Origin of the sequence: Sodalis glossinidius str. 'morsitans', from assembly GCF_000010085.1 — a bacterium.
Taxonomy (GTDB): Bacteria; Pseudomonadota; Gammaproteobacteria; order Enterobacterales; family Enterobacteriaceae; genus Sodalis; species Sodalis glossinidius.
The window spans coordinates 1370300-1424315 of sequence record NC_007712.1 but is presented as its reverse complement, the minus strand read 5'-3'; the positions used below and the strand labels follow the sequence as shown (position 1 = coordinate 1424315).

66 protein-coding genes, 6 tRNA genes and 2 pseudogenes (2 of these 74 cut by a window edge) are annotated in these 54016 nt (G+C 56.1%); 32 read left to right on the top strand and 42 right to left on the bottom strand.

Features of this window, described 5'->3' with window-relative positions; translation table 11 throughout:
- The 4 genes from phrB to seqA all read right to left on the bottom strand — a co-directional run.
- Positions 1-1257, bottom strand: partial view of a deoxyribodipyrimidine photo-lyase gene (gene phrB / locus SGP1_RS07475; RefSeq protein ID WP_011410705.1) — the 5' portion only. Its footprint begins 189 nt before the window's first position; only the first 1257 of its 1446 coding nucleotides appear in the window; it begins with the start codon at positions 1255-1257; the stop codon falls past the left edge of the window.
- A gap of 15 nt (positions 1258-1272) precedes the next feature.
- Entirely contained in the window at positions 1273-2226 is a 954-nt protein-coding gene (locus SGP1_RS07470) for a YbgA family protein (protein WP_011410704.1), read from the bottom strand.
- Between the two features lie 116 nt (positions 2227-2342).
- The gene (pgm, locus tag SGP1_RS07465; protein ID WP_011410703.1) at positions 2343-3986 is read right to left on the bottom strand and encodes a phosphoglucomutase (alpha-D-glucose-1,6-bisphosphate-dependent); all 1644 of its coding nucleotides are present in this window, start codon (positions 3984-3986) and stop codon (positions 2343-2345) included.
- A gap of 20 nt (positions 3987-4006) precedes the next feature.
- Positions 4007-4561 carry a replication initiation negative regulator SeqA gene (gene seqA, locus SGP1_RS07460; RefSeq protein ID WP_011410702.1) on the bottom strand — a complete coding sequence of 185 codons (555 nt, stop codon included), beginning with the start codon at positions 4559-4561 and terminating at the stop codon, positions 4007-4009.
- A gap of 212 nt (positions 4562-4773) precedes the next feature.
- Here seqA and SGP1_RS07455 point away from each other — a divergent pair.
- The 5 genes and pseudogenes from SGP1_RS07455 (at position 4774) to SGP1_RS07435 (ending at position 8878) form a co-directional block, all read left to right on the top strand.
- Positions 4774-5540 (top strand): annotated as a pseudogene (locus tag SGP1_RS07455) (alpha/beta fold hydrolase).
- 177 nt (positions 5541-5717) lie between these two features.
- Positions 5718-6032, top strand: a complete 315-nt coding sequence (gene ybfE, locus SGP1_RS07450; protein ID WP_011410700.1) for a LexA regulated protein — start codon at positions 5718-5720, stop codon at positions 6030-6032.
- 272 nt (positions 6033-6304) lie between these two features.
- On the top strand, positions 6305-6820 hold the full coding sequence (gene fldA / locus SGP1_RS07445; protein ID WP_011410699.1) for a flavodoxin FldA: 516 nt from the start codon (positions 6305-6307) through the stop codon (positions 6818-6820).
- A gap of 320 nt (positions 6821-7140) precedes the next feature.
- Positions 7141-7608 (top strand): ferric iron uptake transcriptional regulator, encoded by a 468-nt coding sequence (gene fur / locus SGP1_RS07440; protein ID WP_011410698.1) that lies wholly within the window; start codon positions 7141-7143, stop codon positions 7606-7608.
- A gap of 850 nt (positions 7609-8458) precedes the next feature.
- The gene (locus SGP1_RS07435) at positions 8459-8878 is read left to right on the top strand and encodes a hypothetical protein (RefSeq protein ID WP_158302353.1); all 420 of its coding nucleotides are present in this window, start codon (positions 8459-8461) and stop codon (positions 8876-8878) included.
- 231 nt (positions 8879-9109) lie between these two features.
- On the opposite strand, the gene glnS is transcribed toward SGP1_RS07435, so the two are convergent.
- Positions 9110-10780 (bottom strand): glutamine--tRNA ligase, encoded by a 1671-nt coding sequence (glnS, locus tag SGP1_RS07430; RefSeq protein WP_011410697.1) that lies wholly within the window; start codon positions 10778-10780, stop codon positions 9110-9112.
- Between the two features lie 320 nt (positions 10781-11100).
- Complete coding sequence (gene nagE, locus SGP1_RS07425; protein WP_011410696.1) at positions 11101-13137, bottom strand: N-acetylglucosamine-specific PTS transporter subunit IIBC; 2037 nt, start codon at positions 13135-13137, stop codon at positions 11101-11103.
- Between the two features lie 329 nt (positions 13138-13466).
- On the opposite strand from nagE, the gene nagB (SGP1_RS07420) reads away from it, so the two are divergent.
- The gene (nagB, locus tag SGP1_RS07420; protein WP_011410695.1) at positions 13467-14294 is read left to right on the top strand and encodes a glucosamine-6-phosphate deaminase; all 828 of its coding nucleotides are present in this window, start codon (positions 13467-13469) and stop codon (positions 14292-14294) included.
- Positions 14295-14309: 15 nt separating this feature from the next.
- On the opposite strand, the gene SGP1_RS07415 is transcribed toward nagB (SGP1_RS07420), so the two are convergent.
- The 31 genes from SGP1_RS07415 to SGP1_RS07270 all read right to left on the bottom strand — a co-directional run bounded on the left by SGP1_RS07415 (position 14310) and on the right by SGP1_RS07270 (position 36983).
- Entirely contained in the window at positions 14310-14711 is a 402-nt protein-coding gene (locus SGP1_RS07415; protein ID WP_041866745.1) for a tail fiber assembly protein, read from the bottom strand.
- Complete coding sequence (locus SGP1_RS35610; RefSeq protein ID WP_011410694.1) at positions 14711-15856, bottom strand: hypothetical protein; 1146 nt, start codon at positions 15854-15856, stop codon at positions 14711-14713. Before SGP1_RS35610 ends, SGP1_RS07415 begins: the two co-directional genes overlap by 1 nt.
- A 2-nt stretch (positions 15857-15858) precedes the next feature.
- Positions 15859-16437, bottom strand: coding sequence for a phage tail protein I (locus SGP1_RS07405; RefSeq protein ID WP_011410693.1), 579 nt, complete (start codon positions 16435-16437; stop codon positions 15859-15861).
- Positions 16430-17533 carry a baseplate assembly protein gene (locus tag SGP1_RS07400; protein ID WP_001569394.1) on the bottom strand — a complete coding sequence of 368 codons (1104 nt, stop codon included), beginning with the start codon at positions 17531-17533 and terminating at the stop codon, positions 16430-16432. Before SGP1_RS07400 ends, SGP1_RS07405 begins: the two co-directional genes overlap by 8 nt.
- Positions 17524-17871, bottom strand: coding sequence for a GPW/gp25 family protein (locus SGP1_RS07395; RefSeq protein WP_000859115.1), 348 nt, complete (start codon positions 17869-17871; stop codon positions 17524-17526). The genes SGP1_RS07400 and SGP1_RS07395 overlap by 10 nt, the downstream gene beginning before the upstream one ends.
- A gap of 54 nt (positions 17872-17925) precedes the next feature.
- Positions 17926-18438 (bottom strand): phage baseplate assembly protein V, encoded by a 513-nt coding sequence (locus SGP1_RS07390; protein ID WP_000929399.1) that lies wholly within the window; start codon positions 18436-18438, stop codon positions 17926-17928.
- Positions 18438-19607, bottom strand: coding sequence for a phage late control D family protein (locus tag SGP1_RS07385; RefSeq protein WP_000808003.1), 1170 nt, complete (start codon positions 19605-19607; stop codon positions 18438-18440). The genes SGP1_RS07390 and SGP1_RS07385 overlap by 1 nt, the downstream gene beginning before the upstream one ends.
- Entirely contained in the window at positions 19595-19807 is a 213-nt protein-coding gene (locus SGP1_RS07380; protein ID WP_000478225.1) for a tail protein X, read from the bottom strand. Before SGP1_RS07380 ends, SGP1_RS07385 begins: the two co-directional genes overlap by 13 nt.
- Positions 19807-20691 (bottom strand): phage tail protein, encoded by an 885-nt coding sequence (locus SGP1_RS07375; protein ID WP_000458380.1) that lies wholly within the window; start codon positions 20689-20691, stop codon positions 19807-19809. Before SGP1_RS07375 ends, SGP1_RS07380 begins: the two co-directional genes overlap by 1 nt.
- Positions 20691-23156, bottom strand: a complete 2466-nt coding sequence (locus tag SGP1_RS07370; protein ID WP_011410691.1) for a phage tail tape measure protein — start codon at positions 23154-23156, stop codon at positions 20691-20693. Before SGP1_RS07370 ends, SGP1_RS07375 begins: the two co-directional genes overlap by 1 nt.
- A 92-nt stretch (positions 23157-23248) precedes the next feature.
- Complete coding sequence (locus tag SGP1_RS29305) at positions 23249-23386, bottom strand: GpE family phage tail protein (protein ID WP_001148841.1); 138 nt, start codon at positions 23384-23386, stop codon at positions 23249-23251.
- On the bottom strand, positions 23352-23666 hold the full coding sequence (locus SGP1_RS07365) for a phage tail assembly protein (protein ID WP_011410690.1): 315 nt from the start codon (positions 23664-23666) through the stop codon (positions 23352-23354). The genes SGP1_RS29305 and SGP1_RS07365 overlap by 35 nt, the downstream gene beginning before the upstream one ends.
- A 98-nt stretch (positions 23667-23764) precedes the next feature.
- Positions 23765-24046: a hypothetical protein gene (locus SGP1_RS07360; RefSeq protein ID WP_000215406.1), complete on the bottom strand. Its 282-nt coding sequence runs from the start codon at positions 24044-24046 to the stop codon at positions 23765-23767.
- Positions 24047-24048: 2 nt separating this feature from the next.
- Positions 24049-24573: a phage major tail tube protein gene (locus SGP1_RS07355; protein WP_162837902.1), complete on the bottom strand. Its 525-nt coding sequence runs from the start codon at positions 24571-24573 to the stop codon at positions 24049-24051.
- Positions 24570-25997, bottom strand: coding sequence for a phage tail sheath subtilisin-like domain-containing protein (locus SGP1_RS07350; protein WP_000729861.1), 1428 nt, complete (start codon positions 25995-25997; stop codon positions 24570-24572). The genes SGP1_RS07355 and SGP1_RS07350 overlap by 4 nt, the downstream gene beginning before the upstream one ends.
- Complete coding sequence (locus tag SGP1_RS07345; RefSeq protein WP_000666495.1) at positions 25987-26238, bottom strand: hypothetical protein; 252 nt, start codon at positions 26236-26238, stop codon at positions 25987-25989. The genes SGP1_RS07350 and SGP1_RS07345 overlap by 11 nt, the downstream gene beginning before the upstream one ends.
- Positions 26238-26702 carry a Gp37 family protein gene (locus tag SGP1_RS07340; RefSeq protein ID WP_001101809.1) on the bottom strand — a complete coding sequence of 155 codons (465 nt, stop codon included), beginning with the start codon at positions 26700-26702 and terminating at the stop codon, positions 26238-26240. The genes SGP1_RS07345 and SGP1_RS07340 overlap by 1 nt, the downstream gene beginning before the upstream one ends.
- On the bottom strand, positions 26702-27148 hold the full coding sequence (locus SGP1_RS07335; RefSeq protein ID WP_000271666.1) for a gp436 family protein: 447 nt from the start codon (positions 27146-27148) through the stop codon (positions 26702-26704). Before SGP1_RS07335 ends, SGP1_RS07340 begins: the two co-directional genes overlap by 1 nt.
- Position 27149: 1 nt before the next feature.
- Positions 27150-27506 carry a DUF2190 family protein gene (locus SGP1_RS07330; RefSeq protein WP_011410689.1) on the bottom strand — a complete coding sequence of 119 codons (357 nt, stop codon included), beginning with the start codon at positions 27504-27506 and terminating at the stop codon, positions 27150-27152.
- Positions 27507-27516: 10 nt separating this feature from the next.
- Positions 27517-28470: a hypothetical protein gene (locus tag SGP1_RS07325; RefSeq protein ID WP_011410688.1), complete on the bottom strand. Its 954-nt coding sequence runs from the start codon at positions 28468-28470 to the stop codon at positions 27517-27519.
- Positions 28471-28483: 13 nt separating this feature from the next.
- Positions 28484-29581: a hypothetical protein gene (locus SGP1_RS07320; RefSeq protein ID WP_011410687.1), complete on the bottom strand. Its 1098-nt coding sequence runs from the start codon at positions 29579-29581 to the stop codon at positions 28484-28486.
- A 214-nt stretch (positions 29582-29795) separates the two neighbouring features.
- A complete protein-coding gene (locus SGP1_RS07315) occupies positions 29796-30254 on the bottom strand; it encodes a phage virion morphogenesis protein (protein WP_011410686.1) in 459 nt (152 codons plus the stop codon).
- A 2-nt stretch (positions 30255-30256) separates the two neighbouring features.
- Complete coding sequence (locus SGP1_RS07310; RefSeq protein WP_011410685.1) at positions 30257-31078, bottom strand: phage head morphogenesis protein; 822 nt, start codon at positions 31076-31078, stop codon at positions 30257-30259.
- The gene (locus tag SGP1_RS07305) at positions 31059-32555 is read right to left on the bottom strand and encodes a DUF935 domain-containing protein (protein WP_011410684.1); all 1497 of its coding nucleotides are present in this window, start codon (positions 32553-32555) and stop codon (positions 31059-31061) included. The genes SGP1_RS07310 and SGP1_RS07305 overlap by 20 nt, the downstream gene beginning before the upstream one ends.
- Positions 32555-34078 carry a hypothetical protein gene (locus tag SGP1_RS07300; protein ID WP_011410683.1) on the bottom strand — a complete coding sequence of 508 codons (1524 nt, stop codon included), beginning with the start codon at positions 34076-34078 and terminating at the stop codon, positions 32555-32557. The genes SGP1_RS07305 and SGP1_RS07300 overlap by 1 nt, the downstream gene beginning before the upstream one ends.
- Positions 34075-34620: a DUF3486 family protein gene (locus SGP1_RS07295; protein WP_011410682.1), complete on the bottom strand. Its 546-nt coding sequence runs from the start codon at positions 34618-34620 to the stop codon at positions 34075-34077. Before SGP1_RS07295 ends, SGP1_RS07300 begins: the two co-directional genes overlap by 4 nt.
- Positions 34620-34931, bottom strand: coding sequence for a hypothetical protein (locus SGP1_RS07290; RefSeq protein WP_006122433.1), 312 nt, complete (start codon positions 34929-34931; stop codon positions 34620-34622). The genes SGP1_RS07295 and SGP1_RS07290 overlap by 1 nt, the downstream gene beginning before the upstream one ends.
- Complete coding sequence (locus tag SGP1_RS07285) at positions 34924-35256, bottom strand: hypothetical protein (protein WP_000175096.1); 333 nt, start codon at positions 35254-35256, stop codon at positions 34924-34926. The genes SGP1_RS07290 and SGP1_RS07285 overlap by 8 nt, the downstream gene beginning before the upstream one ends.
- Positions 35253-35906: a hypothetical protein gene (locus SGP1_RS07280; RefSeq protein ID WP_011410681.1), complete on the bottom strand. Its 654-nt coding sequence runs from the start codon at positions 35904-35906 to the stop codon at positions 35253-35255. The genes SGP1_RS07285 and SGP1_RS07280 overlap by 4 nt, the downstream gene beginning before the upstream one ends.
- Positions 35896-36633, bottom strand: coding sequence for a transglycosylase SLT domain-containing protein (locus SGP1_RS07275; protein ID WP_001569387.1), 738 nt, complete (start codon positions 36631-36633; stop codon positions 35896-35898). Before SGP1_RS07275 ends, SGP1_RS07280 begins: the two co-directional genes overlap by 11 nt.
- Positions 36633-36983, bottom strand: coding sequence for a putative holin (locus tag SGP1_RS07270; protein ID WP_000793140.1), 351 nt, complete (start codon positions 36981-36983; stop codon positions 36633-36635). The genes SGP1_RS07275 and SGP1_RS07270 overlap by 1 nt, the downstream gene beginning before the upstream one ends.
- Positions 36984-37230: 247 nt before the next feature.
- Here SGP1_RS07270 and SGP1_RS07265 point away from each other — a divergent pair, with 247 nt between their 5' ends.
- Positions 37231-38001: a DNA adenine methylase gene (locus SGP1_RS07265; protein WP_000664222.1), complete on the top strand. Its 771-nt coding sequence runs from the start codon at positions 37231-37233 to the stop codon at positions 37999-38001.
- Positions 38002-38048: 47 nt separating this feature from the next.
- Here the strand turns inward: SGP1_RS07265 and SGP1_RS07260 are convergent, their stop codons facing one another.
- Positions 38049-38576: a hypothetical protein gene (locus SGP1_RS07260; protein WP_001228474.1), complete on the bottom strand. Its 528-nt coding sequence runs from the start codon at positions 38574-38576 to the stop codon at positions 38049-38051.
- 41 nt (positions 38577-38617) lie between these two features.
- Positions 38618-39028, bottom strand: a complete 411-nt coding sequence (locus SGP1_RS07255) for a helix-turn-helix domain-containing protein (RefSeq protein WP_001569385.1) — start codon at positions 39026-39028, stop codon at positions 38618-38620.
- Positions 39029-39116: 88 nt separating this feature from the next.
- Between SGP1_RS07255 and SGP1_RS07250 the strand changes: the two genes are divergently transcribed.
- From SGP1_RS07250 to SGP1_RS07140, 25 genes and pseudogenes are all read left to right on the top strand, one after another.
- Positions 39117-39341, top strand: coding sequence for a hypothetical protein (locus tag SGP1_RS07250; protein WP_001041677.1), 225 nt, complete (start codon positions 39117-39119; stop codon positions 39339-39341).
- Positions 39338-39643: a helix-turn-helix domain-containing protein gene (locus tag SGP1_RS07245; RefSeq protein ID WP_000042842.1), complete on the top strand. Its 306-nt coding sequence runs from the start codon at positions 39338-39340 to the stop codon at positions 39641-39643. Before SGP1_RS07250 ends, SGP1_RS07245 begins: the two co-directional genes overlap by 4 nt.
- 9 nt (positions 39644-39652) lie before the next feature.
- Positions 39653-40561: a DUF3102 domain-containing protein gene (locus SGP1_RS07240; protein WP_006687266.1), complete on the top strand. Its 909-nt coding sequence runs from the start codon at positions 39653-39655 to the stop codon at positions 40559-40561.
- A 3-nt stretch (positions 40562-40564) separates the two neighbouring features.
- The gene (locus tag SGP1_RS07235; RefSeq protein ID WP_011410680.1) at positions 40565-42334 is read left to right on the top strand and encodes a DDE-type integrase/transposase/recombinase; all 1770 of its coding nucleotides are present in this window, start codon (positions 40565-40567) and stop codon (positions 42332-42334) included.
- Between the two features lie 10 nt (positions 42335-42344).
- Positions 42345-43511: an ExeA family protein gene (locus SGP1_RS07230; RefSeq protein ID WP_011410679.1), complete on the top strand. Its 1167-nt coding sequence runs from the start codon at positions 42345-42347 to the stop codon at positions 43509-43511.
- A gap of 2 nt (positions 43512-43513) precedes the next feature.
- Entirely contained in the window at positions 43514-43783 is a 270-nt protein-coding gene (locus SGP1_RS07225) for a hypothetical protein (protein ID WP_000835317.1), read from the top strand.
- A gap of 17 nt (positions 43784-43800) precedes the next feature.
- Positions 43801-44412: a DUF3164 family protein gene (locus SGP1_RS07220; RefSeq protein ID WP_000005725.1), complete on the top strand. Its 612-nt coding sequence runs from the start codon at positions 43801-43803 to the stop codon at positions 44410-44412.
- 78 nt (positions 44413-44490) lie between these two features.
- On the top strand, positions 44491-44679 hold the full coding sequence (locus SGP1_RS26830) for a hypothetical protein (RefSeq protein WP_001569384.1): 189 nt from the start codon (positions 44491-44493) through the stop codon (positions 44677-44679).
- The gene (locus SGP1_RS07210) at positions 44676-44948 is read left to right on the top strand and encodes a hypothetical protein (protein WP_016246284.1); all 273 of its coding nucleotides are present in this window, start codon (positions 44676-44678) and stop codon (positions 44946-44948) included. The genes SGP1_RS26830 and SGP1_RS07210 overlap by 4 nt, the downstream gene beginning before the upstream one ends.
- A 15-nt stretch (positions 44949-44963) precedes the next feature.
- A complete protein-coding gene (locus tag SGP1_RS07205; protein WP_001569383.1) occupies positions 44964-45260 on the top strand; it encodes a hypothetical protein in 297 nt (98 codons plus the stop codon).
- A complete protein-coding gene (locus SGP1_RS07200; RefSeq protein WP_001135926.1) occupies positions 45247-45936 on the top strand; it encodes a DUF2786 domain-containing protein in 690 nt (229 codons plus the stop codon). Before SGP1_RS07205 ends, SGP1_RS07200 begins: the two co-directional genes overlap by 14 nt.
- Complete coding sequence (locus SGP1_RS32955; RefSeq protein WP_000967768.1) at positions 45933-46148, top strand: hypothetical protein; 216 nt, start codon at positions 45933-45935, stop codon at positions 46146-46148. Before SGP1_RS07200 ends, SGP1_RS32955 begins: the two co-directional genes overlap by 4 nt.
- Positions 46138-46566, top strand: coding sequence for a gp16 family protein (locus SGP1_RS07195; protein ID WP_000988476.1), 429 nt, complete (start codon positions 46138-46140; stop codon positions 46564-46566). The genes SGP1_RS32955 and SGP1_RS07195 overlap by 11 nt, the downstream gene beginning before the upstream one ends.
- Positions 46563-46952 carry a Mor transcription activator family protein gene (locus SGP1_RS07190; RefSeq protein ID WP_001281697.1) on the top strand — a complete coding sequence of 130 codons (390 nt, stop codon included), beginning with the start codon at positions 46563-46565 and terminating at the stop codon, positions 46950-46952. The genes SGP1_RS07195 and SGP1_RS07190 overlap by 4 nt, the downstream gene beginning before the upstream one ends.
- Positions 46953-47114: 162 nt before the next feature.
- Positions 47115-47204, top strand: a pseudogene (gene nagB / locus SGP1_RS31925) (glucosamine-6-phosphate deaminase); the annotation flags it as partial.
- 16 nt (positions 47205-47220) lie between these two features.
- Positions 47221-48363, top strand: coding sequence for an N-acetylglucosamine-6-phosphate deacetylase (nagA, locus tag SGP1_RS07185; protein WP_011410678.1), 1143 nt, complete (start codon positions 47221-47223; stop codon positions 48361-48363).
- 17 nt (positions 48364-48380) lie between these two features.
- Positions 48381-49634 carry a DNA-binding transcriptional regulator NagC gene (gene nagC, locus SGP1_RS07180; protein ID WP_011410677.1) on the top strand — a complete coding sequence of 418 codons (1254 nt, stop codon included), beginning with the start codon at positions 48381-48383 and terminating at the stop codon, positions 49632-49634.
- Positions 49635-49747: 113 nt separating this feature from the next.
- Positions 49748-50056 (top strand): hypothetical protein, encoded by a 309-nt coding sequence (locus SGP1_RS29300; protein ID WP_148203415.1) that lies wholly within the window; start codon positions 49748-49750, stop codon positions 50054-50056.
- A gap of 42 nt (positions 50057-50098) precedes the next feature.
- The gene (asnB, locus tag SGP1_RS07170) at positions 50099-51760 is read left to right on the top strand and encodes an asparagine synthase B (protein ID WP_011410676.1); all 1662 of its coding nucleotides are present in this window, start codon (positions 50099-50101) and stop codon (positions 51758-51760) included.
- A 414-nt stretch (positions 51761-52174) separates the two neighbouring features.
- Positions 52175-52251, top strand: a tRNA-Met gene (locus SGP1_RS07165).
- Positions 52252-52256: 5 nt separating this feature from the next.
- A tRNA-Leu gene (locus SGP1_RS07160) sits at positions 52257-52342 on the top strand.
- Positions 52343-52361: 19 nt separating this feature from the next.
- A tRNA-Gln gene (locus SGP1_RS07155) sits at positions 52362-52436 on the top strand.
- A 46-nt stretch (positions 52437-52482) separates the two neighbouring features.
- Positions 52483-52557: transfer RNA gene (locus SGP1_RS07150), tRNA-Gln, on the top strand.
- A gap of 51 nt (positions 52558-52608) precedes the next feature.
- Positions 52609-52685 (top strand) — tRNA-Met (locus SGP1_RS07145).
- 6 nt (positions 52686-52691) lie between these two features.
- Positions 52692-52766, top strand: a tRNA-Gln gene (locus SGP1_RS07140).
- A gap of 74 nt (positions 52767-52840) precedes the next feature.
- Here the strand turns inward: SGP1_RS07140 and SGP1_RS07135 are convergent.
- From SGP1_RS07135 to ubiF, 3 genes are all read right to left on the bottom strand, one after another.
- Complete coding sequence (locus tag SGP1_RS07135) at positions 52841-53092, bottom strand: hypothetical protein (protein WP_148203414.1); 252 nt, start codon at positions 53090-53092, stop codon at positions 52841-52843.
- Positions 53093-53152: 60 nt separating this feature from the next.
- The gene (locus SGP1_RS07130) at positions 53153-53668 is read right to left on the bottom strand and encodes a hypothetical protein (protein WP_041866742.1); all 516 of its coding nucleotides are present in this window, start codon (positions 53666-53668) and stop codon (positions 53153-53155) included.
- A gap of 346 nt (positions 53669-54014) precedes the next feature.
- Positions 54015-54016, bottom strand: a 2-nt sliver of a protein-coding gene (ubiF, locus tag SGP1_RS07125) for a 3-demethoxyubiquinol 3-hydroxylase (RefSeq protein WP_011410675.1). 1183 nt of this gene lie beyond the right edge of the window; a 2-nt sliver of its 1185-nt coding sequence is all that appears in the window; its start codon lies off the right edge, out of view; the stop codon is cut by the window's right edge — 2 of its three bases fall inside, at positions 54015-54016.

The following is a 54016-nucleotide window of genomic DNA, read 5'->3' as shown; positions in this document are numbered from 1 at the left end:
GATAAACGCGCCGTCGCCATCGAAACGCTCTCCCTGGGTGGTCGGGTTGAAGATGCGGAAATAAGGCGCCGCATCGGTACCAGTTGAGGCCGCCCACTGCCAGCCGCCGTTATTGGCCGCCAGATCGCCGTCGATAAGCTGCGACATGAAATACCGCTCGCCGCGGCGCCAGTCAATAAGCAGATCCTTGACCAGAAAACTGGCGCTTATCATTCGCAGCCGATTGTGCATCCAGCCGGTCTCCGCCAGTTGCCGCATGGCAGCATCCACGATGGGATAACCGGTACGCCCTGCACACCAGGCGTCGAACAAATCATCATCCTGTCGCCAGACCACGTGGCGCGTCCAGGGAATAAACGGCTGATAGCGGCACAGCGCCGGCCAGGCCACCAGAAGATGGCGGTAGAAATCACGCCATATCAGTTCATTCAGCCAGGTAAACGCGCCGTTCTGCCCCGGCGTCAACGCGCGGGGATAAGCTTTGCGCAGCCGCTGATAACATTGGCGCGGCGACAGAACTCCGACAGCCAGCCAGGCGGAAAGCCGGCTGGTGGCGTCCAAAGCCGGGATGTCGCGACCGCGATGATAATCCTGTAATTGCTGATGGCAAAAAGTGCGCAGACGGGAAAGTGCAGCCGCTTCGCCGGCGGGGTACGCCTCCCCGGGCGGCGTCATGGGGTAATCAAACGGCGCAATCTCGCACACCTTGGCGCAAGGCGCCCCCGCACGTGGCGACGGCGCCGGCAGGCAGGCCGGATCCTGCTCTTCAAGCCGGCCCAGGAACGCATTGCGAAACGGGGTATAAACTTTGTACATCTGCTGGTTGCCGGTATGTACGCTGCCCGGCGGCAGCAGTACGCTGTCATCAAAGCCCTGGCACAGCGTCTTCTCGCCGATGCGCTGTTCTAACCGCCGGTCGCGCTCCCGTTCGTTGAGTTCATATTGATAGTTGTAAAACAGTTTATCTACCCGTTCGCGCTGGCAAAATGCCGCCAGCCATTCCACCTGGGCCGCGAAATCCGCGCATTGATGATAGTGCAGCGCAATGCCGCGCGCTGCCAGTTCCTCAGCCAGATGACGCAAATTTTGCCGGATAAAGGCCGCCTGTCGCGGGCTCATATCGTGATCCCGCCACTGTTGCGGCGTGGCGATAAATACCGCCAACACCCGGGCCTGCGTATCCTGACAGGCAGCGTGCAGGGCAGTATTGTCGTGCAAGCGCAAATCGTTGCGCAGCCAGACCAGATGAATTGTCATAGCATATCCGTAGCATCAATGTCCGTAACGCAGCCGTAGCGCTTCGGGGTAAGGTTCAAAATAGCGCTGCTGCGCCAGCCAGGCGTCGAGATATTCAGCCATATAATGTTTCAGCAGCGTAATGGGCGCCAGCAGCTGTTGTAACCCCCGGCGATAACTGTCAATCAATCCGGTAAGTTCGCTGCGCTGTGCGCGGGTGAGGTAGAGGTAGAAATACCCCTGAGCATGCATGAGTACGTTTGTGTGGTTACAGCGGGTCGCGGGGTGGCGCAGTAGCGCCATCAGCCGGTCGCGATACGTCAGGGCAAACGCCTCCAGCGAGGGCCAGCGATCCATATTTGCGACAAAGGGGCCAATCTGCCAATACTCCGGCTGGGAATGCTCTAGCAGCAATAGTTTGTACCGGCGATGGAAGGCCATCAGCCCGCCGCGGGTGAGCGGCCGACGCATAAGCTGGTTAAATTCCCATAGCGTAAAGACGCGCGCCACGAAGTTTTCCCGCAGCTGCGGGTCCTGCAACCGGCCGTCCTCCTCTACCGGCAGCCAGGGCATTTGCTCTTGCAGTACGCGGGTGAAAAGCCCTACCCCGGTTTTCTGCACGCCCTGTGAGGCGTACACCCGTACCCACTCCATACCGCAGCTTGGCGACTTGGCGCAGACAACATAACCGCAAAGCTCGGCGAGCTGCCGCACCCGCTGACCTGCAAAAGCCTCCATGCTGGCGGTGTGGTCGATGGTGCTTCCCTCTTTGCTGTTACGCAAAGCAATGTGGCCGTGGAGATTTTGCACCAGCCTGAGCGCCGGGCGCGGCGCCGGCAATCCGATAGCCATTTCCGGGCAGACCGCCGTGAACGCGACAAACGGCGCCAGATCATCCATGGCAAATGCCAGACATTTATGACCGCCGTCGAAGCGAACATTTTCCCCAATCAGACAGGCGCTGATACCCACGGGAATCCTACTGGTCATACTCGGCTCCTGCGGAAGATGGCTGTTAGGCATGCTGTATGATCGTCGGGCGACGCAGGCTGCCCGGTTGGCGCGCAGCGGTTCCTGTCGTGGGGTGCCGACCGCTGGCAGTCTGCTTATTTCGCCCCGCTCAGCACATCGCTGACGATATCCACCGCCTCTTTCTCGATCTGCTGGCGATGCTCTGCGCCAAGGAAGCTTTCACAATAGATTTTGTACGCTTCCTCGGTGCCTGAAGGCCGGGCCGCGAACCAGCCGTTTTGTGTAATCACTTTCAGTCCGCCAATAACTGCGCCATTGCCCGGCGCCGTGGTCAAGCGCGCGGTTATCACATCGCCTCCCAGGGTGCTGGCGCTGATCTGTTCAGGGGAAAGCTTGGACAAAATCGCTTTTTGCGCGTGGCTGGCCGGCGCCTGGATACGATTATAGCTGGGGGTGCCAAAGCGCTGAGCCAGTTCATCATAATGCTGCTGGGGATTTTTGCCGGTCACGGCGGTAATCTCCGCCGCCAGCAGGCACATGATGATACCGTCTTTATCGGTGGACCAGGGTTGGCGGTCAAAGCACAGGAATGACGCGCCGGCGCTCTCTTCGCCGCCAAAGCCCAAACTGCCGTCGTACAGGCCATCCACAAACCACTTGAAGCCTACCGGCACTTCCACCAGCCGGCGGCCCAGGCTGTCGACCACCCTGTCAATCATGGCGCTGGACACCAGCGTTTTACCCACGCCTACCTCATCGCCCCACTGAGGACGGTGCTGAAAGAGATAGTTAATCGCGGCCGCCAGATAATGGTTCGGGTTCATCAAGCCTGCCGGCGTGACAATACCGTGACGGTCATAGTCCGGATCGTTGGCGAACGCCAAATCAAATTCATCGCGCAGCGCTAACAGGCCGGCCATTGCCGATTCTGATGAACAGTCCATGCGGATAATGCCGTCATAATCGAGATGCATAAAGCGGAACGTCTGGTCCACTTCTTCATTCACCAGCGTCAAATCCAGCCGGTAATGCTCGGCGATGCGCTGCCAATAAGCAATACCGGAACCGCCCAGCGGGTCGACGCCGAGTTTCAGCCCGGCGCGTTGGATTGCCGGCATATCCACGACGCTCGTCAGCCCTTCAACATAGGGCTGCACCAGATCCCGGGCGTGAATATGACCACTCTGCCAGGCCTGGTCCAGCGTCAGGCGTTTAACGCCGCGCAGATTCTCCGCCAGCAGCGCATTAGCGCGCTCTTCAATGACGCGGGTTACGTTGGTATCCGCCGGCCCGCCGTTGGGCGGATTATATTTGATGCCGCCGTCTTCAGGCGGATTGTGGGAAGGGGTGATGACGATGCCGTCGGCCTGTGCGCCGCCGCCGCGATTGTGGGTGAGGATAGCATTGGAAATCGCCGGCGTCGGCGTGTAGCCGTTGTCCGCCTGTACCACAACCTCTACCCCGTTGGCGGTCAGCACTTCCAGTACTGAGATGAACGCCGGCTCGGAGAGCGCATGAGTATCTTTGCCAACATAGCACGGCCCCACAATACCCTGTTTGGCGCGTTCTTCGGCGATAGCCTGACTGATGGCCAAAATGTGGGCTTCGTTAAAGCTATGGCGTCCGGCGCTGCCGCGGTGTCCCGAGGTACCGAACTTCACCGCCTGAGCGCTATTGCCCGGCTCCGGCAGCAATACGTAATATTGCGACGTTAATTGTTCCACATTAATTAAATCACTCTGGCGGGCGGGCTGTCCGGCGCGGGGGTGATTGGCCATCGGCGCTTCTCCGTTGCTAGTCAATGAAATTTAAGAGTGCCGCAAACTTTTTCTATCAGTTCCGTCGGGAACTGCATCGCCAGCATAATATGCTCAATCATGCTCCGTTTGCGATCGCTGTTGGTATTGGTAATGACCCAATAAGGCGTACCGGGCACCTGTTTCGGTTTGGTCTGGTGGCCGCTTTGCAGCAGCGTTTCTCTGTCGCCGGCAAAATACGTGCGGGTACGGCCATGCAATGTTTCGGTCGCGCCGGCAAAAGCCTGCGGCGACAGTGTATACAGGGTGGTCAGCACCAGCATGAAGCGATCCACTACCTTGCGTTGCAAAGCATAGTCGTCTGAGAGCAATAATTCACGCATTGCGCGAACCCTCTCGGGCAGTGGACGAACAGATTCCGATTTTTCTGAGGGTTTTGCCGCCATCGTCACCGCCACGACCGGGGTGGAAGCATTGTCAACGCCGGGGGTAAACTTCAACAGACGGCGCAAGATATCGGAGGCGCTTTCGCCAATATGTAACGTATGGCCGGCAATAAAGCGGTAAAGATCTTCATCGACTTCAATAGTTTTCATTGTAATCCGTTATTTTCCACATAAATCAATCGTCCCGATTATACAAGTTAAACCCCGGCAACGAACAGCACCAACCGCGGTTGGTGTGAAAAAGTCGGAATCTGCCCGGCCCCTCGTCCCGCCCGCGCAAGCGTCGATTTTTCCCCGCCGCGGCCTCTGCAACACTAAACTCATGATAGGCTACTACTTTTCTTTACAGCAAAAGGAGCGCTATGAAATTGAACTATCGGCTGCAAGCGGCGCATCAGCCGGAACAGGGCCTGCCGGTGGTGTTTATCCACGGCCTATTCGGCAGTCTGGATAATCTCGGCGGGCTGGCCCGTCCCCTTGGCGAGAACCATCGCACGCTGCAAATCGATTTACGCAATCACGGCCTGTCCCCCCATGCGCCCACCATGCGTTATGACGAAATGGAGCAGGATGTGATGGCATTGCTGGACGCTCTACTTATTGAGCGCTGCATCGTCATCGGTCATTCCATGGGGGGCAAAGTGGCAATGACGCTGCGCGCGCAGGCGCCGGGACGCATCGCGCGGGCGGTGGTTATCGACATGGCGCCCGTCGCTTATGAGGTCCGCAGCCATGACGCCATTTTCACGGCCCTGGCGCGCGTCAGCAACGCCGGGGTCACCCAGCGCAGCGAGGCGGCGCGGCTGATGGAGCAGGATATCGACGACGCCAGCACCGTGCAGTTTCTACTAAAATCGTTTCATCAAGGCCACTGGCGTTTCGATGTTAAAAGCATTGCGCACAATTACGCCGACATTATCGGCTGGCGGACCCAGGCGCCCTGGCCCGGGCCGGTGCTGTTTATCCGCGACGGCAATTCCCCTTATCTGGATGACCGCTACCGCGACCAGATTCGTCAGCAATTTCCCACGCTCGCGCTCACGTGGTGGCCGGCGCTGGCCATTGGGTGCATGCCGAAAAGCCCGAGGCGGTACTGCGCGCCGTCGCGCGTTTTCTGGCGGAGAGTTAAGCCGGCAGAGGCAGTTAGCCATTGTCGCCGCCCGCGTCGCTAGGGTAAGATGACGGGTTTTTGGATGCCGGCTGCCTCCAGGGACCGGTAAAGATAACGCTCGGAAGACGCCGGCCAGGGCTCAGGCCACCCGCCGGCGACCCTGCCGCTTACGGTTGCATATCCCTTCATCAACTTATGGCAAAAGAACAAACGGACCGCACCACGCTGGATTTATTTACGGATGAACGTCGTCCGGGACGGCCGAAAACCAGCCCCCTTTCAAGGGATGAACAGCTCAAAATCAACAAGCGCAACCAGCTGCGGCGCGATAAAGTGCGCGGGCTGCGCCGGGTGGAGTTAAAAATTAATGCGCAGGCGGTATATGCGCTGAACAGATTGGCCGACCAGCGGGCGATGTCCCGCAGTGAGCTTATCGAACTTATCCTGCTGGCGGAGCTTGAGCGCCTGCCGGCTGAAGGCGGGACGGACACACTGCCGGCCAGCGGTTGAATGCTTGACAGGCATTACCCCTCCTGGGCGTCATCGCTTGCGGGCAAAGCGCCCTGCCGGGCAGCCGCCGGCAGCGGGATAGACATCCTGCCTGCGTGCAATTGCTGTCGACCCTCTCGGCGCAGCGGGCGCGTTTACCGCACAGGGAGGATTTGACGCAAAAACCCCCCGCCGGCAGGTATCTCCTTAGATGATGGTCTGCTATTATTGCCCGTATCAGCTTAAGGTTGACGATTGAGCATATCCTTAATATTTATGAGGTTTTAATATTCATGGCGAGTGTAGGCATTTTTTTTGGCAGTGACACCGGCAATACCGAAAATATTGCCAAGATGATCCAGAAGCAACTGGGTACCGATGTTGCTGATGTTTTTGACATCGCCAAAAGCAGCAAAGAAGATCTGGAACAGTACGACCGTCTGCTGTTGGGTATCCCGACCTGGTATTACGGCGAAGCGCAGTGCGACTGGGATGATTTTTTCCCCACGCTGGAAGAAGTCGATTTTAACGGCAAGATTGTTGCGCTGTTCGGCTGTGGCGATCAGGAGGACTACGCGGAGTATTTCTGCGACGCGATGGGCACCCTGCGGGATATTATAGAACCTAACGGCTCTACGCTGGTTGGCTACTGGCCTACCGCCGGCTATCATTTCGAGGCGTCGAAAGGACTTGCCGACGACGATCACTTTATTGGTCTGGCCATTGATGAAGACCGGCAGCCAGGGTTGACCGCCGAGCGCGTCAATGGCTGGGTTAAACAAATCAGCGCAGAGATGAATCTGGGCTAATCGCCTTGCCGCCGTCCGGCCTCTCCGGACGGCAGGTTGCCGTTTTTAGGCTTAATAAATAATTCCTTTCAAATTGATAGCTACAATTTTGTAACTTTTTCCGCCAAAACAGTACAATGGTACCACACTTTGTGTGATTTTTTGAACCTAAAGAGGTAACATAGTTCTTACTCGCTGAGTAGGCTATAATGAAAATGAGTCTCTTTTTCATTTGTGACCGCGAGTTCTATGATGAGACAGTGAACCATTTTTCGGGCCGACGATTGTTATAGGCTGTGTTAGCTTATAGCTTGATTATCAAGTAACAGGACCAAACCCGCATGACTGACAATAACATCGCCTTAAAGAAGGCCGGCCTGAAAGTGACCCTTCCCAGGCTCAAGATCCTGGAAGTGTTGCAAGACCCGGAATGCCACCACGTCAGTGCGGAAGATCTGTATAAAAAGCTTATCGATATGGGTGAGGAAATCGGGCTGGCCACCGTTTACCGCGTACTCAACCAGTTCGATGATGCCGGTATTGTCACCCGCCACAATTTTGAGGGCGGCAAATCGGTTTTCGAGCTCACCCAACAGCATCATCACGATCACCTTATTTGCCTGGATTGCGGCAAGGTCATCGAATTTCGCGATGAGTTTATTGAAGCGCGCCAGCGTGATATCGCGAAAAAGCACAATATCAAACTGACCAACCACAGTCTCTATATTTATGGCCATTGCGCAGAGGGCGACTGCCGTGAAGATGAAACCCTGCATGATATAGATGATCCGCACGTCGTAAAATTCTGACCGCCAACACCTGGGCCGTCAGATCACGAGCGAACAAAGAGAAACCGCCGCCGGCGGTTTTTTTATTTGTTGAGGCTGTAACTGCCTGAGTCAACCTTACCGCCTCACTCTCACACTCCTGAATCCTTTCGTCATTTGCCTCATTTGCATTCTTACCTCCCTGCCTCTTTTCCTTCTTTGACACCTTAACGCTTTGCCACCCCCGGCCTTTCACTTCTGCGTCATTCCTTCATTTTGAATCAGCCTTTCACCTGATTCCGATAGGGAAAGTTACTTCCTAATCTATCGAGCAGTGGGTTTATAGGTCGATCACTATTCACAATTCTTAGTCCGCTCCTGCGCCAGAAACACATTACGGTGCAGGTAACCCTCCGCCGCGTGTGCCGCTAACTCCAGCCTTAAGCTGAAACCGGTAACGCTTTTTCTCTCGGCATAAATCAACTTACAGGTGTCACAATGATTAAACCTATCCTGCAAGATAACCTCCCGCCGCGAGCCTCCGTGGACGCAACGGAAGCGCTTCCAGCCGTGCCAACGTCGTTTAGGTCCGACACCTCAGCGTAAGACAGGCAAAATGGCTCAGCCCCGCCACAATAGAGAGATCCTCACCGCCTCGGCCCGCAACAGGACGCTATCAATTCCGGCCGAAAAGCCGCGAAACCGACCTCACCGCCGCGGCCCTCGCGCAGCCCGCGAGAAGACGCCAAGCCCGGCGAACACCAGCGCGCGCTGCCGCTCACACCGTCTCTGGTGCAAGCGCGCCCACGCCATAGCGGCGAAACTGTGACTACGCAGACCCCGCCACGACCGCCCAAACCTGTGCCTTTGCCGGCAGGGGGCACGCAAACTGGTGTCGGCGCTTCCCGTTTACGCAAAAATTGATCTGGCAAGTTTGCCCAGGTTTCAATCTACGGATTGCGCCTTCGTCCCCTATGGAAAAACAGTTTATGCTTCGCTGCAAAGTCTATCGTCAACGGGTCCCGTCGTCTCCAAGGCAGCACAAGAGGTGGTGTTCTCCTGCTACGATTTCGGCGCCGAGAGAAAAAAGCATACGGCGTTTGAGGTATTGTCAGCCCGCGTTAAGCTACGGGTGAGGGATAAGGCCATCGTCTGTAAAGTAGCGCCGCCGTCCGATGAGTTAGATAAAATCTTTATCTGGTGCGACAGTCCCGACCATTATCAGGTGCGCCTACGCAACCAACCGCTGGCCCTTGAATTAAAGAATCTCAATGAGTTGGCGGCGGCGATAAAAAACGGGCAGAAGCAATAATGTGCTGTAAGCGGCAGCGATCAACATTATGCGGCCTGAATTAGGGTAAAAGTGATTAAAACGGCAGCCCGACACGCACAGGACCCGGCATGAAAAGTCTGTCTTCGCATGCGGTCAAGAATAGGGGAATCGAGGCGGTCGCAGCCGGCGTTTTCGCCGGCGGGATGAAGAGAACACGGGGCGATGGCCCCGCCCTGCGCCTGAGCGAAAAAGGCACAGGACAGGAAAAAGTTACATTGCGGCTCTCTGAGCCCAGGTATCGCGCAGTCCCACGGTGCGGTTAAACACCGGATGAGTGGGGCTGAAGTAGCGACTGTCGGCGCAGAAATAGCCTTCGCGCTCAAACTGAAAGGGTTCGCCCGTATTGGCTGCCGGCACGCCGGCTTCGACAAAGCCCTGACGGATAACCAGCGAATCGGGATTCAGCGTGGAGAGAAAATCCTCCGCAGCCGCCGGGTTAGCTTCGCTGAATAACCGGTCATACAGACGGAACTCCGCGGCAAGGCTACGGTTGGCCGATACCCAGTGGATTACACCTTTCACCTTACGCCCGTCCGCGGGGTCTTTACTCAGGGTGTCGGGATCGTGACGGCAAAAAATCGTGGTGATTTGCCCCTGAGGGTCTTTTTCCACGTGTTCAGCCTTGATCACAAACGCATTGCGCAGGCGCACTTCCTTGCCCAATACCAGCCGCTTGTACTGCTTGTTGGCTTCTTCGCGGAAGTCAGCACGATCGATATAAATTTCGCGGCTGAACGCCACCTGACGGGTCCCCATCTCCGGCCTGTTGGGATGGTTTGGCATCGCGATATCCTGTTCATACCCCATAGGGAGACTTTCGATGACCACTCGCACGGGGTCAATCACCGCCATGGCGCGCGGCGCTCGATCGTTCAGATCTTCGCGGATGCAGGCTTCCAGCGCGGCCATCTCAACATTGTTATCCTGCTTCGTCACGCCGATACGGCGGCAGAATTCACGAATCGAGGCCGCCGTATAGCCGCGGCGGCGCAGACCGGAAATGGTCGGCATGCGCGGATCGTCCCAGCCCTCGACAATTTTCTCCGTGACCAGAAGATTCAGCTTGCGCTTGGACATAATGGCGTATTCGAGATTAAGCCGGGAGAATTCATACTGCCGGGGATGCACATTGATCGTAATGTTATCCAGCACCCAATCATACAGCCGGCGGTTATCCTGAAACTCCAGCGTGCAAAGCGAATGGGTAATGCCTTCCAACGCATCGGAGATGCAGTGGGTAAAGTCATACATCGGATAGATGCACCACTTGCTGCCGGTCTGATGGTGATCGGCGAATTTGATGCGGTACAGCACCGGGTCGCGCATCACCATAAACGGCGAGGCCATGTCGATCTTTGCACGCAGGCAGGCGCTGCCTTCCGCAAATTCGCCCTGGCGCATGCTGGCGAATAACGCCCGGTTTTCTTCCACGCTCCGATCACGATAAGGGCTGTTTTTACCCGGGCGCGTGAGGGTGCCGCGATAATCGCGGATTTGATCCGGCGATAGCTGGTCGACATAGGCCAGCCCTTTGTCGATAAGCTCAAGCGCGTAGTCATGCAGCTTGTCGAAATAATCGGAAGAGTAGTGAATGTCACCGCTCCAGTTAAAACCCAGCCACTGCACGTCGTGCTTGATAGAGTCGACATATTCCATGTCTTCTTTAACCGGATTGGTATCGTCGAAACGCAGGTTACATTGGCCCTGATAATCCTGGGCGATGCCAAAATTGAGGTAGATAGATTTGGCATGGCCGATATGCAAATAGCCATTTGGCTCCGGCGGAAATCGGGTGTGCACCGATGTATGCTTCCCCGAGGCCAGATCGTCGTCAATGATTTGACGAATAAAATTTGTTGGGCGGGCTTCAGCCTCACTCATGTTGATATTCCTCTACACAACAGCACGACATTCATTCATTACGCTTATGTTCCAACATGCCACGCCAGGACACAACCGTTTGTTAAAGAAATTCTCCATTCCGGCGCCGCAGGGCGGCGTTAGCGAAGTGACGAGGGGTAACGGGACGCGGCATCGGGTCAGGGCCTTGCCGCATCGGGATCCTCCCCCGGCGCGGCAAGAATAACAGCAGAAAAAGCAACGCCCGGCCCCTTACGGCAGCACGGGCGTTTTTAGTACAACATTACGGCGTATGCCGCAGCTGTGGGCGTCTCACCGCGCGGCGCAAAAGGAGAAGCGATTTATTTGTCGGTGAGGTCCAAAAGCCGGCTTTGCCCTGCTACCACGGTCGTGTTGGCGGTGGGAGTCAGCGCACCGAACTCCTCCATATTGCTCACGACCACCGGGCTAATCATCGAACGCGCGTTGGCATTCAGGTAGGCCAAATCCAGCTCCAGGATGGGCTGCCCTTGCGTCACCTTACTGCCCTCTTCCACCAGGCAGGTAAAGCCTTGTCCATTGAGGGCCACGGTATCGATACCGATATGCACTACCACTTCAGCGCCGCCATCGGTTTCCAGGCAGAAAGCATGATGGGTATTGAAGACTTTGACCAGCGTACCGTTCGCCGGCGACAACACCAGTTTATCGGTGGGACGGATGGCGATACCCTCTCCCACGGCGCGGGTGGCGAAAGCTTCATCCGGCACCTGCTCCAGCAGCACGACGTCACCGGTCATCGGCGAGATGAGCGAAACCACTACCGGTTTCCCGGCAGAAGGCGTTTCTACGCGCGGTGCAGGAGTCGCGACCGGCGTCGGGGATACCGCGCGCGCCGGGCTGACCGGTCCGTTGGCCAATACAGTACGCATCGCGCTGGCAATAATTTCCGCGCGGGTGCCGACAATGATTTGCAGACTTTCTTTATTCAGACGGATCACACCTTGGGCGCCGAGGTTTTTCGCCACGGCGTCATTGACCAGCGACGTGTCTTTTACGCTCAGGCGCAGACGGGTAATACAGGCATCAATACCAGTCAGATTGTCCGAGCCACCGATGACGCTGATATACCGACGCGCCAGTTTTTGCGTCTCATCACCTTCGCCGCCGGCATCGATATTCACATCGTAGCCATCGGTTTCATCGCCGGCCATTTGCAATTCGCGGCCCGGGGTGAGCAAATTAAAGCGTCGGATGGTGAAACGGAATACCAGATAATACAGAACGAAGAACACCAGCCCTTGCGGGATCAGCATATACCAATGCACCGCCAGCGGGTTTCGGCTTGAGAGCACCATATCCACCAGCCCGGCGCTAAAGCCAAAGCCGGCAATCCAATGCATACTGGCGGCAATAAAGACCGACAGGCCGGTCAATATCGCGTGCAGGAAATACAACACCGGCGCCACGAACATAAAGGAGAATTCCAGCGGTTCGGTGATGCCGGTAAAAAACGAGGCGAAGGCCGCGGCAAGCATGATCCCAGCGATCTTACTGCGGTTTTCGGGGCGGGCGCAATGGTAAATCGCCAGCGCCGCACCGGGCAAGCCAAACATCATGATCGGGAAGAAGCCCGCCTGATAACGGCCGGTGATACCGACGATACCGGTACCGGCTTCAATGGACTGCTGGCCACCGAGGAATTTGGGAATATCGTTAATGCCGGCGACATCGAACCAGAAGACCGAATTCAAGGCGTGGTGCAGACCGACCGGGATCAGTAAGCGGTTAAAGAAGGCATAAATACCCGCGCCCACCGAGCCGAGCTGCTGGATGTGTTCACCGAACGCCACCAGCGCGTTGAAGATCACCGGCCAGATATACATCAGAATAAAGGCGATGAAAATCATCACGAAGGAAACCAGAATCGGCACTAGTCGGCGTCCGCTGAAAAACGACAGCGCCTTGGTGAGCTCGACATGGCTAAATCGGTTATAAAGTTCGGCGGAAATAATCCCCACCAGGATGCCGACGAACTGGTTATTGATTTTGCCGAATGCCGCCGGCACTTGATCCACGGGGATTTTCTGTATCATTGCCACCGAGGCCGGCGCGCACAGTGTCGTCACCACCAGGAAACCGACGAAGCCGGTAAGCGCCGCGGCGCCGTCTTTATCTTTCGACATACCATAGGCAACGCCGATGGCAAACAGCACCGACATATTTTCAATAATCGCCGATCCGGATTTGATGAAAAAGGCTGCCAGTGCATTGCTGCCCCCCCAGCCAACCGGATCGATCCAATAGCCCACCCCCATCAGGATAGCGGCGGCAGGCAGTGTCGCCACCGGGACCATCAGCGCCCGGCCTATTTTCTGCAGATAACTGAGTATATTCACCTTGTTTCCCCTATTAGCATGACTTTTATTGGCGGCCGGTCTGCTGGCACTGCCGCCTTTGTCGTTGCCATCGTCAGCAGCGCAACGGCCCGCCGACGAAAGATTTAATTCTCATCGCAAAATAATAACGGTTTTCTTAACAAAATTTCATCTTGAATCGCTCTATTTTGTGACTTACTCTAGTATTTAAGGCAAACTTATTTTGCAATAAAAAAAATCAACCCGCAGTTGCCCCTAAGGGGGGGACAACACGTCGGATTCCAGCGTGGACGCCCAGCGGTTATACTCCCCGGTCAAACACTGCACTGCAACATATTACGAGGACAAACATGAGACTGATTCCATTAAACACCGCCGCTCAGGTTGGTCAGTGGGCCGCCCGTCATATCGTCAACCGTATCAACGCCTTCACCCCCAGCGCCGACCGCCCGTTCATTCTCGGTCTGCCCACCGGCAGCACGCCGCTGGAAGCCTATAAAAGCCTGATTGAATTGCATAAAGCGGGCCAGGTCAGCTTTAAGCATGTGGTGACGTTCAACATGGATGAATATGTCGGCTTACCCGCCGAACATCCCGAAAGCTACCATTCATTCATGTTTAATAACTTTTTTAATTATATCGACATTCCACGGGAAAACATCAACCTCCTTAACGGCAATGCCCCGGATATTGATGCTGAATGTCGCCGTTATGAGGAGAAGATCAAATCTTACGGCAAAACTCACCTGTTCATGGGCGGTGTCGGCAACGACGGCCACATCGCTTTTAATGAACCGGGTTCATCTTTGGCCTCGCGCACCCGCATCAAAACCCTGACCCAGGATACCCGTCGGGCCAATTCACGCTTCTTTAACAATGATATCGAGCAGGTACCCCGCTACGCTCTGACGGTGGGCGTCGGTACGCTGCTTGACGCAGAAGAGGTGATGATTCTGGTGATAGGGCACAATAAGGCCCACGCACTGCAGGCGGCTGTAGAAGGTAATGTCAATCATATGTGGACCATCACTTGCCTACAGTTGCATGCTAAAGCCGTCATGGTGTGCGATGATGCGCCGCGCGATAAATGCGCCCATTTCCGTGAGATAAATGGTATCGCTGCGGCGTTTCAATATGTGCAAAAGAATTACAATATTAGTGTGTTCTACTTCCTATAAACATCCACCGTGAGATTAACTGGCCCTTTCAGCCGGAGGCGTAGGCCAATTCATCTCTGGCGCAGTGCTGGTATCAACAGCTTGTAATTTTTTAATATAGGTCAGCCAGAGTATCAAACTGGCTTTGTCTTCATCGGTGATAATGCCAAGAGCGAGTTCTGCTCTCCAGTAAGCAGTAACGTCATCAGCTTGCGCTAACAGCGCATTTCTATGCTGGTTAGCTTCTACTACCCATTGTTCGTGCGTCTTATCTGGTTCGGGAGGTGGGGTGAACTTTTTCCCATCATACGACCACCCTGGGCCTGTAGTTATGGCGTCAACATTCACACAAACAAATTCAGGGAACAGATCGCCTTTCCCATCCCACTCAACCACATTTTCCACAAAACCTTTCTTAACCAAAGCATATTTAGACATTATGCATACTCCCAGATGATAACAATGCCATCACCGCCAGAACCGCCGTTGTAGGTAGTATTTGCCATAAAAACGGTTGCACCGGAACCGCCAGCGCCCAATATAGCATTCCGACCTGCGCCACCTTGAGCACCCGCGCCGAAAGCGCCTCCGGAGAAGTGAGAATCCCCTCCTATACCACTAGAGGGTGTGCCAGACAAAATAAATGACGCACCTCCCGCGCCGCCTTTACCATTAATAATCGTTCCTCCCGATGCGGTTCCTCCGTCAGAACCTCTGGCGTGAACGTTTGATGTCATTCCTCCGCTACCAATGTTATTGGTGCCACCATTCCCACCTGCAGCTATGATCGTATTGTTAAAGCCACTAAATGATGATGTTCCCCCATTACCTGATGGAACACCTCCAGCCCCAACAACAATGGATGCTGTGCCTGATGTAATGGCGAAAAACGATAGCGCGTATGCCCCAGCCCCTCCCGATGTACCAAATGCCGATGTTGTTGTGTTCCCGGTAGCATTACCGCCTCCTCCACCAGCTCCTTGAACCTCAGCAATCGCGTACTTTGTTCCTTTGGTTGGTGTGTATGTCCCTGACGATTTAAACACCTTTGGCGAACCAATCAATCGACCCACATAGCTACCATCTCCTAAACCAAGGTTTTTGACAAAGAGCGCCGGGTCAGGAATATCTGCGCCGTGCTGGTCTTTGGCCAGCTTTTCCGCCAGCTTGTTCAACACCGTGGTCGCAAAATTCGGATCGTTGCCGAGGGCATCAGCCAGCTCTTTGAGCGTATCCAGCGTCTCAGGAGCGCTGCCAGCAAGCGCCGCAAGTGCTTTGGCCACAAACTCTGTCGTCGCCAGCTTCTTGCTGTTATCACTATTTGCAGGCGTAGGCGCTGTTGGCGTGCCGGTGAATGTCGGGCTGGCTTTCGGTGCGTACTGGGTATGCGGGTCTGCTGCCGCGATGTGTTTCGCAAGTTCAGAACCGCCTTTTTCAACCTGTTGCTTCAGGTACAGCGTGCGGCTGGCCAGTTGTTTACCCTGACGGTTAGAGATTCCGTCAGGCCCACCCAGAACGGGGTCAGAGACCTCAATCTGGTAGATGCCTTCTTCCCACTGCGGGGTTTCAGGTAGGTTTGCCATAATTAACTGCTCCCGTGGTTATAGCTGCCGTCATAGTTGACGGTGTTGTTGTAGCGAATGGCGACAGACTGATACTCCAGGCTTGCCAGATGGCAGCGGGCCGGAGCAAAAGCAGCGAGCGTCTGGCGTAACAGCGCCGCCTGAGCGTTAGTGATGGGCTGTTGAAGGATGACGCGATATACCGCCCAGGCTTCCGCATCGCCATGAACGAAAAGCCCGTTGTAAGTGTGTTTGCCGTCGTAGCCAATCTGGCCAGTGCCTTCAATCAGATCCACTTCGCCGAAGCCGAAACGGCGGATAATTTCCCTGATTGACCACGGCGTCCCTTTGTAGCGGTGCAGCTCGATAGCGGATTTGATAAGCATGCGGCGTACATCGTCAGATTCCGCCAGCTCCCAGCCATCGCCGAACAGTGAGAACTGCTCGCCCAGCCATGGCAGCGCGGAACTGTCGACAATATCGACGAGATAGACCATCAGTACGCTCAGGTCGATGTTATCCAGCCGCCCGGCGAGTCTTCCCAGCGTTCTGAGACTGATATCACCCTCAAGCGGTGGCGGGAGTTGTAGCGGCTCAGCCATCGGACACCCCGGTCATGTTAAGAGTGATCGCCGTACAGTTTGCCCATTCGTTTTCTGCCACTACCTTCAGCACTGGTGTCACCAGTTCGACCTGATACACTCCGGCAACGGACAGCACGCTGATAATCTGACTGGGGACAATATCGCGCCCCAGCGTGGCGGTACGGGACGCCACCCAGTTCTGTATGGCGCTGTTGGCGTTGTCCTTTATCGAGTTGGCATCCTGATCACGATAGATAGTGATGTTGGCTTCAATGGCGTAATCCACCTGCACAGGTGTTTTAGCCCGCACGGTGTCAGTGAGCGGCCTGACTTTTTCGTCCGAGCAGAAACTCTCTACCAGCGTAAGGATGCTGTCCTCCGGCAGGCCGGTACTGAGCAGCGGATACAGTTCTACGGTGCCGGGAACCGGGGAGAGCACAGCGACGTCGACGATGTTGGGATGGGCCTGCATGGCATGAAAGCGGTATGCCATACGGCTTCCGGCGTTGGTGAATGACTCCGGGGCCAGTTTGATACGCTCGCGGAGCCTGTCATTGTCTTCCTGCTCTGAACCGCCAGAACTTGCCATCAGATTGGTCACCTGCAGGTCGACGTTATCAATCTCATCGAGCAACTGACTGACCTGCGCAGGTTGCCAGCCATTGCCAGCGGCTCCCGGTTCGGTACAGGTGGCCGTGGCATTGACCAGAAGCAATCCGGCTTTCAGCACCACGTCCGTATCGGTGGCAAAAATAATGCTGTCGGAAGCGCTGACGCGGGTGCCTGCCGGAATCAGCACATCAATGGCCAGTGCCTCATCCACGGAGAACTGGAGAGTGGTGGTGGCAGGCTGCGCGGCAAGGCGGTAAACACCGACCAGTTCACCGAGGTAATCAATCATCGGCTCACGGGCAAAGGCGACCAGATTCTGTTTGGCCGCTTCCTGCGCCGCTACCCTGACCAGCATTTCGCGGTATGCCCACAGGTCAATCAACAGGCGCTCAGCCTGGGCGGGGTACAGCGTCTTGCCGGTTGCGGCTTCGTACTGAGCAATCATTTCAGCCGTGATTTTGTCGGCATCGCGTTCAATAAAATCGGGTTCTGTCAGCGCCATAAAAGCTCCTGAGTCCGGGGCTGTCCGTCAGAGCCTTTCCAGCTCACCCGGAGCGTAAGATGTTCACCGTCGACGGCGGGTTTAACCGACATAAGCTGGCAGCGAGGCTCCCAGCGCCGGATGGCATCAACGGACTCGCGCACCACATGTGGGATAGCCCGGTCGATGGGCCAGTCGATATAAAGATGCAGGTTGCTGCCGAACTCCGGGCGATGCGGGTCGCTGCCGCGAGGAGTTCGCAGGATGATTTGAATGGCCTGCCAGATATCATCCAGCCCCCGGACGATTTCGCCAGGGGCCTGCAGGGCCGGTTGCCAGAATACGGAAGTTGTTTTCATGGGGGCAGTATTGCCCCTGTGCGGGAACGCCGATATTAAAGGCGTTTAAGAAGGTCAGTGGGAGTGATGATTGGAGTTCTGGCCGTCAGAGAGCATGCTGCCTGTGGAGTGGGCATTGCCGTTGATTTCAAGGTTGCCGTTCACCGTGGTGGTGTCAGCGGTCAAATCAATGGTTTTCCCCTTCAGGCTGATACCTACCGCAACCTCGATTACTACGCGCTCGATACCACCTTTGACCGTCAGCGTATGGGTCGCGCGGTTATAGCTGAACTCTGCGCCATCCGCGTATTTCGTGCCCCGGACGTTTTTGTCGCTGAACGGTGGCTTATCGACGTCTGAATACACCGCGCCCAGAATGACACCATCCTCGCCGTTGGCATCGAGCAGCACCTCAACCTGCTCCCCCACGTCAGGTAGCCAGTAATCCTTGTTATCCTGGGTGTTGCGCTGCAGTACGTTAAGCCAGTTAGTGCGCAGGTTATCGCACTCAGGCAGACGAACGCGGGCCTGAACCTTGTCGGCATCGACGGCGCTGACCGTACCGACCTGACGGGTGACGCCTGCCATTATTTTTTCTCCTTTATTACCGTGGACGTGCTGCCGTCCGGTTTATAGACGGTCAGCGTCTGGGTTTTTCCGGTCTTTTTACCTTTCTTCGCTTTGCCCTGCGTAACCGGCCCTCGTGCCACTTCCAGTTCGGTGATGTAGCCGCTGTTACGGTCAAACGCATGGCGGGCAGTAGTTATCAGCCATGGCCCGGATAACTGACCAAAACCCACCAGTTCAATTTTGTTGCCTGCAGTCAACTGAGGCGTCCCCATCAGCGACAGCGAGCCGTTCTGCTGGTATTCGTTATGCCTGGCCAGCGCCGAATCTGCTTTAATCCGGGCGCTGTCCGGATCACTGACGCGGCTGTTGACCTTCAGTGAGTCGGCACTGGTGACCTTACCGCCTTTGGTTTGTTTGTCGCTTTCGCTGGTACCGCCATCAGCTTCGTAGACGATCAGCTTTTTATCGCTGCTCTTCTGGTGTTTTACCTTTGCGGATTTGTAGACGCGGTTGATGGTGTCACGCAGGGAAAAGCTGGCCACATCCTGTGGCTTCAACTGTTTTACCGGCTCCTGATCGCGCAGCGTGGCCAGATGAGAGAAAATCAGCTGGTCGCTGACCACTTTCACGGCATAACCATACTCGCTGGCCAGTCGACGCAGGAAGCCCACGTCCGTTTCAGCATACTGGGTCACCCGGTCAATTTTGATGGACTCAATACTGCCAACCAGCTTCAGCTGATGCTTTTTGGCAATCCGTCCGGCTATAGCCGCCAGCGTGGTGCTCTCGAAACCACGACTGGATTTTGTCCGCAGGGCGTTGTTGACCGACGTGGCCACGCCCCGGATAGCGACAACGGACGCGGGCGAACTCACCTCGATCTCGTCTATCGAGAACGTACCACAGGACAGCAGCTTCTCGCCCTGATAACCCATTTTCAGCGTCAGCGTGTCACCCTTGCCCGGATACCACTTATCCAGCCAGCGGCCATCGGTGTCGTCCAGCTCCACCTCAATGGTATCGGACTCGCTTTTGATGTTATCGCTGTAGGTTACGCGGGTGACATAGGGGGCGATATCGGTGGTGATGTTCTTCTGCAGATACCACAGCGTGAACACCGGACTCAGAACATCGCTGACGCCGGTTAACGCTGATGCGACCTGTGCAGTGCTGTTTATCTCAGCCATGGGGCAATATCCTCTTCTGTGGTGGCTTCTTCAGCCTCGATAACCGGGATCAGTAACAACAGCCCGGAGGGCAGCACCGGCGTAATGGCCACGTGCGGATTGGCGGCAATTATCCGGGGATAGCCCAGTGGGTCGCCGTAGTACTGCCATGCCAGAGAGTCCCAGCGCTCTCCGTCACGGGTAACATGTTCAAGAAACATCACACACTCCTCGCCAGAATTTTAGCTGCCATGGTGCTTAACCCCGGCGACATACGAGTGAAGGTGGTGCTGGCGGAGTTAAGCTGCCCGGAAACGGCATCCAGCGCTGCCGCGATATTGCTGCCGTCCACGCCGCTCAGCGAAGACTGTGCCTGTTGTACATACGTGGCCGCATCGCTGGTGGCTCTGGCCAGACTGATGGCATCAGGCATGGATTCAGAGAGCGCATTGAATGCCGGAACGCTCTGGCCTAACGCCCCGGACACGTTGCCCAGTCCGCTCATCAGCCCCGGCACGCGGGTCAGCGCGACGGCGGGGTTATCCTTCATTTTCTGCGCCACCCGAACGGCGCTGATGGTGGTCTGGAGAACAGACTGCGCCTGTTTGGCATAGTTGACGCCGTCGCGAACGTACTGCGCCACCCCGGAGGGAGAAGGTACGGCACCGGAGACCGCCCCGACGCCGGGAACCTGCGTGCGTATCGCAGGAGGCTGTAGCGGGTTCTTCGGGTCGCCGATGTACTCCCGGAGAGATGCGGTGGCATTGACGGCCAGCACGTTGCCTGTGCTGTCGGTCTGCTCGCTGGTCGCGGTCACGTCGGTAATCACAAACCAGCCGCGATAGTCACCGTTGCCGAAAACCAGTGCCAGCGCCTGATGGGCTTTCATGGCCGTTCTCAGTCTCGCCAGCTCCACGTCGGGCACACAATAATGCTGATGGAAGACCAGGCTTATCTGGATTTCGTCCAGCTTGTCGCCGACGAACTGCAGGCCGGGCTTACCCTCTATGCGGGCATGTTCCGCATAATCGACACCGAAAGTGGCCTCAAAGCCGTCCCAGTAGGTAATCAGTTCAAACTCAATATCACCCAGTACCGCAAACATTATTCGTACCCCCGACGTTGTTTCTGAGCCAGCAGACGCTCCAGCATTTTCTCCAGTTCATGCAGGCTCATATTCAGTGCGCCGGTCAGTCCGGCAGGCGCTGCGGTTTCTTTGCCATTGAGGAAAAACTGAGGATTAAAGCTGACCTGGATACCGCCAGATGTTCCGCCGCCAGTTGCAACTGCGCCACGACCTGAATATCCCGCTGCCATGATTTCCGGCGACGGGATACGGGGAACATCGGGAGTCATCTCTGTTGCCAGGCGTTGTCCGGCGAGCGCTGCCAGTGGTGTGGTACGCTGCAGGCCGATAGCGGCACCCTGCGCGATGTTGTCACCAAAGCCCATAAACACGCGGCTCGGCGAATGGATACCCAGCTTTTCCTTGAACCAGCCGCCGACACTGTCACCCATATCTGTGACGGTGGTTTTGAGCGACTCCCATTTGTTTTTGATGCCGTTTATCAGCCCGTCGATAAGATGGCCACCGAAGTCAGTGAACTTCGCGGGCAGATCAACGCCGAGATATTTCAGCGCAGCCGCAAAGGCTTTATAGAGCAGACCAACCGGCGACCAGTTAATCAGCAGCTTACCAATCCCCACGATACCGCCGTTAAAAGCCTCTTTAATGTCAGCCCAGCGCTGTTTGAACCAACTGCTGACAGCCCCCCAGTTACGATAAATAAGATAAGCCGCCGCCGCGACGGCGGTGATAGCAAGACCAATGGGATTCATCAGCAATGCCCGCCCAATCCAGAGAACGGCACGCCCGGCGATCATAATGCCGCGAACCAGCCCACCTGACAGCACACCACCCAGTGTTCTGGCTCCTCTGGCGACGGAGCTGAAGCCGGTCACCAGCCAGCGAAGTTTGCCGCCTTCACCCAGCGCGAGTGTCAGGCGAAGCCAGTTGGCCCGCAGGAGCACGGCATTTTTCCAGACGTTGACGAAAGGTGAAATAAGGAGATTCAGCCCGAGCTTGAGGCCGATGGTTGCCATCTTGAACGCAAGTAATGCGCCAATCACTTGAATTGTGCCGCTCACGAGTTGCGGATTAGCCGCAATCCATTTTCCAACGCTGTTCATTAAGGGGATGAATGTTTCCCCCAGCTGGATCAACGCCGGACGTAATGATTCTCCGATGCTAATGGCCGAGTCGTTAAACCCAATCTGCGTTCTGCGCCAACGTCCTTCGAGCGTATCATTTTGTTTCGCTGCATCCTTGTCCAGCGTAGACATTGCAGAGGGAGTGTTCATTTCCTGCTTGTTAGATTGGTACTTATCCCAGCCCTGACGCATAGACAGTAGATGGTTCACGGTCTGGATATCGGTAAAGACTTCCGCCAGTCCGAAGGACTCCATCAGCTTCTGCTGGCCTTCCTGATCGCCTCTTGAGCCTGCCGCCTTCCATTGCTGCACAAATGCCTTGCCTTTACCGTCGATAAACCGGTTGGCAATCATCAGGGAGGCTTCATATTGAGAGAACCCCTGGGCTACATAATTTTGCATTGATCCCTGGTAATCCACGCCAGCCTTAGCGTATTTCTGCGTGGTATCTCCGCGTCCCATTGCCGCCAGCCAGTTTGACATATTAGTGACGGCCTCTTCCGCTGAGCCGCTGCCTTTACCCACTTCCAGACTGGCTACGATCTGGGTTATGGCGTCTTTGCCGTAAATACCACGTGCAGCGAAGGCTTTGGCCATACCGGGTAACGCTTTCGCCATATCCTTCAGCTCAAACGAGCCTAGCTTGGCCCCGGTTGCCGCAATCCCAAACGCCTGCTCCAGCTCTTTGGCATCGGTAATTTTCAGCGCATCGCTAAAGGCGTAGGTCATTTTTGCGAGGTCAGTCATATCTGCTTTGGTGGCCGTGGCCGCTTTACCGAGCATCCCGGCAAAGGTCGCTGCCTGCTGCGGATTCATGCCATCGGCAACCAGTTGACCAACGCCGCTCAACAGAGATTCCTGGAGCTGATTGACCTGCAGGGATGCCCGACGAATGGCAGTACCGATGGCCTGTTCCTGCCTTGAATCCAGATCACCGGTGACACTGATATCGCGTAGCTGGGATTCAAACGATGAATATTGTTTGACAGAGGCCATGACCGGTGCGCCCAGCGTTCGGGCGATACCATAAGTCTCTGCTCCCTGGCCATAGAGCGCCATGCGGTTAGCTTTCAGCGCGTCACTGGTGGCTGATACTGCTGACAGACGGCGCTGCTGGCGTTCAATTTGCTCCATTGTGCGGCTTACCCGCAGCAGTTCGCTGTTGAGGCGCTGCATCCGGGAAGAGCCTAACTGGCCATAACGTTCAGTTGCACGAGTTAAGGCATTCTGGCGTTCCTGCAGGCGGCGCGATGTATCGCCCAGGGAATCTAGGGCGCGTCGGGTGCCACTGACGGCTGAGCGGAAGCTGCTCCCGACAATGCCGCCAATAATGACGCCGACTGAAAATTCACTGGCCACGGTTGTTATCCTCTGAAAGCGGAAAAACGGAAGGAAAATGTCTGAGAGCCATGCAGAACAGCCGCGAGGGGCGGCTGTTAAGTGATGAGTCGTTACTGATTGTCGCCGAACTCGCTTTTGATTTGCTCTTCAGCCTGCTCCAGCCACATCTCCAGATCGTCAGTATCGAGGGCATCAATCTCCCCCGGCTGAAATCTAAACCACCTCGCCAGCAGCCCCTGCGCCTGCATCAGCGTTTTCGTCGCTCTTGCCCAGCCCAGTGACTTGCTGAAATCGTTTCTGCAGCTCCATGTAATCGGTAAGATCCATGTTATCGAGGTCTTCGGGGAGAATACCGGTGCTACGGGCAATGAGCGGTTCGTCCCAGTCAGCCGGGTCTTTACTGATTTTGCGCACCTGCTTCAGGTCTTTGACCGTCAGGCGTTTCAGTTCAACCTGCTCAACTCTGGTGCCTGCTGCGGTGGTGAAGGGGTAAGACAGCTTAAAAGTATCGGATTGGGTCTGTGACATGATCGTGCTCCTGTGTAAGTTCAGAGCAGTATGTCTGGAGGTGGACGTGACGGATATTAAAGGGGATTAAGAAGAAAGGGGCCGAAGCCCCTGTGATATCAGTGAGTGCGAAAGCCTTTGCAGTTACGCAGGAAGGCGATAAGAAGCGCCTTTCCTTCAGATTTGCCGATGCCGGTGAACCAGTGGTCAGGTGGCTCCCATGCCTCAATCAGGTCAGCGAGCTTCCGTGCTTTAGAGCGGGTGCAGTCAATCGGGTCATTGGTTTTCTGGGTATTAAAAAGGTTTTCCACCCCCGGAATATCAAGGATGGTAAACCACGTACCATTTCCCATGCCAATCGAACCACAGTTCCCGCCTTTATCTTCAATCTCGACGGTCACCGTCAGCCCCCGATATTGATGCGGTAGTCAGTCAACTGGTCAACGCCGCCGACTCGGAAGATGTTGGCCAGATAGTCCAGCTCCAGCAGCTCTTCACCATCCAGTACCTGCTTGATGTACGTGCAGGTGAAGCTGCTAGAGAACTCGGCGTTCTCGTGCTGTTTGAACGTCCCCAGCGGGTTCTTCTTGAACATGATCGTCAGGAATGTGACCAGCGGGATTTCGTCAATCAGCCCCTGCGAACTGTAGCGCTGGACGCTGGAACGGCACTGCAGCGCCAGCGACTTATACGGGTTCGCAGCAGACAGCATCGCGTCGCGGTAAAAGCTGTTCCACTTGATCTCACCCTCCAGCTTGTCGAAGCCTGCCGGGAGTTCCACTTTGCCCACCATCCCCAGCGCCTTATGCTCCTGCATGGTCATGGAGACGTCCGGGAGTTTGACCTCCTCGGCCCGGCCCAGCAGGTTAGCGCCATCCAGGTAGATGTTGGCATTCGTGATGCGGTTGATCTCAATCTTTGCCATCAGCTATTCCCCTTCAGGGTTAACAGATATTCCGAGGTGATCTCGGTCTCAAACGTCAGTCGCTCCAGCGGTGGTGGTGGCGTGTATTTGTAGCTCAGCAACAGGTGACCGGCGGCAAGCTCCGTCTCTTCGTTGCGGGCCGGATCAAACCAGCAGCTGAAGCCCAGCAGCGCACCGTCGCCAATCAGCTTGCGACCGTAGGCGTTGACCGACTCCGTCAGCGCATCAATCAGCGCTTGGGTAATCGGCATGTCGATGTACTGCTGGCTGAAGTAACGCAGGGACTCGTTGATCACATCACCGGTACGGCGAACGTTCTCAAAGTTGCGCATATGGGTGACCGTTGGCCATGCCGCCATACGGTTGCCCCACAGACGCAGGCCGCTGCCGTAGCTGCTGAAGACCGTGGTGATGCCCTGTTCGTTGAGCAGGTTCACCTCGCTCTGCGGGTCGTCAATCATTGCCGACAGCTGGCGCTCCACGCCGGTGATACCCAGAATTTCCTGGTTGGAGGACGACCACCAGTAGCCCTTGTCCAGGTCGACTTTGGCACGCAGACCTGCAGCACGCTGGCTCAGCGGCTCCAGCCGTTCGCTGTTGGTGGCCGCGTCGTACACCTTGACGTGCGGGTAGCACAGACGGACGCGGTCGGAGCTGGTGTTGAAGTTAATGGTGCCTTCCGGGCCACGCCCCGCCAGAGCCTGCGCAAAAGTGGTACCAATCGGCGCGTCGATGTAGGTCACCGCGCCCAGCTTCTCAGCCATGGCGATAAGCTCAACCGAGACGCTGTTCTGGGTGCAGAAGACCGGGGCAATCAGTATTTTTGCGAAGTAGCCAAACAGGTTGAAGCTGTCGTTAAGCAGCTTCATGCCGGTACGGTTGCCCGCAGCGTTAACGGCACCGATGATATCAGCCGGGGTGACTTTAGTTGGATCAGCATAGTTATAGCTGGCCTTCACCGTTGCATCTGCGGCAATGCTCTTACCAAGGTTGGTAATCACTCCGGTCTGTGCATCAAGCGAGTAGTCCTGACCTTCCACATAAGGCTGGCCATCGCTGTCCGGTTTCAGTACCAGCTGCGCGACCACCGGATTAGCCAGCTGTGCCTTGCCCGTCGCCTTGTCGAACGTTACATCTTCATCGGCCACAGCGGTTTTATGCACAGCCGGATCAAGCACGTTAATGACCAGAACGGTGCCTGCCCCATGGTCGTAGATCGCATCCAGCGCCTGCGGAATGGTAAAACCGGTGAGCTGGCTGCCAAACGCCGCTGCATCTTTCTCAGACAGGCACTGCACCAGCGTATTGACGTCCCCCATCGGGGCGGTACCAATCAGGCCAATGACGGCAGACTTCACCGTTTTTACCGGGCGGGCACCGTTTTCCACCTCAATGGTTTCGACGCCATGCAGATAGTTAGCTGCCATGGGAGTCCTCCGTTTTCACATCGTTGTCGCCGGCGTTCCTGCGCTTTGGTGACTGCACAACCGGTGTGCTGGCGGGTTTAGTCTCTTCAGATACCGGTGTCAGATGCTTCAGCGCCACCAGTACCTTCACATAGTCATGCTCCTCCGGCAGGGAAACATTCTTCCCCGGCCAGAGCAGGATTTCGGTTCCGTCCGACAGCGTGACGCCGCTGGCCGGGCCGGAATAGCGGTATTCTTTCATCACTCGCTTTCCTCATAGTTCACTTCGGTTAACAGCGGGCCGGACGGTAAATCGCTGTCTTCGATAAAGACGCTTTCAGTGGCAAAGTCGAGGGCGTACTGCCACAGCCCCTTGACCTCACCGATAAACACCTCGCGGGTCAGCCAGATGCGACGGCGGCAGTTCGGCGGGGTGTAGCCACCGAGGATGCGACGGACTGCATCCAGAACGTCAATCGCGCCTCTTTTACCGTTGAGCTGGCGGAAAACTACCGTGACGCAGAGCTGGATAGTCTGAGTCTGGAGCACCGCACCGATATCATTCGGCTTATCGAAGCGCGACCCGGCATAGCTCACCAGCAGCGCCCCAACCGGATGATTCAGGCGATACTCAGCCGGTTTCTCCGGGAAGTACTCCACCTGCAGCTGCGGCAGCTTCTCCCGTAACCGGGTCAGTACTGCATCGAGGACGGGCAGAACGTTCATCAGTATTTCTCCAGTAAGCCATCGCGCCCGCCAAAGGTGGGGCGACGTGCCCGCGCCCGGATTTCACCGGACTCAGGCACGTCTTTTTGAGTGGACTGCAGCCCCAGCGTCAGCTTGTTGTCACGCAACCCCTCCAGCTGTCGCCGGGCCTCTTTGTGGTCATCCTTCACGGTATCCGGGACAGCCCCTTCCGGGCGGCGGGTGTAGAGCCGGTAACGCACCAGCGTGATGGCAATGTCCCGCAGAACGGTCGGTATCTCCGCCAGCGGCAGGGTATAGCGTCCGCGCAGATGGGCATCAATCAGTTCATCGGCATAGCGAATACAGCTGTCCACCACCTCAGTTTTCACCGTCGCGGGCGAGTCGAAGTCCAGCTCCTCATTGGTGAGCTGGATTAGCGTCCGCTCAGGAACCTGTTCAAGCAAATCCGCGAGGGTGCAGTACATATCACACCCCGCGCAGGATACGGATAACGTCACCTTCGGCCAGCGCCTCATCCAGCGCAATCCCGGCAGAAATGCCCGCCGGGGTCTCGCCCGATGCGGCTGTCTGGGGAACGGCGCAGGCATTCTCATCCGACTGGACGTTCTGCCCTTTAGCAATCGCAGCACCAGCCTCGACGGCAACAATACCCAGTACGTTGACCGGCGTTACATCACCGGCAGCAGCATCCACCTCTGCCACACCGAGCGCCACGGCTCCGGCCTTGCAGGGGGCGTTATCGGCCCCCACAAAACGCTGCTGAGAGAGGGCCGCAAGTGCGACGACAGTGGTGGTCAGAATGACCTGTTGAGTTGTACCCATGACCGTCTCCTTATTTCACAATGTTGGTGATGAGATACCCGGCATCGCCACCGACCACGGCGACTTTGTAGATATCGGTATAACGGCAGTACTTCACCTTGCCGCCGACGCCGTCGTATTTATCCGCCACCGGCATCCCTTTACGGCGCAGGGTGTAACCGAATGACGGCTCGTTTTCGTCGGCGCTGTCGGTGCCTGGCTGGGGTTTGCCGACGTAATGCAGCATCAGGTTGTCACCCCAGATATCGGTCGGGACTTTGTCCTTGTTCTGCGCGTCTTTCATGGAGGCCATGGAGACCGGCTCGCCGATCGCCACATCTTCCAGCTGGAAAAGGTCTTTCAGAATTTCGATGGTGATACGCTTGCGCTCGTTGGCTCCAATCGCGGCCTGAATCGCCGGGTGGAACTTCAGCAGCGACATGACGCTTGCCCCCATGGTCATCAGGTTCGGACGCAGGCCGGTGGCGTTACGTACCGCCTCAATCCCGCCTTCAATGACGCCAATCGGGTCACCCTTACCACCGCCCCAGCGGTCAGCCGCAGCCAGCGCTTTGACGTTAGCCGCGCGATAGACGTTTTTGTCCTGGGCCAGACGGGCCGCATACAGTTCGCGCTTCAGGTTGACGCCGCTCGTCACACGGCGAATGGCTTTGGCCTCTTCGTTGAACATCGACTCCGCCTGCTCGCGATAGTCCACCGGCGCAGCCAGATCGTGCTCGTTGAGAACCAGGTCCAGCTTGCCGGTTTTCTCGCGCACCAGAACGTTACTGTCAGCCCCCACGGCACGCTCGGTGTCGTACTCCACAAAAGCGGATTTACCGAAGGTCGGCACGGTCACACCTTCCTTATCGGTAAGGACAATGGGGAAGATGCGTTCGCCGATGAACGCGGCATTTTTATAACCGCGTGCGATGCTGGTCAGCACCGGGTCAACGACGCGCTTACCCTTTAAATAGTCAGACATGTTCTCTCCTTAATTACAGGCAGCGGGAGACAGCAGCGTCGTAGCTGATGCCTTCTTTTTTCGACAGTTCCAGCGCTTTCTGATGCAGCGCCAGACGTTCCGGGTCGGCTTCAGCAAACTCCGCTGACGTCGTTTTGATATCCGTGCTCACGCGGTCTTTGGTCGCATGCTCACTGAAATTCAGTACCGGATCAGTGCTGTCCAGCAGCGTCTTAAACGCCGTGGCCAGCGGGGTGCGGGTATCGCCTTCGGCAAACTCAACCGGCTTGTCACCTGCAGAGACCGCGTCAAGAATGGCAACAACAACCGGTTTTGCTGCCGGGGTCAGGCGACCCGCGCCGACCAGCTTCTCGGCAAAGGAGACGTTGTCCGCGTGCAGCTTGTCCTGCCTGGTCTTTGCTTCCTGTTCCGCCCGCTGGGTGGCTTCCGCTTTCAGACGCGTGTTTTCCGCCTGAAGCGCTTTGATTTCTTCTTCAGTCATGGTGCTGTTCTCTTGTTGAGGGTTGGGATTGTGTTCACTGAAGTCCGGTTCAGACTTCCCGGTGTCGCGGTAAGCCTCTTCGCGCAGGGAGTCAACCTGCCATGAAGGAAGCACCTTGTCGGTCTCGTCCAGCCCGAACTGGGCGATCAGAAAATCGCGCAGACGGCCCCATAAAGAGGCATTGGTGATATCACTCCAGTCGGCAAACTCCACGACGCCTTCTTCTTTCTCACCAAACGAGACCTGCTTCAGCCCCTTAATGGAAGGTGGCTGCGCCCCCAGAAAGCCGACATGACGCAGGTAAAGCGTGCCGGGCTTCGGGTTGTTCGGTGAGTCAGGGAGATAGAATGAGGCGGAGACCTTCTTGAAGCGTCCGTTGCCCACCAGTTCGGCAAACTGCGGGTCGAGCTGGTCAGGCTCTGCCAGCAGATCGCCGCCTTTGAGCGACAGGGATTTCACCCAGCCCCACGCCGGGTCTTCCGTTTTGGGGTGGCCAATAACGAGTGGTGCTTCATGGACGGACGGGTCATAGGCTTTCACGCAGGCGGCAAGATCGCTTTGCGTGAACGGCAGTTTCGTGCCGTGCATATCGGTATGAGTACCGGCTTTAAAAATGTGAATGGCTGGCATTTTGCTGTCCCGCGTTACGTTGTCGGGGACAGTCTGTGGAAAAAGCATCAGCAGCGCTTTTAATCTGCTTTAGAAAAAATCGGGGGTATCAGTACGGGGAATGTCACGCTGCGGGCGAATAGTGGTGCAAAGCGGGGGCTGTAAAGCCTTTATAAAGGTAATACAGCCCCTCAGCGGCTGGCAATGATAAATCACCCGCCTGTAGAGACAAAACTCAGCGACGGGCCGCTGCTTCAAGATGGCGGACAATCGTATCGAGGATGGGGACAACCACTTCAGGCTGCAGCTCACCGTCCCCTGTCAGCGGCAGGAACGGACGGGCCGGAAGTTCGACGGACTCATTACGCCCCGTTTTACCACCGAACTGGTGAATTGGCCCATAAACGACATTAGTGCCAACTGCTGCCTGCCGGTCGTCATGGTCGGTTGATACTGACCCCATCAGACGCCCGGTATCCTGCAGTGTTTGCCCGTCGCGCTTTTCCGCTGCCAGCGAGGGAGTCCACCCCGGACGCCCCTCATCGAGAAAGTTAAACTGCGTTTCCGCCAGCAGGGTTCCGGCGATTTTACGCATCGCGGGTTCCAGGTCTGTGGCAGCCAGGTCCAGCGCACGGAGGCTCCGGCGCAGGGATTCATCGTTAATGGTGATATTGACCAGGTTATCGGAAGCCATCGTTATCCTCTCAGTTCCTGCTGTGCCAGCGGCTGAAGCGTACCCTGATAGCGGGCAAGGTCGGGACGGTATGCTGCCCCCGGCGCGTAAGACCAGCCGACGTCGGTGGCCACCTTCGTGGTGCCGGTATTGAAGGTGGCGACGTTCTGCATCTCGCCTGTTTTCTCTGAGACCAGCTTCAGCTCCCATCCCATGGTTGTGCCAGAATCTGACACCTTGAGGCCACGGGCACGCACATCCGCCGCGCTCAGGGCTATGACGCCACAACGGCAGCGCCAGCCGTTCGGCGGGTAGAACGCCTGCCAGAACGGGTCATCATAGCGTAGCACCAGACCATGCAGCGCCAGATGGCTCTTACGGGTATGGCTGTCGTTGATGCCGGTATACATCCAGTACGGCCTGTCGTCGACGTTCTCCATCTGCTCCGCCCAGCGACCGGCACTGTAGAGTACGGACATATTGGTACGAAAGATGGTGTCGAGCCGCCACGGGCTGCCCTGCTGGATGGTGACCGGCTCGCCCGTTACCGGGTCTGTGGTGTCACGTGGCCCCCACCATCCCTTGCGCTGCAGCTCCGGCTCCAGCTGCTGGCGGAACCAGCGGTCAGTCTTGCCCTCATCCAGTGCCTGCTGCAGGGCGCTCCTGATATCTTCCAGGATATCAAGGCGGGTCACTTTGGCGACGGTAAAGGCGCGGGCATGGGCATCCTGCCACATTTCCTCCCAGTCCCACGTGAAGCTATACCCTTTGGACTTCAGGTAACTGATAGCCCGTTTTGGGGGCAGCGTCATGCAGTACGCCAGTTCAGCCGTTGTCACGCTCATGCAGACGCCCCCAGACAGTTGCAACAAACATGATACGGGCCAGCCGTTCCTGCAGGTCATCCGCATTCATCTGCGGGTACAGTTCAGCCAGCGCCCCCAGTAGCTCAGACGGGTTAACGCCATCTTTCACCTGGTTAAAGAGCGGCTCCAGCACCGGCGCAAGTACGCCGTTTAAGGTGCCACCGTTCATCAGAATATCCAGCGAATCATCGAGGTCCTGCTGGGCCTGTATATCGGCATCAATCGCCTCGGCGAACGACAGCGGCAGCGCGTTCTTCTGGCGCTCTGACGGTGGTGTCTCGTCAATATCGCCGTCCTGCAGCTGGTACTCACGCTTAAAGTATTGCGGGGTGAAGACCACACCGGCGCGGCTGAGTTTCTCGTCACGGGTCGCCTGGGTATCATCGACCGTTCCCTGTTCCCACATCTTCCAGACGGGGCTGGCCACATCGCCAAAGTTCATCGATACCGCCATCCTGATGGCCTGATTCACCGCGCTTTCCACGATATCAGCGTCAGCGTCACGGATATCATCGGTGACCTCCAGTCCGGCCTGCGCGGAGGCGCGGTTACTGTTGGCCTCGGTGGTCTGGTTCTGCCCCAGCAGAGCGATGGAGATTTCACTGCGGGCAAGCGTGATCAGGTTCTGATAAATATCGCTGCTGTCGGCCTTGCCTGCGGCCTCCTTAATTTCAATGGAGGAATCGTCAGGGATAGCGGCCACCGCGTCTTCCACCATTGCCTCCATGGAGTCCAGCAGCAGGTCGATCTCACCCTGGGCCGTCCCGCGCGGATGCTTGCCGATAACCCACGGTGAGCCGTACTTCTCGGCAAAGCGCACCCAGAATTTCATGCCGCCTTTTTTGAATGTCACGGGCCAGAAGCACATAGACAGGTCAGGGAAGCCATACGGGTTGTCGTAGGTCGCATCCTGACGCGGTACCACGAACTTGTTCAGCGGTACCGGCTCGCCTTCCAGCCCGGCGTCTTTGGCGCGAAAGCGCAGCAGGTTGTCATTGTCAAACTGGAACCACTCTGGTGGCTTACCCACGATATCGGCGATGGCCCAGGATTTAACAGAACGCCCCCACATGATCTCACAGGGCTGATACCCGTAGAGAACGGCGTCGGTCATCTCGCCGATGATGCGTGACAAATCCAGATCGTCGAGCATATCCCGGATGAAGCTGAATACCCGCGCCGGGGCATGACCGCGCTCAAGACCACGCTCCAGCGACTTGACCGCCGCCTTCCGCCTGCGGATGCAGCCACCAACCAGCGGGTCGGTACGCAGTTCACGATAGATACGGATATCCCGGCCCTGAGATTTCAGAATGGGGTCAGGGTTAGGCAGGTACATTCCCAGCCCGAAGAAGTCGATGGAGCGGCTGCGCGAGGCGATCTGCTCCGTCAGCGTTTTATTGGGTTCGGCAAAAGAGACAAACTCATTGGCTGAAACCCAGAGTCCACGGGCCATCAGTAATCCTCCAGCATACGGGCCGCCTGACGACGACGGCGTGAGCTTGCCTTCACCGGCCCTTTGTTAATTTCACGGCTGGCGAAGTACGCCAGCGCCAGTGCGATGGCTGAATCCCCGTGACGCTTGCCACTGTCAGACTTCGCTTTTGAGCGCTGTTCCGGCACGCGGGGAACGCCGTTTACCACCTGAACGGCCCGCAGGTCGTCCAGCGTGTCTTCATCCTTCGGTAAATCCACCAGGTTGCCATCTTCCAGCGCAGCCTTGACCGGCGGCATATGCTCGCGATACCAGTTTTCGGTAGGCATCACCTGCTTGACCCGGCTGGAGCCGTAGCGCTGCATGGCGTATTCGGCGAGATAAGAGCCGTTACCACGGGCATCGAGCGCCGCGCCCATCAGGTTTGGCAGGCCGTCCATCAGATACCACGCAATTTGCTCCTGCTGTTTGAACGGCACGTTGCGCAGCTCCAGCACGAACGGTACGCGACGTACCAGGTTCTTCTCCTGCAACAGGGGATAGTCCACCGACAGGTCACCGCTGCGGCCAAAGTCGCGCCCCAGGAAAGAACGTGCGTCAGCAGGCAGAGCTTCCAGCAATGGTTTGAGGTGTTCGTCCAGCCAGTCCTGCGTCTCGCTCCAGCGGACGTCGTCGGGCTTCAGCTCGTAGCCCTCCGGGCAGGTCAGGCGCAGCACCGGCGTATCGGGTGACATGCGGGACTCAATCAGGGCGCGGGACAGCCAGGCGCCGCCTCCGTTGGCCGGAACGCAGTCAAGCTCCTCGGATGCACCGGCACCGTAGAATTTGTACACCGATGCCATCCACGCCTGCTCGGACGCTTGCGACCATTCTTTCCCGGTACGCAGGCAGACGCGGTGGAACAGTCCCTCCGCCACGGCCTCCTGGAAAGTAATGCGGTGTACGCTACCCTCCTGACGTCCGGCCCGAATATCACCGATAAGCGTATTGAACGGGTTATCGTCACCGTCATGGGTGGAGATAACGCGCACCTTGCCACCCCAGATAAGCATCGCCAGCGCCGCCTTCAGCAGCTCGTCCAGTTGCTCATGGAACGCCGCTTCGTCGATAACGATGATGCCCTGACGGCCACGCAGGTTCGACGGTCGACTGGAGAGCGCGACAACGCGGAAACCGGAGTCGGGAAACTTGATGGTATAGGTCTTGATGTGCTTGTCGTCTTCGTCCTCTTCCCAGAAACCTTCTTCGATTTCACTGGCAGCATAGTTGAATGCCCGCGCCCACATCGCACAGGCCTGGATATATTCGACGGTCATGTCCTGGTTATAGGCGATGTAATACACGTTCATCCCGCCCGCAGGTGCTGAAGAGGCTGCGGTCAGCACATCATCGGACGCTTCAGCCCAGGTGATACCGGTACGGCGGCTCTTCTCAATCACCTTAAGCGGAGAGGTGTCAGCCACCCAGCGCTGCTGGTAGGGCATCAGAACGGCGGGGATATCCAGCGCCGAGGTATCAGGCAAAACGGGAGCAAGCTGGCTCATGTGGCAATCCCCAGAATTTCACGTCGCAGTGCCTGCACCGCATCGGTTGACAGTCCACCCTTACGGGCAATTTTCTCGGCGTTGCTGGCTGCCTGCTGCGCTCTGGCCCGGACTTCGGACTGGAACTTCTTGAGGTTGACGGACGCGCGGGACAGCGTGGCCACGTTCTTCGCCACCTTCGACAGCAGCGCCACGCGCTCTTTGGGGTCGACTTCGCCTTCTTCCGCTTCCTGCAGCTGGACAATACTCTCGAACAGCTCGGTCTGAATCAGGGCGATCACCGCCTCCGAACGCGCATCCTGATCGTCAGCAGCTCCCTCGGTCAGCATGCGGGCCGCTTCGGTAGCCGCACGGATAGCGCCATAGCGGCGCTCAATCTTCTGTCCATAGCGATGGATAGCCGATTTGCTGATGACGTAACCCTGCTCACGCAGCAGGGACTCCAGCTCGTTATACCCGCTGAAGCCGGATTCAGTCAGCGCCCGCTCAAGCCAGCGACGCACATCTTCCGGCAGCTTTTCTATCGTGCTGCGTCTGGCCATTATTCACTCCAGTACTTTTCCGGGCGGGCGATGCCGGGGCCGCATTCCACGGTGTATTCCACCAGGTCGACGCCGAGGCGGGTCAGGTCGGCAAACCAGTCGCCGGAGGGTTTTTTCTCCAGATCTACCATCTTGCGGTCGGCCAGATAATCCAGCTCACGGCGCAGCTCCAGCGGCGTGGTGTCCGGGTAGATGGCGCGGGATACATCCAGCAGCAGCGTCTCGCTGGCGGTATACGGGCGGGTTTTGTTCAGAGCAACCAGCAGACTCCAGCGCAGGGATTCCCGGCGCACGCGGGCGATATCAACCATGGTGACCTCCTGTATGACGGTACTGCTGTACCACTTCCAGTTTGTTGTAGAGTGCGTCCAGCTTGGCCTCGATGACCGTCTGGCCACGGATGTAATCCTCGCGGCGGACGTAGTTCAGCGGTAAATCCGCCTTAAACCGCATAAATTCTTTTTCCAGCTCGCCCCAGTTGGAGGCGGACTGTTGCAGCGACTGCTCAAGGGAGGCGAACCGCGCCGCCTGACGCTCCTCCGCTTTACTGAACAGCCACTTGGCCATACCGCCGACAAAGCTCATGAAGGTGATGAGAAAGCCCACCACCGTCCAGAATTCAACCTGCAACGTCATTTCTGTAATCCTTCCCGTTCGTCCAGCAGCCCGTTTATCTGGCCGCGCCAGATGCGACACTGCTTCGCGTTGTCGATGATGTTGGCGAGGACGTCACGCTGGGAGACGCCTGAGTCGCGTAGCCAGGCGTCAGCGGCTGCAGGTTGCCCGGACGCTGCGCGAGTGCCGGTGCCAGCGGCGGCAGTTGCGTCTGAATGACCGGCGTCGACGGATGCGTTGTCATATCCGAGCGCGGCGTTGTACTGGCGCACGAAACCGCGAGTAAACACGCACTCAATGGGATGGCTCTTACCTTTTTCATCAATCCAGCGCTGTGTGACATCGTTAATTTGCCCCTGTAGTTGTTTGTTCTGGCTCTCAAGCTGAGCAATCTGCTCAAGGTAACTGGCTTCAGCCTGCTGCCCGGCGGCTACCTGTTCCTGATACCGTTTCGCCCAAGCCCGCAACGCAGCGTTCTCAAGCGTTGCCTGCTCCGTTTTGTACGTGTCGAATGCTGACTGCAACTCACTGACCGCCTTATCGCCGTCGCGCGTGGCGTTTTCATGCCCGCTTTTGTAGCCCAGGTAATAAAGCCCAATCAGAAAAGCATTTATGACCACCGCCAGCAGCAGACTGCGCCACGGCAGATTTTTTAGCAGGTTAGTCCACACAGCTGCCGCCTCCCCAGGTGAGATAACGCGGGGCCAGTTCGTGCAGGATGCGCTGCGGATAATGACGGTTCTCCCGCCAGTTGGCAGTGCTGCGTCCGGCATTCACCGTGGCGACATGACCAAACCAGCGGGTGCTGTCCAGCCCCTGCTGCGAGGCCAGCCGTTTGTCCCGCTGTACCCAGCCCAGACCACCGTTATAGCCTGACAGCGTCATGGCCATACGCTCGCAGTCATTGACGGCGCTGACGCGTTGCCACAGCCAGCGGTCATAGCTGACCAGCGCCCGGATGGCCCAAGACGGATTAAACGGTTCACGGCTGTTAAGCCCCGGCATCAGCTGACTTATCCAGTCAGCGGTGGTGGGCATAAACTGCGCCAGTCCCTGAGCGCCAACCGGCGAGACCGCATCAGGTCGCCAGCCGCTTTCCTGATGCAGCTGCGCGGCGAAGTCGGCCACCGGCGCAGACATTCCCCATTCAAGCCGGGCATTACGGATCACATCGTCGCGATACTGCAGTGCGGTCTGCGGTGGCTGGGCAGCGCGGGCCTGACTGAAGAAGCCGCCACACCAGAGCAGCCAGGCTACCGTTACTGAACCAAAGAGCTGCCACCAGAAACTGTGCTTACCCGTTCGGGCCTGCCCGTAGCGGGCCAGTTCGATGCCCAGCCCCAGCAGTACCAGCACGGCCCAGACAACCTGAGGCCAGTACATATAGAGGGTCATCATTAAAGCCCCATCGCTACGGCCAGACAGACTGCAGCAACAATCAGCGCACGGCGGATTAGCGCAGCAGAAAAGACCAGGTGAAGGCCAGTCTGGACAGGGAAGCGACCATCAGCCATCAGCCTGTCATCATGCTTCAGGTACTGACCGGGACGGGCTTTGGGGAAAAGCGAACGGTCAAGCCAGTAGCCCAATACTGCCGCCAGCGTGATGAGTGATAGCTTGTAGACAACCACCGGCAGCTGCTGGGGCGATACCAGACCGATGGTGCCGAGCAGCAGCACAGCGGTCAGCAGCCAGCCGCTGAGACGTGGCTTTTTAACAGGGGGAATGAATTTTTTCAGGTTTTTCATGAGCGTCTCCTTGTGTAGTGGAGACAGCATCACAAATGGTCGGGGAAAGGGATTTTAAACAGCGTTAATAGTGAGGATGCAGACGTGAACCGCATGATGGCTTTGAAAGAACGACCAGCCCGGTGCGGTAACACCAGGCTGGTCATCAACCCACAGGTATGCACTGTGAGCCGACCAGGGTTCAGTCAGTCTCGCGAGACCAGACTAGCCTGCCATATTTTCATTGATTGCAAAAGGCTTACGGATAATGAAAGAACAATCTTTACCCATCGTCCCATGGATTGGCGGTAAACGTCGTCTGGCGAAGCATATTTTACCATTGTTTCCGGCCCATACCTGCTATGTGGAGCCGTTCTGCGGGGCAGCTGCGCTCTATTTCCTAAAGACTCCCAGCAAGACCGAAGTCATTAACGATATCAACGGGGAACTGGTGAACCTCTATCGGGTGGTCAAGCATCATCTGGAAGAATTTATTCGCCAGTTCAAATGGGCGCTGGTCAGCCGTCAGATTTACAAATGGTTGCAGGATACGCCGGAAGAAACGCTCACCGACATTCAGCGGGCGGCCCGGTTCTACTACCTGCAGAAACAGGCATTTGGCGGCAAGGTCGCCGATCACACATTCGGTACCTCTACAACCAGTGCGCCGCGCTTCAATTTGCTGCGTATTGAGGAAGAACTGTCGATGGCACACCTGCGCCTGTCGAGAACGCTGATAGAGCATCTGGACTGGCACCAGTGCATAGAGCGATATGATCGCCCGCATACGCTGTTCTACTGTGACCCACCGTACTGGGGAACGGAAGGCTATGGTGTGGAGTTCGGGCTGGAAAACTATGATCACATGGCAGATTTAGCGCGAAGGATCAAAGGGAAGATGATTATATCAGTGAACGATATCCCGGAAATGCGGCAGGTATTCAACGGTCTGAACATGCAGTCGGTTGATATCAGCTACAACCTTAAGGTAACAGGCAAACCCAGCCCGAAGAAAGAGCTGGTAATTTGTAATTTTTGAAAGAGGTAGTTAAAGGTGGTGGTGCATCTGCAGCACCACCTAAACATTTAATCCTGCCTTGGACAAGTCCAATAATCATTATCTGGCTCTGGTGAATAAGCTTTCAAACAACCTGCTCGCGGGGTCTTACCATCATCTGTCATAGGAACTTTTTCCTTATCAAGTTTCACGGTCAGGTCTCCACCAGGAACATCCGTTTTATCGAAAAAAACAGCCTGACATGCTGATTTAGATATTTTCACTTCGTGGGCATTATTTGATATGAACAAATAACAATTATGACCAGAGGCTATGTAGTCACTTGGAATATTATTTTCGTCTTTAATATGAAACTGCACCGTTGTCACCGGACGTTCGCTATCCTCGGATACTTCGACTTTTTCAAAACTGTCCGCGTACTTATCCAGGCCGGGGAGTTGTTGGCGAATAAACGGTAATTCGCGATTTACAACCGGATTATCTGTTTCAACGCTAAAAACCGCGTGCTCCTTAGCTGTGGTGGACGTATCAGCAGGATCGGTATTATCTCCACACCCAGATAAAACAAATATCAACGGTAAAAATAATTTGCGCATAGTCATGTCCTTATACCTCTAATGTTCTTAATAGGAACAGATTAACCCGTATTTTTTAATCTTTCGAACGCTGCGGACAGCTCCTTAAGCTGTTTTTCCATATCAATCATTCGCTGTTTTTCCTCAGCGCCTCGCAGCAACTCTTTTCGCACCTCTGGCTCCAGTTGGTTGAGCAGCTCCAATAACTTCAGATCAGACTGGTTGAAATGCTGCTCCTGATTAGCTGGCTGTGCTTTCTCTACCCCAACAGCTTCCCCTTTACCAGTAAGTAGCCAATCTATTGATATGTTCAAATGGGTGCTTAGCGCAACAAGAGCCTCTGCATTAGGTTCTCTCTCTCCACGCAGATAGTTTTGAAGTGAGCGATATGGAATTTTTGACAAGTCTGACAATGCCTTAATTGTCAGACTCTTAGCATCCATCGCTTCGCGCAATCTCTCTTTTATACTCATTTGAACATATCTCAATTTGACATACCCGTTCGGGTGCGTACAATAGACCCAATAGAGTACATCATAACCCAACAGGAACACGGTGCATATGAACAAACAACAAGTTCGGGCACGGCTGGTTGAAAGAGGCAGTAGCTTGCGCCAGTTCGCGCTTAACGCGGGCTATGAGCCACGAACAGTCACCCAGGCTGTCAGCCGCTGGGCAGGCAAAAGCGAACTTCCACGCGGTCGTTTGACTTATCGGATTTTGCGAGACCTTTCGGTCGCAATAGGCAAAGAAGTTACCCCCGGCATCCTCAAGGAGGCGTCATGAGTAAACCAAATACATCAAGCTCAGGTACCCGTATTTTGCGTGTCCTTAAGGCTTTACGCGGTCACGCTCTGAACGGTGTTTCTAACGGCGAGCTGGCGTCAGCTCTGGGCGAGTCCCCGGCGAATATCAATCGGGCGCTCAATACCCTTATCGAAGAAGGACTGGCCCTGAAACTGGATAACGGGCGTTTTGCCCCAGGAGTCCAGCTCTTACAAATCGCCATGGCGCACAGTACCGAAATGGCGCGGGCGCAGGATCGTATCAATGAAATTAACCAGCGTGTTATGGCTGGTAGTCGCTAAGGAGTTGAAATGGGACGCACAAAATCACAACCAGTTGAACTAGTGGAAGATGCACCGCTGACCGATGGTCTCAGTGTCAGTCTTAATGCTATGTCCGAACATCGCCTCGAAATCATGCAGCAGTTTGGTGATGGCCTGCCGTATGAACGTGATCGTATTGTCCATGAAACACGTTTTTATATGGCTCAGAGTGCTGAAGCCATGCTGGAGGCGGGTAAACGACTGGTAATTCTCAAAGAAAATGAACCACATGGTGACTTCATCGACATCGTTGAGTCTCAGTTGTCCCTATCCAAACGTACCGCGCAGGTGATGATGCAAGCATCCCTCAAATATTTGTCTCCCAAGCTTGAACCAAAAGCGCAAGCGCTTGCGCTTTTGGGTAAAACAAAGCTGTTTGAGTTGATGACGGAAGATGACGAAGACCTCGTCGAATTAGCCGATGGCGGCACGATTGCTGGTATGAGCCTCGATGATATTGATCGCATGACAAGCCGCGAACTGAAAGCGGCCCTACGCGAAGCGCGTGAAACCAACGCAGCACAACAGCGCGTGCTTGCCGACAAAAACGAAAAAATCGACTCGCTCTCCACAAAACTGGAGAAGAAATCCCGTATCCAGCCGCCCAAGCCTGACGAAGAGGTGAAGAAGCTGCGTGCGGAAGTTACAGCGTTAGCGGTTGAGGCGGAATCTGCCATCGCCGTTCGACTGTCCAGCGCCTTTGAGACCCTGTGCGCATACTGTGCTGAAAATATGATTGATACCCCCAGAGACTTTATGGCCGGTCTGGTCTGCCAGTTGGAAAGCACCGCGCGTAGCCTGCGCTCCACATTTGACCTGCCGGACGAGCCGACAGGCAACGCCGCCCCTTCATGGCTGACTGACCCGACGCCAGAGATTAACGGGCAGGAGGCATAACCCATGAGTGCCGCCCTGACTGAACGACTGGTTTATGTTGCCCGCGCGGCACGTGACGCGGGGCATGGTAAGCGTGGTGCGATATATGATGCCGCCTGCGCCGAACTGGGCATTTCCCGCGCCACCCTGCTGCGCAAGCTGAAGGAGGTATCAGTGACTGACAAACGTAAAAAACGCGCCGATGCCGGGCGCAGTGCCCTGAGCCGCGACGAAGCCGCGCTGATATCTGCCACGCTGCGCGAGGCCACCCGTAAGAACGGTAAGCGCCTGTATTCCATCGCGGATGCGGTGGAGACCCTGCGGTCAAACGGCTTTATCACTGCTGGCAGAACGGACGAGGCCACAGGCGAGTTTTTCCCGCTGTCCGAGGACACCATCAGCCGCGCCCTGCGGAACTATGGTCTGCACCCGGAACAGCTTGACGCACCGGCCCCGTCGTCCGAGATGGCCAGCCTGCATCCCAATCACGTCTGGGAGATTGATGCCTCACTTTGTACGCTTTACTACCTGAGCAACGGCCATAAAGGGTTGCAGGTGATGGACAGCTCGAAGTTCTACAAGAACAAGCCTGCCAACATCGCCCGCATCGCCAGTGACCGCGTGTGGAGTTACGAGATTACCGACCATACCAGCGGCTGGATTTACGTTGAGTACGTGATGGGTGCGGAATCTGGTGAGAACCTCTGTTCTGTGCTTATCAACGCCATGCAGGAGCGCGGCGGCGCGGACGTGCTGCACGGCGTGCCGAAAATACTCTACCTTGATCCCGGTTCGGCGAACACCGCTGGCATGACGAAAAACATGTGCCGCTCGCTGGGCATCAATCTGATAGCGCACAAGCCGCATAACGCCCGCGCCACCGGGCAGGTGGAAAAGGCCCGTGACATTATCGAACGTAAACTGGAGCCGGGTCTCAAATTCCAGCCGGTTCATAGCCTGGACGAACTGAACGCACTGGCGGTGAAATGGCGCAGCCACTTTAACGCCACGGCGGTCCACAGCCGCCACGGTAAAACCCGCACGGATATCTGGCTGAAGATTACTGCTGACCAGCTGAAAAAAGCGCCATCCGTTGAGGTTTGCCGCGAACTGGCGGTGGCCGCACCGGAACTCCGTAAGGTCACACCAAAACTGCGCGTCTCGTTCCGGGGCAATGAGTTTGACGTTTCGACGGTACCGGGCGTACTGGTCGGCGAAAAACTGATGATTACCCGTAACCCGTGGCGCAGCGATGTGGCGCAGGTGGTGCTGACCGGTGAGGACGGTCACGAGACGTTCTTCCTGGTCGAGGAGGTCAGAAAGAACGAGTTCGGCTTTGCCGAAAGCGCGGCGGTATTTGGCGAAAACTACAAAGCCCTGCCGGAGACCCCGGCGCAGACGGCGGCAAAAGAAATCGAAGAGCTGGTTACGGGCACCGATAACGCCACCGATGCAGCTGCTGCACGCAAGGCGAAGGCGCTGCCGTTCGGCGGGCGACTTGACCCGTACAAACATATCGACGACACCACGCTTCCGGCCTATATGCCGAAGCGCGGTCAGGCTTCAGACGTGCGCGGGCCGCGTATTGAGCAGCGTCCGCTGACCCATGTGGAGGCGGCGAAAGCCCTGCGCGAGAAGTTTGGCGCTAACGGCCATATCTGGACGCCGGAACATTACCGCCAGTTAACGGCGCAGTACCCGGATGGCGTACCTGAAGCCGCGCTGGATGAGGTGATGGTTACCCTGACCACTCCGGCCCGCAACAGCGTTATCAGCATCGTTAACGGTAACTGAGGAGGAAGGCATGCTGGTACTGAAGCAACAACTGAAAGAGGCCCGCATCCCGCAGGCGGTGGTGGCAAGAGCCGTCGCCGTTTCCGAGGCCACGCTGGCCCAGATTGTGAACCATAACGAGTGGCCACGCACCAGCCCCGAAGAGGTACGCCAGCGTCTGGCGTTGTATCTGGAAAGTAAGGGGATTGATACAGCGAAAAGTTTTGATGCTGCACAGGGCGCTGTCACGCCCCGTACAGCGGGTACTACCGATAAAACCAACCTCAGTGAGGAAGAGAACATGTTACTCAAAAAGCAGGTGTTATTTCCAGCAACCAAAAAAGCGTTTGGCCTTTTCCGTGATCCGTTCGCCGATGAAGCCATGCAGGGCGCGGACGATGTGTTCACCACGCCGGATATCCGCTACGTGCGTGAGGCGCTGTTCCAGACCGCCCGCCATGGTGGCTTTCTGGCGGTTATCGGCGAGTCCGGTGCGGGTAAATCCACGCTGCGCCGCGACCTGATTGAACGCGTCAACCGCGAGAACGCGCCGGTGATTGTAATCGAGCCATACATCATCGCCATGGAAGACAACGACGTGAAGGGCAAAACCCTGAAGGCGGCAGCTATCGCCGAGGCCATCATCAGCACCATCGCGCCGCTGGAGAGTATCAAGCGCAGCCAGGACGCCCGCTTCCGCCAGTTGCACCGAGTCCTGAAGGACAGCAGTCAGGCGGGTTTCAGCCACGTTCTGGTGATTGAGGAGGCCCACAGCCTTCCCATTCCGACGCTGAAGCACCTTAAACGCTTCTTCGAACTGGAGTCCGGCTTCAAAAAACTGCTGTCCATCGTGCTGATTGGCCAGCCTGAACTGGCGGACAAACTGTCCGAACGCAACATGGAAGTCCGTGAGGTCGTCCAGCGCTGCGAGGTGGTTGAATTGCTGCCGCTGGACAACAGCCTCGAAGAGTTTCTGACGTTCAAACTGCAACGTGCCGGTAAGCAGCTGGCCGACATCATGGACGCCAGCGCAGTGGAAGCCATCCGCGCCCGTCTGAGCAATCTGGGTAGTAGCCGTAAAAGCATGGTCAGCCTGCTGTATCCGCTGGCCGTCAGTAACCTGGTGATAGCCGCCATGAATCTGGCTGCTGAAATCGGGGTCCCGCAGGTCAACGCCGACGTCGTCAAAGGAGTTTAATCATGAAATCCATCGCCGATATCAACCAGCAGATGAACAAGGTGCAGTCCGCCATTATGGCGCTCAACGCCATGAACACTACCGTGCAGAGCGTCATGATTGCTGGCAGTAAGCCGGTTATCCGTATCGCCCGCAACGGGCACTGTGCCCGCCTGCTGGAGCAGGGCAAAGCGAGTTATACCCATGTTGGCCATGACGGCTCAGGGCGCTTCCGTCAGGGTGTCTTTGAGTTGCATGGCTGCCGTATTACCTGGTCAGAGTCGTTACATTAACCATAAGGTGAACAGAGATGAGCGAAGTAAATAAAGAAAACTACATGAAAGACCGCAAGGGGCGTCTGGTGCCGGTTGACCAGGTGTCTGACTATGACCTTGCGATGGACTCTTTCGTTAAAGAACAGGTTGTCGCCGCGAAGGTTAAACGCGATGAACTCAGTGACTTCAAGCGTCGTGCCTTTGACGAGTGCTATGCCTGGCTTGACCTTGTGGCCGAGAAGTACGGCAGAACGCGTGGCGGTGCCAAAGGCAACGTGACCTTCAGCAGCTTCGACGGTGCTCAGCAGATCACCATCCGCGTGCAGGAAACCCTGACCTTCGGGCCAGAGCTGCAGATTGCCAAAGACCTGATAGACGAGTGCGTCACCGAGTGGTCGGAAGGCGCGAACGCCAACCTGCGGGCCATCATCAGCGATGCTTTTCAGGTGGACAAAGAGGGCCAGCTTAATACCGGACGTATTCTTTCCCTGCGCCGCGTCAAGATTCAGGACGAGCGCTGGAACCGGGCAATGGAGGCCATATCGGAATCACTGCAGGTGGCAATGTCCAAAACCTATATTAATTTCCGGGAGAAAGATAAACACGGGAAGCTAATTAATATTCCGTTAGATATCGCTGCCATTTAATTTTAATTCAATTTCTTTTTATTTCGGCGTCAGTGCCGTGGGCTTCTGCACGCCGAAAACAGCATTAAGGAATAAATCATGTCCATCAAATGTATCAACTGCCAGAAAGGTATCACCACCCTGAAGTTCAGCGACGCCAGCGTCATTTCCTCCGGTAAGTACCGCGTACCAGCCGTCCTCATCACGCTGGTATGCCCACACTGTAGCCAGCATTACTACACCGAAGTCCCGGCCATGGAATTCATCCCTTGTGAGGCAAAGAAATGATTACTGCAAAAGAAGCCGAAAAACGGACCCGTGAAATTGTCGCGGAATATATCAGTGAATGTGGTTGTGAAAATCCCAACCATATCCGGCAGGTATTAATCAAATTAATCAGCATGGCTTCACACGCCATCGTGGCAACAAATGGCCTAGATCAGGCCATTTACGTTCTTCACGCCACCAGTGACCACCTGAGAAAAATGCCGCCGCTGTACGAGCTGGAAATTACTGAGGACGGCAACGTGAAAGTTATCGGCGTATCACGCCATTGATTCGGGGAAGATAAGATGAAAGGCATGAAATTATATAACCGTTCGACGATCTACAATCTGGCCCTCAAAACCTTCGGCCCAGAAGCTCAGGCTCTGAAGCTGATGGAAGAAGCTGCCGAACTGGCCGCTGCTGCTGCCCGCAACATGAACGGACTGGGCAATGAAGTTGATCTGGCAGGCGAACTGGCTGACGTTGAAATCATGATTGAACAGTTCCGCCTAAACGGGATGGGCCTGATGATTGATTTTCATAAGCAGAAAAAGCTGGAACGCCTTGCCGAACGCCTGGGGGTGACTTATGCCGCAGAATAATGAAAAGCTGCTGGAGAAGTTAAAAAAGCTACTTGCGCTGGCTAAATCCGATAACCCCCATGAAGCGGCACTGGCACTGCAACGCGCCCAGAAACTGATGCAGGCCTATAACATCACCCAGGCTGACCTCGCACTCAGTGATATTGATGAAAGCGTCAGTAACTACTGGGCTGCAGGTAGCGTTAATCCGCCGCGTTATATGCTGGGTCTGCTGGATATTATCCAGGTGGCATTTGGCGTTAAGTCTATTATTCACTCCGGCTTTAAACCCGGCGTTGGCTTTTACGGTAATAAAGACCGGGTTGAACTGGCCTCATATACATGGGAGGTACTGGCCAGACAGTTAATCATGGCCCGTAAAAACTATATTCGACAGCAGAATAAAAGAATCAAAAACACGACCAAGACCAGCCGTGGTGACAAATTTGCCGAAGGGTGGGTTCTGGCCGTGCGTAGCGAGGTTCATTTATTTGCTATGTCCCGCGAAGAACGGGAGCTGGCAAACCTCTGGCTTGAACAAAAATACCCTGATTCAGGAACAACCTCTGGCCGCAAAGCCGGTAAATCCCGTGACGCGGACATGTCCCGCCACATCGGTTACAGAGAGGGAGAAAACGTCCGTCTACATCAGCCTGTCAGCGGGCAGGAACAGCGGAAGCTGGGGAGTGGCTTATGATGGCTGAATCAATTGTATGTGCCTTGTTCTGGTATGGTCTCGTGGGGTGGTGTACTGCTGAACTGCACCGCCGTTCAGGGTTTTACTCACGTTACAGCGGTACCGGACACTGGATCAGTTGGGCCGTTATGTTCCTGTGCTGGCCTGTCGCGCTTCCTTTATATGTCGACTATATCGGTGGCGCAGGTAAAAGGAGTGGCAATGATGACTAAGCAGCGTCTTATTCAACTCATTCATATTGCCCGCAGCGACCTCCAGATGGATGAGGACACCTACCGCCAGATGCTACAGGGGCTGACCGGCAAAGCCTCAACCAAAGGGATGGATACCCCACAGCTAAACCGCGTGCTGGAATCAATGAAAAAGAAAGGCTTTCGCATTAAGCCTGCCGGGAAAGCCAAGTCCGGCTTACCGCTCGACAGCCATCCGCAGTCAAAGAAAATCCGTGCGCTATGGCTTGAAATGGCTGCCGCAGGCATCGTCCGTGACAGTTCAGAGCAGGCGCTGGCGCTGTGGGTTAAACGGGAAACCGGCATCAGCGCGTTACGCTGGCTCAGCAATGAGCAGGCAAGTAGCGTGATTGAGAAACTGAAGAAGTGGCAGCGCAGAGCTGCGGGAGTGAAGCAATGAGCGACCTGAATCAGTTTCGTAGTAAAGGGCCGGAACTGTTGGTGGAACTGGCACAGCATACCTCTGAGACTGTCCGCGAGATTATTGATATCGAACCCGCAGTTGCCGACCAGATTGGTCAGGCCGTCGCGAACCGCATGATGCAGGTCTGGGGTGGGCAAAACGTCTATTTTCCGATGGGCATGGTCTGGAAGGTCAGCCAGCGCGACCGGGAAATTTTCCTGGAGTTTGACGGGCGCAACCATCACGAACTGGCCCGCAAATTTGGTGTTTCACTACAGTGGGTTTACAGCGTGGTGAAGCGGGTAAGAAAAGAAGAACTGGATCGGATGCAGGGCAAACTGTTTGATGGCGAACCTGATGCCGATACAGGGAAAAAGGAGTAATATCTGCAATCAGGCTGGTGCGAGTTCTGTTTTTTTCGGGCCGGTCTGATTTTCACATACTGTAAGGTTATTGCATATTCCATCCAGTCTCTTCCCATGTTGACCCAGTACTTCCCATAATTATCTCACTTATCCCCTGTCATTTATCTCAAGTCTAATCAGTGCGATGAACCGTCTACCCAGGAATTGAAGATGAAAACGGTCAAATACTTCCGTGAACTGGAACAAGACAATCTGAACACCGCCGACTAACCTCCCGGAGCTGAATATGTATGCTTTAACCAACGGCCGCATCTATACCGGTAGCGAGATTCTGGATAACCACTCGCTCGTTATCGCAAACGGCGTTATCGACGCCATTTGCCCCGCCGACAGCCTGCCCGCCGGCATTGAACGCCGCGATTTGGCCGGCGCCGCGCTGGCGCCCGGTTTTATCGACCTGCAGCTTAACGGCTGCGGCGGCGTACAGTTCAACGACAGCCTGGACGCGCTGTCGGTCGAAACGCTGGAAACGATGCAGGCCGCCAATCAGCGCTCCGGCTGCACCAGTTTCCTGCCGACCCTCATCACCAGCACCGATGACTATATGCGGCGGGCGGTGGAGGTCATGCGCGCTTACCTGGCGCAGCATAAACATCAGGCGCTGGGGTTGCATCTGGAAGGCCCCTACCTCAGCCCGGTCAAAAAAGGCACCCATGATCCGGCATTGATACGCGCACCGAGCGAAGAAATGGTGGTCTTCCTGTGCGCTAACAGCGACGTGATAAGCAAGATGACCCTGGCTCCCGAACAGGTAGACGCGTCTGTTATCCGCCGGTTGTGCGACGCCGGCATTCGCGTTTCTATTGGTCATTCCAATGCCACTTACCAGCAGGCCAAGGCGGGTTTCGCCGCCGGCATCAGCTTTACGACCCATCTGTTTAACGCCATGCCGCCGATGGTCGGGCGCGAACCGGGTGTTATCGGCGCCCTGTTCGACGCGCCGGAAATTTATTGCGGTATCATCGCCGACGGCCTGCATGTCAACTGGGCCAACATTCGTAACGCCAAACGCATTAAAGGCGATCGCCTGATATTGGTCACGGATGCCACCGCCCCGGCCAGCGCGGAAAATATTGATCGGTTCATTTTCGCCGGCAAAACAATATACTATCGCGATGGCCTTTGCGTGGATGAACACGGTACCCTTAGCGGCTCGGCGCTTACCATGATTGAAGCGGTACGTGGTAGCGTAGAGTACGCCGGTATCGCATTGGACGAGGCGTTGCGCATGGCAACCCTTTACCCGGCACGGGCGCTGGGCGTGGACGCGCGGTTAGGGACGCTGACGGTCGGCAAAATCGCCAACTTAACCGCCTTCACCCACGATTATAAAATCAGTAAAACTATCGTTAACGGCGACGAAGTTTGACCATAAGCGAGTAAGCGATGACACCAGGCGGACAGACCCCGATAGGCAATATTGACCTTGTTAAACAGTTAAATAACGCGGCGGTCTACCGTCTCATCGATCAAATGGGCCCCATTTCCCGTATTCAGATAGCAGAACAAAGTCAGCTCGCGCCCGCCAGTATTACCAAGATCACCCGCCAACTGCTGGAACGCGGCCTGATCCGTGAAGTGGATCAGCAAGCCTCCACCGGCGGCCGGCGGGCTATCTCCATCGTGGCCGAAACCCGTGGCTTCCAGGCCATCGGCGTTCGCCTCGGCCGGCATGATGCGACGATCATGCTTTATGATTTGAGCGGCAAGGCCCTGCAGGAAGCCTACTTCCCGCTGCCGCAGCGGACCCAGCAGACGCTGGAGCTGGCGCTGATGGAAGCTATCGCCGACTTTCTTGAGCAGGCGCAGCGTAAAATCCGCGATCTCATCGCTATTTCGGTAATTTTACCGGGGCTGGTCGACCCCTTCTCCGGCATTGTCCGCTATATGCCTCATATACAGGTACACCACTGGCCGCTGGTAGATCAGTTGCAGCAGCGTTTCCATCTCACCGCGTTTGTAGGCCACGACATTCGCAGTCTCGCGCTGGCGGAGCACTATTTCGGTGCAACCCAGGATTGCGCCGATTCCATATTGGTTCGTTTGCACCGCGGTACCGGGGCAGGCATCTTGATAAATGGCCAGATTTTCCTTGGCAGTAACGGTAACGTGGGCGAGATTGGCCATATTCAGGTCGATCCGCTGGGAGAACGCTGCCACTGCGGCAATTTTGGCTGTCTGGAAACCATTGCCGCCAATGCCGCGATCGAGCAACGGGTGCGCCTGCTGCTCAGTCAGGGTTATGCCAGTAAACTGACGCCGGACGACTGCCGGATAGACACCATCTGTCTGGCAGCCAACCGCGGTGACGGGTTGGCGGTGGAAGTGATCGAGCACGTCGGCCGTCAGTTGGGTAAGGTGATAGCGCTCAGCATTAACCTGTTCAATCCGCAAAAGGTGGTATTGGCGGGCGAAATCACCGAGGCCCACAAAATTTTGCTGCCGGCCGTGCAGCGCTGCATCGATAATCAGGTGCTGAAAGCCTTCCGGCAAAACTTGCCGGTGGTCATCTCAGTGCTGGATCATGGTTCGGCCATCGGCGCTTTCGCCCTGGTGAAGCGCGCCATGCTTAACGGCGTGCTGCTTCAGCGGTTGCTTGAAGCCGACGCAACGCCGCATCGGCGCATCGGCGCAGGGTAAAGACTGCCTCCTAACGCATCAAAGTTCTTCGGGGGCGCCGATTTAACCGGTCCTGCCCGACAAATGGCCTGCGTCACGTTACACGACAACGTTGCAAGCCCACGGGTAATGCTGTGAATGAGCCGCGACTTTCCGGGTCTACCCGGCGATTGACCTGCCCCTGTTTGCCTTTTTCAACCCGCAGAGTGAAGGGGCACTTAGCCCATTTGCCTCATGCCCCCGGCAAGACGGTGACCCACACGGCCGCCGGCGGTAAAAATCGCATTATTGAATTCACAATGAACGCGCTCTTTTCTTCTGGTTTAGTGCCTTTTATATCATTATTTCGCTTTTTTATTGATGATTATTCACCTGATAACGTTTATTTCCACCTGGATATTGAATTGTTGGGTCGTTTTGATGCTAAATCGTTGCATATGTGACGGCGCAGGGCGACCGCCGGAAATCATCATGAGGGAAAAATTATGTGTTCTATTTTTGGGGTACTGGATCTGAAGACCGATCCGGTTGAATTACGTAAACAGGCGCTGGAATGCTCTCGCCTGATGCGTCACCGCGGCCCCGATTGGTCCGGCGTCTATGCGGGCGAAAAAGCGATATTGGCCCATGAGCGTTTGTCCATCGTCGACGTCAACACCGGCGCCCAACCTCTTTACAACGCGGCGCACACGCACGTGTTGGCGGTAAACGGCGAGATTTATAAGCATCAGCTCATCCGCGAACAGCTGGGCGACCGCTACGCCTTTCAGACCGGTTCCGACTGCGAAGTCATTCTGGCCCTGTATCAGGAAAAAGGCCCGGAATTTCCGGACGAATTGCGCGGCATGTTCGCCTTTATCCTGTACGACACGGAAAAAGACGCCTATTTAATCGGCCGCGATCACATGGGCATCATCCCGCTGTATATGGGTCATGACGAGCACGGTAACCTGTATGTCGCGTCGGAAATGAAAGCGCTGGTCCCGGTCTGTCGCACGCTCCAAGAGTTCCCGCCGGGACACTACCTCTGGAGCCAGGACGGTGAACTGCGTCCCTACTATCAGCGCGATTGGTTCGATTACGATCGGGTGAAAGACAATGTCACCGACAAAGCGGCGCTGAAGGCGGCTCTGGAAGAATCGGTGAAAAGCCATCTGATGTCTGATGTGCCCTACGGCGTGCTGCTGTCCGGCGGGCTTGATTCATCCATAATCTCTGCCATCACTAAGAAGTATGCCGCCCGTCGGGTGGAAGATCACGCGCAAAGCGAAGCCTGGTGGCCGCAGCTGCACTCTTTCGCCGTGGGCCTGGAAGGCTCGCCGGATCTGAGCGCCGCCAGCAAAGTGGCGGCGGCGCTGGGCACGGTGCACCATGAAATTCATTTCACGGTGCAAGAAGGTATGGACGCGATCCGCGACGTGATTTACCACGTCGAAACCTATGACGTCACGACCATCCGCGCCTCGACGCCGATGTACCTGATGTCGCGCAAAATCAAGGCGATGGGCATCAAAATGGTCCTGTCCGGCGAAGGCGCCGATGAAGTGTTCGGCGGCTATCTCTATTTCCACAAGGCGCCGAACGCGAAAGAGTTCCATGAAGAACTGGTGCGTAAACTGCAGGCCTTGCATATGTATGACTGCGCCCGCGCCAACAAAGCGATGTCCGCCTGGGGCGTCGAGGCACGCGTCCCCTTCCTCGACAAGCAGTTCCTGGATGTGGCGATGCGTATTAACCCGCAGGATAAAATGTGCGGCAACGGCAAAATTGAGAAACACGTGCTGCGCGAATGCTTTGCCGATTATCTGCCGGAGAGCGTTGCCTGGCGGCAGAAGGAACAGTTTTCCGACGGCGTGGGCTACAGCTGGATTGACAGCCTCAAAGTCATTGCCGCGGAGCAAATCAGCGATCAACAGCTGGCCAACGCCCACTTCCGCTTCCCCTATAACACGCCGACGTCCAAAGAAGGCTATCTGTACCGGGAAATTTTCACCGAGCTGTTCCCACTGCCAAGCGCCGCGGAATGCGTACCTGGGGGCCCGTCGGTGGCCTGCTCTTCCGCCAAGGCCATCGAATGGGACAAATCGTTCAAAAAAATGGACGATCCCTCTGGTCGCGCGGTAGGCGTACACGCTTCGGCCTATTGATAGCCGCCTGCGAGAATGCCCTGCTGGCGTCCAGGACCGTTGGACAGACGGCCATCGGCCTCGGCCGGCAATGCTGAGTGCATGGCGTCAAACCGCCGTGAGAGCCCCGTTGCCGTGGCGGCCTGCCGCTGTCGGGCAGGCTCTCGCTGGACGCTGTTCATTGCACCGGTCAGGGGGCTGCCGCCCCGTCAATCCTCTCTGTTATTCCGGTTAAAAACGGGCCTTATTGGCCCGGTTTTCCTCCCCGTGAGCGCGGGAAAATCATTACGTTAGCCGCTTTTATGGTCAGGTTGTTCATTAGTCAGACAAACGGCCCGCGCAATGCCGGATTAGCGAAAAAAAGGGGGTTGACTGAAGTTCGTCAACTCCGCATAATACGCCCCGCAACGCCGAATGTAGGTCACGCGGAAAGTTGGCTACGTAGCTCAGTTGGTTAGAGCACAGCACTCATAATGCTGGGGTCACAGGTTCGAATCCCGTCGTAGCCACCACCTTTGCGGGAGTGGCGAAAATTGGTAGACGCACCAGATTTAGGTTCTGGCGCCGCAAGGTGTGCGAGTTCAAGTCTCGCCTCCCGCACCATCGTTCGGTAAGCAGCAAATGGGGTATAGCCAAGCGGTAAGGCAGCGGGTTTTGATCCCGCCACCCCCAGGTTCGAATCCTGGTACCCCAGCCAACTCGCTTTGTCTTTCGGGCGAACAATGCTGCAATTGCGGCTAAGATGGGATATAGCCAAGCGGTGAGGCAGCGGGTTTTGATCCCGCCACCCCCAGGTTCGAATCCTGGTATCCCAGCCAAAATGACCTGCCGATATCGCGGTCTGTTGCAAAGTAATCGGTCAAAAATACGGCTACGTAGCTCAGCTGGTTAGAGCACAGCACTCATAATCCTGGGGTCACAGGTTCGATTCCCGCCGTAGCCACCATATTTTTGGGGTATCGCCAAGTGGTAAGGCACCGGATTCTGATTCCGGCACCCCCAGGTTCGAATCCTGGTACCCCAGCCATATCAAGCCCGCGCAGGCGGCAATTAAAAACGCTCCCTCCGGGAGCGTTTTTTTAGCCGTTGTGCGACCCCCGCTCAGGACGCATTAACGATAAAATTAAGCCGGTCGTAACAATTGTTGGCGCGCGTCATCAAGCCCTCAAAGGCCGGTTGCATAATTTCATCATGACTGATCCACGGCGTTTTGACCGTTATCTGCTTGCTGTAACGGTAACCACGCGCCGTCTTCTCTCCCACGATGTCGATATCGAACCATCGAGAGCGGAGCCAGCAGGCGTTTACCGCCGCGGTAATGCCCTCGCCAACCAGATTTATTTGCCGCGACAATTTTCCCTCCAAATAAATATCGGTTAACCCGCCTTCACGCCGGTAGCGGTTAAAATCATCCTAAACCGTGGGGTAAGGGCTCCCCAAATAGAGATAGCGAGAATCGGCAATCCGCGTCAGAGTATGGCAATCTTCGGCATGGATATTGACCGGGTAGGCGTCAGGTAACTGATATTGCGTCGGGTCGCGTTCCACCCGGCAGCGGGCGTTTTTATTCACCACCGCGTTGCATAAAGCGATATCGATACTTTCCACACCCTGTTCACAATCCCCCTGGAACAGATTGGCAAGATCGCCGCCCTTCATTCTCACTTGCCGCTCGTGGACAGTCGACCGCCCCTGCGCGGTAAAAGTCTCATTGCACTCGATCCGCTCTTCCTGCCGCGGCGTGGACGCCAGGATAGCGTCCACGATCACTTTTCCTTCCGGCGTGAAAACCAGCACAGCACGATCCTGGAGATCCGGCGCCACATAGTCGGGCACATAATAATACTGAGTGGGATCAAGCCATTCGATTTTGCCGGCAATGTTCGCCTGTACGATGGCATGGTTGGCCGTGACGCCCGGAATAGCCATAGCCATTTTGCTCGATTTGGGATTGACGTTTACCGTGGGCAGGGTTCATGAGCAAAAGCGCAATGACCGCGAAACAGCAGTTTCCCTTCTTCATCGAATGTCCTTTTCAATTGTCTTCTTTCCCTGGAAATAACGGCCTAATAAGACGGTTATGCTGGCTATAATATTGGCCTTGCCGGGCGGTAACAACCCGGCGATGAAGCATTAGCGTCTGAATAAAAAAACCATTAATAAAATATTGGATAGCAATAAAGTCAAGATGCGTGCGTGAGATGCCGTAGCGAAGATGTGCCCTAAACCACCGCCTGACACGTCCGTCACGTCGGACGGCTGCGGGCCAGTAACGTT

Excerpts from the sequence above, each read along its gene's own strand:
- SGP1_RS07470 (WP_011410704.1), bottom strand. The coding sequence starts at position 2,226 with ATGACCAGTAGGATTCCCGTGGGTATCAGCGCCTGTCTGATTGGGGAA.
- pgm (WP_011410703.1), bottom strand. The coding sequence starts at position 3,986 with ATGGCCAATCACCCCCGCGCCGGACAGCCCGCCCGCCAGAGTGATTTA.
- seqA (WP_011410702.1), bottom strand. The coding sequence starts at position 4,561 with ATGAAAACTATTGAAGTCGATGAAGATCTTTACCGCTTTATTGCCGGC.
- ybfE (WP_011410700.1), top strand. The coding sequence starts at position 5,718 with ATGGCAAAAGAACAAACGGACCGCACCACGCTGGATTTATTTACGGAT.
- fldA (WP_011410699.1), top strand. The coding sequence starts at position 6,305 with ATGGCGAGTGTAGGCATTTTTTTTGGCAGTGACACCGGCAATACCGAA.
- fur (WP_011410698.1), top strand. The coding sequence starts at position 7,141 with ATGACTGACAATAACATCGCCTTAAAGAAGGCCGGCCTGAAAGTGACC.
- glnS (WP_011410697.1), bottom strand. The coding sequence starts at position 10,780 with ATGAGTGAGGCTGAAGCCCGCCCAACAAATTTTATTCGTCAAATCATT.
- nagB (WP_011410695.1), top strand. The coding sequence starts at position 13,467 with ATGAGACTGATTCCATTAAACACCGCCGCTCAGGTTGGTCAGTGGGCC.
- SGP1_RS07415 (WP_041866745.1), bottom strand. The coding sequence starts at position 14,711 with ATGTCTAAATATGCTTTGGTTAAGAAAGGTTTTGTGGAAAATGTGGTT.
- SGP1_RS35610 (WP_011410694.1), bottom strand. The coding sequence starts at position 15,856 with ATGGCAAACCTACCTGAAACCCCGCAGTGGGAAGAAGGCATCTACCAG.
- SGP1_RS07405 (WP_011410693.1), bottom strand. The coding sequence starts at position 16,437 with ATGGCTGAGCCGCTACAACTCCCGCCACCGCTTGAGGGTGATATCAGT.
- SGP1_RS07400 (WP_001569394.1), bottom strand. The coding sequence starts at position 17,533 with ATGGCGCTGACAGAACCCGATTTTATTGAACGCGATGCCGACAAAATC.
- SGP1_RS07395 (WP_000859115.1), bottom strand. The coding sequence starts at position 17,871 with ATGAAAACAACTTCCGTATTCTGGCAACCGGCCCTGCAGGCCCCTGGC.
- SGP1_RS07390 (WP_000929399.1), bottom strand. The coding sequence starts at position 18,438 with ATGGCAGGCGTCACCCGTCAGGTCGGTACGGTCAGCGCCGTCGATGCC.
- SGP1_RS07385 (WP_000808003.1), bottom strand. The coding sequence starts at position 19,607 with ATGGCTGAGATAAACAGCACTGCACAGGTCGCATCAGCGTTAACCGGC.
- SGP1_RS07380 (WP_000478225.1), bottom strand. The coding sequence starts at position 19,807 with ATGTTTCTTGAACATGTTACCCGTGACGGAGAGCGCTGGGACTCTCTG.
- SGP1_RS07375 (WP_000458380.1), bottom strand. The coding sequence starts at position 20,691 with ATGTTTGCGGTACTGGGTGATATTGAGTTTGAACTGATTACCTACTGG.
- SGP1_RS29305 (WP_001148841.1), bottom strand. The coding sequence starts at position 23,386 with ATGCAGGCGCAGGGGCTGCTGGCGAGGTGGTTTAGATTTCAGCCGGGG.
- SGP1_RS07365 (WP_011410690.1), bottom strand. The coding sequence starts at position 23,666 with ATGTCACAGACCCAATCCGATACTTTTAAGCTGTCTTACCCCTTCACC.
- SGP1_RS07350 (WP_000729861.1), bottom strand. The coding sequence starts at position 25,997 with ATGGCAGCTAACTATCTGCATGGCGTCGAAACCATTGAGGTGGAAAAC.
- SGP1_RS07345 (WP_000666495.1), bottom strand. The coding sequence starts at position 26,238 with ATGAAAGAATACCGCTATTCCGGCCCGGCCAGCGGCGTCACGCTGTCG.
- SGP1_RS07340 (WP_001101809.1), bottom strand. The coding sequence starts at position 26,702 with ATGAACGTTCTGCCCGTCCTCGATGCAGTACTGACCCGGTTACGGGAG.
- SGP1_RS07335 (WP_000271666.1), bottom strand. The coding sequence starts at position 27,148 with ATGTACTGCACCCTCGCGGATTTGCTTGAACAGGTTCCTGAGCGGACG.
- SGP1_RS07330 (WP_011410689.1), bottom strand. The coding sequence starts at position 27,506 with ATGGGTACAACTCAACAGGTCATTCTGACCACCACTGTCGTCGCACTT.
- SGP1_RS07325 (WP_011410688.1), bottom strand. The coding sequence starts at position 28,470 with ATGTCTGACTATTTAAAGGGTAAGCGCGTCGTTGACCCGGTGCTGACC.
- SGP1_RS07320 (WP_011410687.1), bottom strand. The coding sequence starts at position 29,581 with ATGCCAGCCATTCACATTTTTAAAGCCGGTACTCATACCGATATGCAC.
- SGP1_RS07315 (WP_011410686.1), bottom strand. The coding sequence starts at position 30,254 with ATGGCTTCCGATAACCTGGTCAATATCACCATTAACGATGAATCCCTG.
- SGP1_RS07310 (WP_011410685.1), bottom strand. The coding sequence starts at position 31,078 with ATGAGCGTGACAACGGCTGAACTGGCGTACTGCATGACGCTGCCCCCA.
- SGP1_RS07305 (WP_011410684.1), bottom strand. The coding sequence starts at position 32,555 with ATGGCCCGTGGACTCTGGGTTTCAGCCAATGAGTTTGTCTCTTTTGCC.
- SGP1_RS07300 (WP_011410683.1), bottom strand. The coding sequence starts at position 34,078 with ATGAGCCAGCTTGCTCCCGTTTTGCCTGATACCTCGGCGCTGGATATC.
- SGP1_RS07295 (WP_011410682.1), bottom strand. The coding sequence starts at position 34,620 with ATGGCCAGACGCAGCACGATAGAAAAGCTGCCGGAAGATGTGCGTCGC.
- SGP1_RS07290 (WP_006122433.1), bottom strand. The coding sequence starts at position 34,931 with ATGGTTGATATCGCCCGCGTGCGCCGGGAATCCCTGCGCTGGAGTCTG.
- SGP1_RS07285 (WP_000175096.1), bottom strand. The coding sequence starts at position 35,256 with ATGACGTTGCAGGTTGAATTCTGGACGGTGGTGGGCTTTCTCATCACC.
- SGP1_RS07275 (WP_001569387.1), bottom strand. The coding sequence starts at position 36,633 with ATGATGACCCTCTATATGTACTGGCCTCAGGTTGTCTGGGCCGTGCTG.
- SGP1_RS07270 (WP_000793140.1), bottom strand. The coding sequence starts at position 36,983 with ATGAAAAACCTGAAAAAATTCATTCCCCCTGTTAAAAAGCCACGTCTC.
- SGP1_RS07265 (WP_000664222.1), top strand. The coding sequence starts at position 37,231 with ATGAAAGAACAATCTTTACCCATCGTCCCATGGATTGGCGGTAAACGT.
- SGP1_RS07260 (WP_001228474.1), bottom strand. The coding sequence starts at position 38,576 with ATGCGCAAATTATTTTTACCGTTGATATTTGTTTTATCTGGGTGTGGA.
- SGP1_RS07255 (WP_001569385.1), bottom strand. The coding sequence starts at position 39,028 with ATGAGTATAAAAGAGAGATTGCGCGAAGCGATGGATGCTAAGAGTCTG.
- SGP1_RS07250 (WP_001041677.1), top strand. The coding sequence starts at position 39,117 with ATGAACAAACAACAAGTTCGGGCACGGCTGGTTGAAAGAGGCAGTAGC.
- SGP1_RS07245 (WP_000042842.1), top strand. The coding sequence starts at position 39,338 with ATGAGTAAACCAAATACATCAAGCTCAGGTACCCGTATTTTGCGTGTC.
- SGP1_RS07240 (WP_006687266.1), top strand. The coding sequence starts at position 39,653 with ATGGGACGCACAAAATCACAACCAGTTGAACTAGTGGAAGATGCACCG.
- SGP1_RS07235 (WP_011410680.1), top strand. The coding sequence starts at position 40,565 with ATGAGTGCCGCCCTGACTGAACGACTGGTTTATGTTGCCCGCGCGGCA.
- SGP1_RS07230 (WP_011410679.1), top strand. The coding sequence starts at position 42,345 with ATGCTGGTACTGAAGCAACAACTGAAAGAGGCCCGCATCCCGCAGGCG.
- SGP1_RS07225 (WP_000835317.1), top strand. The coding sequence starts at position 43,514 with ATGAAATCCATCGCCGATATCAACCAGCAGATGAACAAGGTGCAGTCC.
- SGP1_RS07220 (WP_000005725.1), top strand. The coding sequence starts at position 43,801 with ATGAGCGAAGTAAATAAAGAAAACTACATGAAAGACCGCAAGGGGCGT.
- SGP1_RS26830 (WP_001569384.1), top strand. The coding sequence starts at position 44,491 with ATGTCCATCAAATGTATCAACTGCCAGAAAGGTATCACCACCCTGAAG.
- SGP1_RS07210 (WP_016246284.1), top strand. The coding sequence starts at position 44,676 with ATGATTACTGCAAAAGAAGCCGAAAAACGGACCCGTGAAATTGTCGCG.
- SGP1_RS07205 (WP_001569383.1), top strand. The coding sequence starts at position 44,964 with ATGAAAGGCATGAAATTATATAACCGTTCGACGATCTACAATCTGGCC.
- SGP1_RS07200 (WP_001135926.1), top strand. The coding sequence starts at position 45,247 with ATGCCGCAGAATAATGAAAAGCTGCTGGAGAAGTTAAAAAAGCTACTT.
- SGP1_RS32955 (WP_000967768.1), top strand. The coding sequence starts at position 45,933 with ATGATGGCTGAATCAATTGTATGTGCCTTGTTCTGGTATGGTCTCGTG.
- SGP1_RS07195 (WP_000988476.1), top strand. The coding sequence starts at position 46,138 with ATGATGACTAAGCAGCGTCTTATTCAACTCATTCATATTGCCCGCAGC.
- SGP1_RS07190 (WP_001281697.1), top strand. The coding sequence starts at position 46,563 with ATGAGCGACCTGAATCAGTTTCGTAGTAAAGGGCCGGAACTGTTGGTG.
- nagA (WP_011410678.1), top strand. The coding sequence starts at position 47,221 with ATGTATGCTTTAACCAACGGCCGCATCTATACCGGTAGCGAGATTCTG.
- nagC (WP_011410677.1), top strand. The coding sequence starts at position 48,381 with ATGACACCAGGCGGACAGACCCCGATAGGCAATATTGACCTTGTTAAA.
- asnB (WP_011410676.1), top strand. The coding sequence starts at position 50,099 with ATGTGTTCTATTTTTGGGGTACTGGATCTGAAGACCGATCCGGTTGAA.
- SGP1_RS07130 (WP_041866742.1), bottom strand. The coding sequence starts at position 53,668 with ATGGCTATTCCGGGCGTCACGGCCAACCATGCCATCGTACAGGCGAAC.